This window comes from Cellulosimicrobium composti, from assembly GCF_009711085.1.
Lineage (GTDB): Bacteria > Actinomycetota > Actinomycetes > Actinomycetales > Cellulomonadaceae > Cellulosimicrobium > Cellulosimicrobium composti.
Genome location: NZ_WMKA01000011.1, coordinates 54638 through 105403, shown reverse-complemented (window position 1 = coordinate 105403; position 50766 = coordinate 54638). Strand labels below are relative to the sequence as shown.

38 protein-coding genes and 1 pseudogene (1 of these 39 running past the window's edge) are annotated in these 50766 nt (G+C 75.7%); 13 read left to right on the top strand and 26 right to left on the bottom strand.

Annotation, left to right across the window (positions count from 1 at the left end; genetic code table 11):
- Positions 1–417: 417 nt before the first annotated feature.
- A complete protein-coding gene (locus GJV82_RS07190; protein WP_155098748.1) occupies positions 418–1416 on the bottom strand; it encodes a helix-turn-helix transcriptional regulator in 999 nt (332 codons plus the stop codon).
- Between the two features lie 91 nt (positions 1417–1507).
- Between GJV82_RS07190 and GJV82_RS07185 the strand changes: the two genes are divergently transcribed.
- Together GJV82_RS07185 and GJV82_RS07180 are read left to right on the top strand one after the other, a co-directional pair.
- Positions 1508–2593, top strand: a complete 1086-nt coding sequence (locus GJV82_RS07185) for an ATP-binding cassette domain-containing protein (protein ID WP_318657390.1) — start codon at positions 1508–1510, stop codon at positions 2591–2593.
- Positions 2590–3438 (top strand): ABC transporter permease, encoded by an 849-nt coding sequence (locus GJV82_RS07180; protein ID WP_155098746.1) that lies wholly within the window; start codon positions 2590–2592, stop codon positions 3436–3438. Before GJV82_RS07185 ends, GJV82_RS07180 begins: the two co-directional genes overlap by 4 nt.
- Before the next feature lie 13 nt (positions 3439–3451).
- Here GJV82_RS07180 and GJV82_RS19965 read toward each other — a convergent pair whose 3' ends face one another.
- The 3 genes from GJV82_RS19965 to GJV82_RS07165 form a co-directional block, all read right to left on the bottom strand.
- Positions 3452–3682: a hypothetical protein gene (locus tag GJV82_RS19965; protein WP_225873169.1), complete on the bottom strand. Its 231-nt coding sequence runs from the start codon at positions 3680–3682 to the stop codon at positions 3452–3454.
- Positions 3683–4164: 482 nt separating this feature from the next.
- On the bottom strand, positions 4165–5625 hold the full coding sequence (locus GJV82_RS07170) for a restriction system modified-DNA reader domain-containing protein (RefSeq protein ID WP_155098745.1): 1461 nt from the start codon (positions 5623–5625) through the stop codon (positions 4165–4167).
- Between the two features lie 161 nt (positions 5626–5786).
- Entirely contained in the window at positions 5787–6107 is a 321-nt protein-coding gene (locus tag GJV82_RS07165) for an MTH1187 family thiamine-binding protein (RefSeq protein WP_155098744.1), read from the bottom strand.
- A 93-nt stretch (positions 6108–6200) separates the two neighbouring features.
- Here GJV82_RS07165 and cofD point away from each other — a divergent pair, with 93 nt between their 5' ends.
- Together cofD and GJV82_RS07155 are read left to right on the top strand one after the other, a co-directional pair.
- Positions 6201–7154 (top strand): 2-phospho-L-lactate transferase, encoded by a 954-nt coding sequence (gene cofD, locus GJV82_RS07160; protein ID WP_318657389.1) that lies wholly within the window; start codon positions 6201–6203, stop codon positions 7152–7154.
- A 28-nt stretch (positions 7155–7182) separates the two neighbouring features.
- Complete coding sequence (locus GJV82_RS07155; protein ID WP_318657388.1) at positions 7183–8004, top strand: 2-phospho-L-lactate guanylyltransferase; 822 nt, start codon at positions 7183–7185, stop codon at positions 8002–8004.
- A 35-nt stretch (positions 8005–8039) separates the two neighbouring features.
- Here GJV82_RS07155 and GJV82_RS07150 read toward each other — a convergent pair whose 3' ends face one another.
- The 3 genes from GJV82_RS07150 to GJV82_RS07140 all read right to left on the bottom strand — a co-directional run bounded on the left by GJV82_RS07150 (position 8040) and on the right by GJV82_RS07140 (position 10493).
- Entirely contained in the window at positions 8040–8774 is a 735-nt protein-coding gene (locus GJV82_RS07150) for a hypothetical protein (RefSeq protein WP_155098743.1), read from the bottom strand.
- Positions 8771–9388, bottom strand: coding sequence for a nitroreductase family protein (locus GJV82_RS07145; RefSeq protein ID WP_318657387.1), 618 nt, complete (start codon positions 9386–9388; stop codon positions 8771–8773). Before GJV82_RS07145 ends, GJV82_RS07150 begins: the two co-directional genes overlap by 4 nt.
- A 121-nt stretch (positions 9389–9509) precedes the next feature.
- Positions 9510–10493, bottom strand: coding sequence for an aldo/keto reductase (locus tag GJV82_RS07140; RefSeq protein ID WP_155098742.1), 984 nt, complete (start codon positions 10491–10493; stop codon positions 9510–9512).
- A 98-nt stretch (positions 10494–10591) separates the two neighbouring features.
- Here GJV82_RS07140 and pdxR point away from each other — a divergent pair, with 98 nt between their 5' ends.
- Positions 10592–12160 carry a MocR-like pyridoxine biosynthesis transcription factor PdxR gene (pdxR, locus tag GJV82_RS07135; RefSeq protein WP_155098741.1) on the top strand — a complete coding sequence of 523 codons (1569 nt, stop codon included), beginning with the start codon at positions 10592–10594 and terminating at the stop codon, positions 12158–12160.
- A 10-nt stretch (positions 12161–12170) separates the two neighbouring features.
- On the opposite strand, the gene GJV82_RS07130 is transcribed toward pdxR, so the two are convergent.
- From GJV82_RS07130 to GJV82_RS07120, 3 genes are all read right to left on the bottom strand, one after another.
- Positions 12171–15089: an FAD-binding and (Fe-S)-binding domain-containing protein gene (locus GJV82_RS07130; RefSeq protein WP_155098766.1), complete on the bottom strand. Its 2919-nt coding sequence runs from the start codon at positions 15087–15089 to the stop codon at positions 12171–12173.
- 306 nt (positions 15090–15395) lie between these two features.
- The gene (locus GJV82_RS07125) at positions 15396–17498 is read right to left on the bottom strand and encodes a YhgE/Pip domain-containing protein (RefSeq protein WP_155098740.1); all 2103 of its coding nucleotides are present in this window, start codon (positions 17496–17498) and stop codon (positions 15396–15398) included.
- Positions 17495–18256 (bottom strand): ABC transporter ATP-binding protein, encoded by a 762-nt coding sequence (locus GJV82_RS07120; protein ID WP_155098739.1) that lies wholly within the window; start codon positions 18254–18256, stop codon positions 17495–17497. The genes GJV82_RS07125 and GJV82_RS07120 overlap by 4 nt, the downstream gene beginning before the upstream one ends.
- Positions 18257–18364: 108 nt before the next feature.
- Here GJV82_RS07120 and GJV82_RS07115 point away from each other — a divergent pair, with 108 nt between their 5' ends.
- Positions 18365–19114 carry a TetR/AcrR family transcriptional regulator gene (locus GJV82_RS07115; RefSeq protein ID WP_155098738.1) on the top strand — a complete coding sequence of 250 codons (750 nt, stop codon included), beginning with the start codon at positions 18365–18367 and terminating at the stop codon, positions 19112–19114.
- Between the two features lie 41 nt (positions 19115–19155).
- Positions 19156–20199, top strand: coding sequence for an NAD-dependent epimerase/dehydratase family protein (locus GJV82_RS07110; protein WP_155098737.1), 1044 nt, complete (start codon positions 19156–19158; stop codon positions 20197–20199).
- Between the two features lie 70 nt (positions 20200–20269).
- On the opposite strand, the gene GJV82_RS07105 is transcribed toward GJV82_RS07110, so the two are convergent.
- Together GJV82_RS07105 and GJV82_RS07100 are read right to left on the bottom strand one after the other, a co-directional pair.
- Positions 20270–20713, bottom strand: coding sequence for an OsmC family peroxiredoxin (locus GJV82_RS07105; protein WP_115943217.1), 444 nt, complete (start codon positions 20711–20713; stop codon positions 20270–20272).
- Positions 20714–20826: 113 nt separating this feature from the next.
- Positions 20827–21543: a hypothetical protein gene (locus GJV82_RS07100; RefSeq protein ID WP_024842052.1), complete on the bottom strand. Its 717-nt coding sequence runs from the start codon at positions 21541–21543 to the stop codon at positions 20827–20829.
- A 292-nt stretch (positions 21544–21835) separates the two neighbouring features.
- Between GJV82_RS07100 and GJV82_RS07095 the strand changes: the two genes are divergently transcribed.
- Both GJV82_RS07095 and GJV82_RS07090 read left to right on the top strand, forming a co-directional pair.
- Positions 21836–25441 carry a S8 family peptidase gene (locus GJV82_RS07095; RefSeq protein ID WP_155098736.1) on the top strand — a complete coding sequence of 1202 codons (3606 nt, stop codon included), beginning with the start codon at positions 21836–21838 and terminating at the stop codon, positions 25439–25441.
- A 154-nt stretch (positions 25442–25595) separates the two neighbouring features.
- Positions 25596–26825: an alpha/beta hydrolase family protein gene (locus tag GJV82_RS07090; RefSeq protein WP_155098735.1), complete on the top strand. Its 1230-nt coding sequence runs from the start codon at positions 25596–25598 to the stop codon at positions 26823–26825.
- Between the two features lie 33 nt (positions 26826–26858).
- Here GJV82_RS07090 and GJV82_RS07085 read toward each other — a convergent pair whose 3' ends face one another.
- From GJV82_RS07085 to GJV82_RS07050, 9 genes are all read right to left on the bottom strand, one after another.
- A complete protein-coding gene (locus GJV82_RS07085) occupies positions 26859–28277 on the bottom strand; it encodes an alkaline phosphatase family protein (protein ID WP_155098734.1) in 1419 nt (472 codons plus the stop codon).
- Positions 28274–29458, bottom strand: a complete 1185-nt coding sequence (gene eboE / locus GJV82_RS07080) for a metabolite traffic protein EboE (RefSeq protein WP_318657386.1) — start codon at positions 29456–29458, stop codon at positions 28274–28276. Before eboE ends, GJV82_RS07085 begins: the two co-directional genes overlap by 4 nt.
- Before the next feature lie 17 nt (positions 29459–29475).
- Complete coding sequence (locus GJV82_RS07075) at positions 29476–30354, bottom strand: TatD family hydrolase (RefSeq protein ID WP_155098733.1); 879 nt, start codon at positions 30352–30354, stop codon at positions 29476–29478.
- On the bottom strand, positions 30354–31049 hold the full coding sequence (locus GJV82_RS19400) for an EboA domain-containing protein (protein ID WP_196217198.1): 696 nt from the start codon (positions 31047–31049) through the stop codon (positions 30354–30356). The genes GJV82_RS07075 and GJV82_RS19400 overlap by 1 nt, the downstream gene beginning before the upstream one ends.
- Positions 31046–31942 carry a sugar phosphate isomerase/epimerase family protein gene (locus GJV82_RS19395; protein WP_318657385.1) on the bottom strand — a complete coding sequence of 299 codons (897 nt, stop codon included), beginning with the start codon at positions 31940–31942 and terminating at the stop codon, positions 31046–31048. Before GJV82_RS19395 ends, GJV82_RS19400 begins: the two co-directional genes overlap by 4 nt.
- The gene (locus tag GJV82_RS07065) at positions 31939–32859 is read right to left on the bottom strand and encodes an SCO3242 family prenyltransferase (RefSeq protein ID WP_024842046.1); all 921 of its coding nucleotides are present in this window, start codon (positions 32857–32859) and stop codon (positions 31939–31941) included. The genes GJV82_RS19395 and GJV82_RS07065 overlap by 4 nt, the downstream gene beginning before the upstream one ends.
- A complete protein-coding gene (locus GJV82_RS07060; protein ID WP_024842045.1) occupies positions 32856–34094 on the bottom strand; it encodes an inositol-3-phosphate synthase in 1239 nt (412 codons plus the stop codon). The genes GJV82_RS07065 and GJV82_RS07060 overlap by 4 nt, the downstream gene beginning before the upstream one ends.
- A gap of 726 nt (positions 34095–34820) precedes the next feature.
- On the bottom strand, positions 34821–36245 hold the full coding sequence (locus GJV82_RS07055) for a hypothetical protein (RefSeq protein ID WP_155098732.1): 1425 nt from the start codon (positions 36243–36245) through the stop codon (positions 34821–34823).
- 68 nt (positions 36246–36313) lie between these two features.
- Positions 36314–36865, bottom strand: a complete 552-nt coding sequence (locus tag GJV82_RS07050) for an RNA polymerase sigma factor (protein WP_318657384.1) — start codon at positions 36863–36865, stop codon at positions 36314–36316.
- Positions 36866–37003: 138 nt separating this feature from the next.
- On the opposite strand from GJV82_RS07050, the gene GJV82_RS07045 reads away from it, so the two are divergent.
- Together GJV82_RS07045 and GJV82_RS07040 are read left to right on the top strand one after the other, a co-directional pair.
- On the top strand, positions 37004–38842 hold the full coding sequence (locus GJV82_RS07045; RefSeq protein ID WP_155098731.1) for a DUF4012 domain-containing protein: 1839 nt from the start codon (positions 37004–37006) through the stop codon (positions 38840–38842).
- Positions 38843–39072: 230 nt separating this feature from the next.
- The gene (locus GJV82_RS07040) at positions 39073–40107 is read left to right on the top strand and encodes a hypothetical protein (RefSeq protein ID WP_143314457.1); all 1035 of its coding nucleotides are present in this window, start codon (positions 39073–39075) and stop codon (positions 40105–40107) included.
- A gap of 83 nt (positions 40108–40190) precedes the next feature.
- Here GJV82_RS07040 and GJV82_RS07035 read toward each other — a convergent pair whose 3' ends face one another.
- The 5 genes and pseudogenes from GJV82_RS07035 to GJV82_RS07005 form a co-directional block, all read right to left on the bottom strand.
- The gene (locus tag GJV82_RS07035; RefSeq protein WP_024842040.1) at positions 40191–40811 is read right to left on the bottom strand and encodes a hypothetical protein; all 621 of its coding nucleotides are present in this window, start codon (positions 40809–40811) and stop codon (positions 40191–40193) included.
- A gap of 199 nt (positions 40812–41010) precedes the next feature.
- Positions 41011–43686, bottom strand: a complete 2676-nt coding sequence (locus tag GJV82_RS07030; RefSeq protein ID WP_318657383.1) for a glycosyl hydrolase family 18 protein — start codon at positions 43684–43686, stop codon at positions 41011–41013.
- Between the two features lie 327 nt (positions 43687–44013).
- Positions 44014–44340, bottom strand: a pseudogene (locus GJV82_RS07015) (carbohydrate-binding protein); the annotation flags it as partial.
- Positions 44341–44370: 30 nt separating this feature from the next.
- The gene (locus GJV82_RS07010) at positions 44371–46287 is read right to left on the bottom strand and encodes a glycosyl hydrolase family 18 protein (protein ID WP_196217196.1); all 1917 of its coding nucleotides are present in this window, start codon (positions 46285–46287) and stop codon (positions 44371–44373) included.
- A 258-nt stretch (positions 46288–46545) separates the two neighbouring features.
- Positions 46546–49524, bottom strand: a complete 2979-nt coding sequence (locus GJV82_RS07005; protein WP_155098729.1) for a helix-turn-helix transcriptional regulator — start codon at positions 49522–49524, stop codon at positions 46546–46548.
- A gap of 496 nt (positions 49525–50020) precedes the next feature.
- On the opposite strand from GJV82_RS07005, the gene GJV82_RS07000 reads away from it, so the two are divergent.
- Together GJV82_RS07000 and GJV82_RS06995 are read left to right on the top strand one after the other, a co-directional pair.
- Entirely contained in the window at positions 50021–50239 is a 219-nt protein-coding gene (locus GJV82_RS07000; RefSeq protein WP_155098728.1) for a hypothetical protein, read from the top strand.
- A protein-coding gene (locus GJV82_RS06995; RefSeq protein ID WP_155098727.1) for a CorA family divalent cation transporter crosses the window boundary here: on the top strand, positions 50236–50766 show its 5' portion. 462 nt of this gene lie beyond the right edge of the window; only the first 531 of its 993 coding nucleotides appear in the window; the start codon lies at positions 50236–50238; its stop codon lies beyond the right edge, outside the window. Before GJV82_RS07000 ends, GJV82_RS06995 begins: the two co-directional genes overlap by 4 nt.

The following is a 50766-nucleotide window of genomic DNA, read 5'->3' as shown; positions in this document are numbered from 1 at the left end:
AGCACACTGTTGAGTTCTCAAACAACCGACACACACCGCCTCCGACCTCGTTCCCGAGGCCCTTGCGCGGGGCGTTTCCTTCGTTCTGAATCCTACCAGACCCGGCCGTTCTTCCCGGACCGGTCAAAACCGGAGATCCGTTCAGAAATGTACCTGATCCAGAGGCCCCCACTCTCTTCGCGGCGCAGCACTGTGCTCCGAGAAACTGGTGGGAGTTCCGCCCGGGGGACCAGCCACTTCGCGTCTGCTCCGAGGAGCTGCGCCGTGGTGTCTGTTCCTCCCTGCCGGGCGACCTCGAGAACATTACGGGGTCGGGCGCCGAGAGGTCAACCCGCTGCGCCGTGACCCGGGCCACTCCCCGGCGCGCCGCCCCGCCCCCGGCGGGGACGCACGCACCCCGCGTGGCTGCCGTGCGTCTCACGTGGTCCTCGCGGTGCGCCCTGCCGCCGCCGCACCGGCGCGCGCCGCGAGCTGCGCGACCGCCGCCCGGAGCTCGTCCGGCCCGACGACGGTGAACGGCGCGTCGAAGATGCCGAACCACGCCGCGAGCCCGCCCCATGACCACGAGCTCGCCGTGAGGCGGCTGCGCCCCTCCCCCGCGGCCTCGACGAGCGCGCCCGCACCGACCCACGCCGCGACCTCGGACGCGTCGCGCTCGAGCTCGACGGTCCCCCGCGCGGGGAGGTCGGGCCGCGCGAAGCGCTCGGCGACGAAGGTCGCGACGTCCGGAGCCGGCAGGTCGCGCCGCTCGAACCGCGCGCCGACCCCCGTGCGCGGCGTCATGCGGTCCGCGCGGAACGTGCGCCAGTCCTCCCGGTCGAGGTCCCACGCGACGAGGTACCACCGGCCTCCCCAGGTGACGAGGTGGTGCGGCTCGACGCGCCGCGGCGCGCGGAACTCCTGCCCCGCGGGGGCGCGCAGGACCTCCCCGGGGCCACCCTCGTAGTCGAACCGGAGCACGCGGCGCTCGTTCACGGCCGTCCCGACCTCGACGAGCACCTCGGGTCGCACCGCGGGCAGGGACTGCTCCCGCCGCCCGGGGACGGCCGTCACCTCCAGCGCGTCGACGCGCGTGCGCAGCCGCGCCGGCATGACCTGCCGGATCGTCGCGAGGGCCCGCGCCGCCGCCTCCTCGACGCCGGGCAGCGTCGCGGTGCGCAGCGCGATCGTGACGGCGACCGCCTGCTCGTCGTCGAAGAGCAGGGGCGGGACGTCCGCGCCCGCGTCGAGGCGGTAGCCGCCGTCGGGGCCCTTCGTCGCGCGGACCGGGTAGCCGAGCTCGCGCAGACGGTCCACGTCGCGCCGCACGGTGCGCGGGCTCACGTCGAGGCGCTCGGCGAGCGCCGCCCCGGGCCAGTCGCGGCGCGCCTGGAGGAGGGAGAGGAGCCGAAGCAGCCGTCCGGAGGTCTCGAGCATGTCCTCAGGGTCGCACGCGGTAGAGGACAGGACCTGACCTCTACTGCTGGCAGCGTCGTCCTCGAGGCACGAACCACACCGAGGAGGACCCGTGATCCGGACCAGAGCACTGACCAAGGACTTCGCCGTCGGGCGCGACGAGAGCCGCACGGTGCACGCCGTGCGCGGCATCGACCTCGACGTGGCGCCGGGCGAGCTCGTCGCCGTCCTCGGCCCCAACGGCGCCGGCAAGACGACCACGCTCCGGATGCTCACCACGCTGATCCGCCCCACGTCCGGCACAGCGACCGTCGCCGGGCACGACGTCGTCGCGGAGCCCGACGCCGTCCGGCACCGCATCGGCTACGTCGGGCAGGGCAACGGCGCGGGCCACGCCCAGCACGTCGTCGACGAGCTCACGAGCCAGGGCCGCATCTACGGGCTCGACCGTCGCACCGCACGGCGCCGGGCGGACGAGCTGCTCGAGTCGCTCCAGCTCGACGCGCAGCGCACGCGCAAGGTGTCCGACCTCTCGGGCGGGCAGCGCCGGCGGCTCGACGTCGCGATGGGGCTCGTCCACGCGCCGTCGCTCCTGTTCCTCGACGAGCCGTCGACGGGCCTGGACCCGCACAACCGCGCGAACCTGTGGGACCACGTCCTGCGCATGCGCGCGGACGCGGTCGCCGCGACGGGCGAGCCGATGACGATCGTCCTCACGACCCACTACCTCGACGAGGCGGACACGATGGCCGAGCGCGTCGTCGTCGTCGACCACGGGCAGGTCATCGCGGACGACACCGCGGAGAACCTCAAGGCCGACCTCGCGGGCGACCGCGTCGTGATGACCGTCGCCCCGGGCGCCGGGCACGACGCCGCGTCCCACCTCGCGGACGTCGCCCGCCGCGTCGAGGGGTTCCGCGAGGTGACCCGGACTCCCGTGGCGGGCGGCGTCGGGCACGGCGCGGGCGCGGTCACGCTCGACGTGCGGGCCGAGCGCGGCGACGCCTACCTCCCCCGCCTCCTGCGCGCCGCCGACGCCGCCGGCGTCCCCGTCGAGACCGCGCAGGTGCACCGGCCGACCCTCGACGACGTGTTCCTCGCGCTCACCGGCCGCAGCCTGCGCGAGGCCGGCGCCCCCGACGCGGACGCCGCCGACAGCACCGCCCCCGCCCCGACCCCCGAGAGGACCGCAGCATGAGCGCCGTCGACACCGCCACCCCCGTCCGTCCCCGCACGTCCCCGGCCGTCGCGCCCCGGCGCCGCCCCGGTGCGCTGGCGCGCGACACGGGCATCGTCCTCGTGCGAGAGCTGCGGCCCGTCGTGCGGGACCCGTTCTCCGTGCTGTTCGGGCTCGTGCAGCCCGTCGTGTTCCTCGCCCTGTTCGGGCCCCTGCTCGTCGGGTCGCTCGGCGGCACGACGACCGGTCAGGACGTGCTCGGCGGGAACGTCTGGCAGTGGTTCGTCCCGTCGATCCTCGTCATGACGACGCTCTTCGGGACGTCCACGACGGGCGCGAACCTCCTGTTCGAGCTCCAGACGGGCGCGCACGAGCGCATGCTCGTCGCGCCGCTGTCGCGGTCGTCGCTCCTCGTGGGCCGCGCGCTCAAGGAGATGGTGCCGATCGTCGCGCAGTCGGTCGTCGTCGTCCTCGTCATGCTGCCGTTCGGGTTCGCGCTGCACCCCGCGGGCGCCGTCGTCGGGCTCGCGCTGCTCGCCGTCTTCGGCGTCGGCATCGGGTCGCTCAGCTACGCGCTCGCGCTCGCCGTGCGCAAGCAGGACTGGATGTTCTGGGTCGTGCAGCAGACGCTGATCTTCCCGCTCATGATCCTGTCCGGCATGCTCCTGCCGCTGGAGACCGGCCCGCGGTGGATGCAGGTCGCGTCGGACGTCAACCCGCTGCGCTACGTCGTGGACGCCGAGCGCGCGCTGTTCGCGGGCGACCTCGCCGCCGCGACCGTCGGGTGGGGCTGGGTGGCGGCCGTCGCGACGGCCGTCGTCGGGCTCGCCGTCGGGATCCGCACCATGGTGCGCTCGACGGACTGACCGACGACGCGCGTCAGGCCCGGGCCAGCTCGACGGCCCGGGCCACGGCGCTGCCCGGGCTCGTCAGGACGGGGAGGGGGAGGTCGGCGAGGAGGCCTGCCGCCGGCGCCATGCTGGCGTGGGCGAGCACGACGACGTCCGCGCCCCGACGCGAGACGGCGTCCCGCACCGCGTCCGCGACTCCCCGGTGGTACGCATCCAGGTCGCCCGCCTCGAACGCGGACCACGCGTCCGCGCAGATCACGGGGTCGAGCTCGACGGTCGCGCGCTCGCGCCGGGCGACCTCGCCGAAGCTCCGTCGTCGGGCCGAGCGTCGAGCCGAGCGCCACGACGACCGTGACGTGGCCGCCGTCGCGCACCGCCGCCTCGGCGAGCGGCCTGTCCACGCGGACCACCGGCACGCCGGGCACACCGACCTGCTCCGAGACCGGTCCGAGCGTGGAGCACGTGCACACCACGACCGACGCACCCGCCGCGGCGAGCGCCTCCACGTGAGCGCGCACCCGACCCGCGACCGGCGCGCCCGCGCGGGCGTCGTCCAGGAGCGGCGCGTCCATCCGGTGCACGTGCCCCTCCCCCGGCGCGACCTCGTCGACGAGCGCACCGAACGACGCGACGTGGACGTCCGCCGTGTGCAGGAACCCGATCATGCCTCGCCCCCGGGCGTCGTCGTGCGGCGTCGGACGGGCGGCTTCGCCGGGCCCGTCGCCGGGCTCCGTCGCCGGGTCAGGCGTGGTGCTCGCGGAACGCGTCGGTCAGGGTCGGGCCGTCGTCGGCGCCGAGGCGCCACACGCTCCAGCCGTCGGCGGTGTGCGTCCCGGACACCGCCACGGCCGCGAGGTCGGGGTGGCGGTAGCGGGCGCCGTCGGACAGCTCGATGAAGCCGTCGGGCTGGAGGACCGCCTCGAAGCGCTGGCCGCGGCGCGGGCGCGACCACACGAGCTGGCGAGGCGTGCCGAGGGTCCGCGCGAGCGCCACGAGGTCCGGGTCGTCGTCGGGGCCGAGCGGCACGTCCGCGGGCGGCGGGGGCGGCACGGGGACGACGTCGCGGCCCGCGGGCGCGGGCTCGGGCGCGAGGTCCGCCGGCGGGTGGTACGACAGCGGGTCGTACGGGCGCTCGCGCGACGGGCTGCGCTGCTCGCCGTACTCGTGCGTGAGGTACGACTCGCGCGTCCGGATCGACTCCCGGGTGCGGATCGACTCGCGCGTGAGGATCGACGTGCGCGGCGCGGGCGGCTCGTCGCCCGCCTCGACGGGGCGGCGGTCCGCCCAGCCCGTCGGGGCCGCCTCGGGCACGGACCGGGACGTCAGCGGGTCGTCGAGCGGCACGAAGTCGAGCACCGGGGGCTCCGTCCGCGGCGTCTCGACCGGCGCGGCGGGCTCGCCGAGCGCGGCGAGCGGGCCGGTCTCGTCGGCGGGCGTCGGGGCGATGCCGTACGTGGTGCGCGGCTCGAGCTCGGCGGCGGCCCGGCGGCGCTCCGCCCGGGACCTCGCGGCCTGCCGCGTCACCACGGGAAACTTGCCGGTCAGGGCACGGCCCACGGCGACGCCGTCCGCGAAGTCGGAGCCGGGGGCGACGGCACGGCCGCGCGGGGGCTCGGGCGCCGCGGGCGGCGCCGGGTTGTCCCGCGTCATCGCGAGCGGCGACACGTCGACGAAGCGACGGCCGTCGGCGCCGTGCACGACGCCGAGGCGCAGGACCGCGACCGGCGAGCCGGGCTGACGCAGGAAGTCGAGCGCGTCCTGGATGCCGGGCGCGGCGCTCGAGCAGATGACGATGAGGCGGGCGCCCGTCGCGCGGGCCGTGGCCTGCGAGCGCGTGAGGGGCACGTTGTCGTAGAACGCGGCGACGTCCTGCTGGAAGCGCGAGGCGCCGCCCGTGTAGCGCGCGGCGAGCTCGGCGCGCGTGAGGCGCCCGGCGCGGCCCGCGTGGTTGAGCGCCGCGGTCAGGGCCTCCTCGGTGAGCTCGGCCGTGACCTCGATGACCACGGGGAGACCCGCGGCGTCGAGCGCGAGGAGGTGCGGCTCGTCGTCGGACGTGCCCTGCGCGACGGGGAAGATCTGCTCGCCCAGCAGCCCCTCGAGGTTGCCGTCCACGACGCGCTGCGCGTCGGTCCCGAAGGCTCCTGCCGGCTGGGGCGGCTGGACCAGTACGGGACGCTCGGCGTCCACCTCGAAGAGGGGCATCGGGGGATCTCCTGCAGCAGCGGAACGCGACCGGGGCGGGGGCGTATGCGCCATAGCCTACGTCGCCGGTCAAGTCCCTCGAACCCGGTCGAACCGTCCTCTCACGCCCCGCGGGAGAGCACGCGTCGGGCAGTGCCGACGGCCCCCGGCGACGCCGCAGGTCAGGCGTGCCCGGTCTCCTCGGACTCGGCCGCGAGCCGCTCCTCGACGCGCTCGACCTTGCCCGTGAGCTCGCCCGAGCGGCCCGGACGGATGTCCGCCTTGATGACGAGCGAGACGCGGTGGCCGCCCGCCCCCACGGCCTCGGTGGCGCGCTGGATGACGGGCATGACGACGTCCCAGTCGCCCTCGATCTCGGTGAACATCGCCGTCGTGCGGTTGGGCAGACCCGACTCGCGGACGATGCGGACGGCCTCGGCGACGGAGTCCGCGACGGACTCGCCGGCACCGAGCGGGGCGACGGAGAAGGCGAAGACGGCCATGAGGCCATCGTGGCACGACCGCAGCCCGGACCGGGCCGCGAGCGCCGCCCCGACCTCGCGGGGACCGGGCGGCCCCGACGTAGGCTCGTGGCCGTGACAGCAGAACACCGCAGCGACCGCGTGACCGTGCTCGCGGGAGGCGTCGGCGGGGCCCGCCTCGCGCACGGCCTGGACCTCGCGGGGGCCGACCTCACGGTCGTCGTCAACGTGGCGGACGACGTCGAGCTGCACGGCCTGTGGATCTCGCCCGACCTCGACACCGTGACGTACACGCTCGCCGGGCTCGCGGACGAGGAGCGCGGCTGGGGCGTCGTCGGCGAGACGTACGCGGCACTCGACGCGATGGGCCGGCTCGGCGAGGACACGTGGTTCACGCTCGGCGACCGCGACCTCGCGACGCACGTCGTGCGCACGGCCCGGCTGCGCGCGGGGGCGTCCCTGGCGGACGTGACGGCGCAGCTCACGTCCGCGCTCGGCGTCCGGGCGCGCGTGCTGCCCGTGACGGACGACCGCGTCGCGACGCTCGTCGACACGCCCGCGGGGCGCCTCGGGTTCCAGGAGTACTTCGTGGGGCGGCGGCACGCGGACGACGTGCTGGGCCTCGTCTACGACGGCATCGACGCCGCGCGCCCGGCGCCCGGCGTGCTCGACGCGGTGACGGACGCCGACGTCGTGGTGGTCGCGCCGTCGAACCCGTTCCTCTCCGTCGAGCCGGTGCTCGGCGTCGCGGGCGTGCGCGAGGCGCTCGCCGGGACGACCGCGCGGCGCGTCGCGGTGAGCCCCATCGTGGGCGGCCGCGCGCTCAAGGGCCCCGCGGCGCAGATCCTCACGACGCTCGGCCACGAGGTCTCGGCGCTCGGGGTCGCGCGCCTGTACGTCGGGCTCGTCGACGTCATGGTGATCGACGACCACGACGCGCACCTCGCCGACCCCGTGCGGGCGCTGGGGATGGACGTCGTCGTGACGGACACCGTCATGGGCGGCGCGCCGGGCCGCGAGCGCCTCGCGCGCGAGGTGCTGCGGGCGGGCGGGGCGTCGCGTGGCTGACGCCGGACCTGCACCGCAGACCGGCCCCGTGCCCGACGACGGCCCTCGCCCGGGCGGGTCGGCGCGCCCGGGGCGCGTGGTCGCCGTCGTGCCGCTGCGCGACGGGTCGTCGGGCAAGTCGCGGCTCGCGCACGCGCTCGACCCCGCGTCGCGCAGCCGCCTCGTCGCGGTGCTCGCGCGGCACGTGGTGGGGACGCTGCTCGCGAGCCCGGGCGTGGAGCGTGTGGTCGTCGTGACGTCGGACCCGCGGTTCACGTGGCGCGCGCTGCGGGACGTCGTGGTGGACGCCGGCGCCGGGGCGGGTGACGACGGGCTCCCCCTGCTCACCGACGACGCGGACCGGCTGCGGATCGTGCTGCAGCCCGCGGACCGCCCCGGGCTGGACGCGGCGGTCGACGTCGGGCGGGAGATCGCGACGCAGGACGGGCCCGTGCGGCTGCTCGTGGCGCACGCCGACCTGCCCGCGCTGACGACCGCCGACGTCGGGGCGCTCCTCGCCGAGGACGCCCCCGTCGTCGTCGCGACGGACCGCCTGGGCTCCGGCACGAACCTGCTCGCTCTCGACCCCCCGGCTTCCGCGCCGTCGAGCACGGGGTTGCTGTCGGAAAGCGGCTCAGAACGACAGGAACCCCGTGCTCGGCGGGAGGCGAGGTTCCGGTTCCGGTTCGGGCCGGACAGCCGGGCGGCCCACGTCGCGGAGGCCGAGCGGCTCGGCCTGCGGGCCGTCGTCGTGCAGCGCCCGGGCACGGCGGTCGACCTCGACACCGTGGACGACTGGGGCGAGCTGCCCGCGGACGTGCGCGCCGCCGTCGGGCTGCACGTCCCGGCCCTGCGCGACCACGACGCCTGACGGACGTGCCTCGCCGACGCGCGCAGGACCGCCGGCTACGAGGGCCAGACGCCGGGCTCCTCGACGGGCGCGACGAGACCGACGCGCACGCCCTCCAGGAGGCCCTTCCATGCGGCCTCGTCGAGCGAACCCACGCAGTCGAGGACGATCACGACCGACTGCGTCGAGTCCTCGCCGCCGAACGTCGGCGCGCGCACGACCCGGGCCGCACCACGGACGTGGACGTCACCGCGCGCGGTGGCCACGGTCCAGCTCTGCACGACGCCGTTCACCCCGTGGAGGCGGACGCCGTCCCCTCCGAGCGGGAGCAGGACGTCGCCCGGCACGCCGACCGGGTCGGCGCCGTCCTCGGCCGCGACCTGCTCGAGCAGGCCGACGGACGCCTCTCGTGGGGTCGTCGGCGCGTCGGTGCCGACGGCGCCGCGCCACGACTGCACGCACGCTCCCGTCCCGGCGACCACCTGCCACCCCGGGCGCGGGACGAGCGGGGCGGCGGTCGGAAGATCGGCGAGGCTGCGGACCTCGGGAGAGGGAGGGCCGTCCGGCGCAGCAGGTGTCGTGCGGTCCGACGCACCCGGCGTCGCGCCCGGCGAGGTCTCGTCACCGGACGCGTCGGGCGTGCCGTCCGTTCCTCGCGCGGGAGGAACGACGTCCGCCGTGCTCGTCGTCGTCGCGTCGCCGGTCGGCTCGGGCGCCGGGCCTGCGGTGCAGGCGGCGGTCGCGAGCACGACGAGAAGGACGGCCGTCGGCAGCGCGGCGCGGGCGCTCACGAGCGGTCGGCCCAGCGGCCGCGGTGCACGACGTCGTCGAGCGGCTTGCGCGCACGACGGCGCGGCGAGCCCGTGGTCGCGCGGTCGGCAGGGTGCCCGACGGCGACGACCCCGGTCGGCGCGTACGCGTCGGGGACGCCGAACGCCGCGCGCAGCCGCGCGACCTCGCCCGGCGCGACACCGAAGAAGCACGCGCCGAGCCCTTCGTCGACGGCGGTCTGGAGCATGAGGAGGGCCGCCATCCCCGCGTCGACGTGCCAGTACGGCACGGCCCAGCGGCTCTCGTCCCGGTCCGCCCAGCCCTTGTCGTCCTCCGCGTACCGGTCGAGGTAGACGTCCTTCGACGTGAGGACCACGACGAGCACGGGCGCGGTGCGCATCCCGGCGAGCCACGCGCTCATGCTGCGCTCGGGCTGCTCGGGCGAGGTCGCGGCCCAGAAGCGCGCGACGTCGTCGGGCTCGGTGAGCACGAGGAACGACCACCCCTGCGCGAACCCCGCGCTCGGCGCGCGGACCGCGTTGCGCACGAGGCGGTCGACCGCCTCCGGCGCGACCGCCTCGTCGGTGAACCGGCGCACCATGCGCCGGCGTCGGACGACGTCCTGGAACTCCACAGGGCCCCCTCGGCACGTCGGGCAGCAGGTCCCCGCACCCTACCCGGCCACGCGGTCGGCCCGGCCCGGCGCCGTGGCGTCGGACCGGGCGCCCGACGCGCGAGGGCCGCGGGCCGCGGGCTCAGGCCGCGTCGAGGCGCGCGCGCAGCTCCGGGTCGAGGTCGAGGTCGGCCGCGCCGAGGAGCTCGTCGAGCTGCTCGACCGTGCTCGGCCCGATGATCGGGATCACCGGGTGCTCCCCGCCGAGGAGCCACGCGAGCACGACCTGGTTCGGCGTGGCGCCGAGCTCTCCCGCGACGTCGTGCAGGAGCCGGACGCGCTCGCGCGTGGTGGGGTGGTCGAACCCGTCCCACAGCGGCTTGTCGCGGCGCACGTACGCGCCCTGGAGGATCGGCGAGTACGCGGTGACGGCGAGCGGGGGCCGCCCGTCGACGCCCGTGGACGCCGCGTAGTCGAGCAGCTCGTACGACGCCCAGTTGTGCCGGCCCGGCTCGGGCGTCGGGTACGCGTAGGTGTAGTTCTGCTGGACGAGCCCGTAGGGCGCGACGCCCTGGCGCTGGGCCTCCTCGCGCGCCTCGACGAGGCGCCACAGCGCGACGTTCGAGATGCCGGTGATCCCGACGACGCCCTCCGCCTGGAGCTTGCCGAACGCGCCGACGGTCTCGGCGATCGGCGTGTCGAGGTCGTCCACGTGCCCGTAGAGCACGTCGAGGTGGTCGACGCCGAGGTGGCGCAAGCTCTCGTGCGCCTCGTACCCGACGACGTCCGCCCCGAGGCCCTGGAAGTTCGTCGGCGGCGTGTTCGACAGCGGGAGCGCCGGGTCCTCCTTGGCGGCGCCGAGCTTGGTCGCGAGGCGGACGTCGTCGCGCGCGCCCCGGCTCGCGAGCCAGCGGCCGAGCAGGTCCTCGCTGTCGCGGCCGTGGCCCCCGGCCCAGGCGCTGTAGTTGTTCGCCGTGTCGAGGAACGTGCCGCCCGCCTCGCGGTAGCGGTCGAGGATCGCGAACGACGTCTCCTCGTCGACGAGCGTGCCCATGTTCATGGTGCCGAGGCAGAGGGTCGACACGTCGAACGAGGTGCGCCCGTCGCCGATGGTGCGGTACCGCATGGTGGTCTCCTGGGTGCTGGCGGTCCGTGGCGGACCGCGGCGGTCGTGGACGCGTTCCACGCTAGGGAGCGATCGGTCCGGGTGTACGGTCCGATGGCATGGCCATGCACCAGACCAATTCCTCGCGCGCCGACGGCCCGACGGCGGAGCTCGCGTGGGAGGCGCTGCTCGACCTCGGCACGGGGCCGGGCTCGCGCGTCGAGCGGCTCGAGCGCGCCGTGCGCGACGCGGTACGTGCCGGGCGCGTGCCCGTCGGTGCCGCGCTACCCCCGAGCAGGCAGCTCGCGGACACGCTCGGGGTCTCGCGGTGGGTCGTCACGGAGGCGTACGGCCAGCTCGTCGCGGAGGGCTTCCTCGAGGCGCGCACCGGGTCCGCCACGCGCGTCTCCGCGGCGGCCCGACCGAGGAACCCCGCGAGGGCGGGCGCGGGCCGTGGCGGGGACGCCGGGAGCCGCGGGGAACGCGCAGCGGACGGCGGGCCCGCGCGCGTCGTCACGGACGCCGCACGACCCGGCACCGTCAGCGCCCCCGCCGCGCGCGCCCGGTTCGACCTCGCCCCGGGCGTGCCCGACCTGCGCCACGTCCCGCGCGACGCGTGGCTCCGCGCGGCCCGCGACGTGCTGAGCACCGCGACCGGGACGGCGACGAACGACGACCTCGGGCCGCAGCCCGCCGCCGGGCACCCGCACGCGCGGTCCGTCGTGGCGGGCCACCTGCGCCGGGCGCGCGTCGTCGCCGGGCGGGACGACGCCGTCGTGCTGACGCGCGGCGCGACCGACGGCATGGCGCACGTCGCCGCGGCGCTCGTCGCGGCCGGCCACACGCACCTGCTCGTCGAGGACCCCGGCTGGTCCGTGCTGCGCGACGTCGCGGCGCGCGCCGGGCTCACGCCCGTGCCCGTGCCCGTCGACGACGCCGGCGCCGACGTCGACGCGCTCGTCGCCGCCTCCGCACGGACCGGGGCGCGGGCCGCGCTGCTCACCCCGGCGCACCAGTTCCCCACGGGCGCGGCCCTCGCGCCCGAGCGGCGCGAGGCGGTCGTCGCGTGGGCACGCGCCGTCGACGGCCTCGTCGTCGAGGACGACTACGACGCCGAGTTCCGGTACGACCGCCGCCCCGTCGCCGCGCTGCAACAGCTCGACCCGGACCGCGTGCTGCTGCTCGGGTCGGTGAGCAAGACCATGAGCCCGGCGTTCGGCGTCGGGTGGACGGTCGTGCCCGCGCGCTGGCGCGAGGCCGTCGCGCGCGCGGGCGGCACGACGGCGGGCCCGTCCACGGTCGACCAGCTCGCCTTCGCGCGCCTCGTCTCCTCGGGCGGGTACGACCGGCACCTGCGCGCCGCGCGGGGGCGCTACCGCCGCCGTCGCGACGCCGTCCTCGCGGCCCTCGCGCGCGAGCTGCCCGGCGCCGCCGTCACCGGCATCGCGGCGGGGATGCACGCGCTGCTCGCCCTGCCCGGCACGCCGGACGACCCGGCGCCCGACGCCGCGCACGTGGTCCGCGAGGCCGCGCGGCGCGACGTCACCGTCGCGGACCTGCGCCGCTACCAGGTGCGGCCCGCCGCACGCTCGACGACCCTCGTGCTCGGCTACGGCAACCTCGCCGACGCCCGCGTCGACGAGGCCGTCGCCCGCCTGGCCGACGCGGTGCGCGCCGCCCGCGGGTAGGTCGTCGGCGTCAGAGCCGCTCGGCGAGCAGCTCCGCGAGCGCCTTGCCCTGCACGCCCGCGAGGTCGTCGGCCTGGGTGCGGCACGAGAACCCGTCCGCGAGGTACACGTCGCCGGGGGCGGCGTCGCGCAGCGCGGGCAGCAGCGCGTTCTCCGCGACGGCGACCGACGTCTCGTAGTGGCCCTTCTGCATGCCGAAGTTGCCCGCGAGGCCGCAGCAGCCGGCGAGGACCTTGATCGTCGCGCCCGCGTCGCGCAGCAGCCGCTCGTCGGCGGCGAAGCCCATGACCGAGTGCTGGTGGCAGTGCGGCTGCACGACGGCGGTCACGTCCGAGAGGTCGGGCACGCGCCACCCGGACTCGCGGCCGGGCGCGGTGTCCACGGACGTGAGGAGCTCGGCGAGCGTGCGCGTCGCGGCGGAGACGGCGCGGGCGCGCGGGTCGTCGGGGAACAGGTCCACGAGGTCGGAGCGCAGCACGGCCGTGCACGACGGCTCGAGCCCGAGGATCGGGATGCCGTTCACGGCGTACGGGCCGAGGACGGACAGCAGGTTCTCCAGGCGCTTGCGCGCGCCGTCGAGCTGGCCCGTGCTGATCCACGTGAGACCGCAGCACGCCTCCTGCTCGGGCACGACGACGTCGTACCCGGCCGCGGTGAGCACCTTCACGGCCGCCTGGGGCACCCCGGGCGACATGTTGTCGCTGAACGAGTCGGTCCACAGGACGACCTTCGGCCGCTCGTCGCGCACCGGACGGCCGGGCTGCTGCCCGATGCGCAGGCCCGGCACGCCCTGGGTCGCGCCGCCGCGCCTCCACCAGGTGCGGAACGGCACCTCGGCGAACGTCGTCATCGAGCGGCGCGTGTCCATGCCGCCCGCCCACAGGACGGCCTTCGCGACCGGCCGGAACCCGAGGAGCTTGTTCGCCAGGCGCGGCATGCCCGTCGCGAGGCGGGCCCAGATCGGGAGCCACCCGAGCGAGTAGTGGTCGACCGGGCGCAGCCTGCCGCGGTAGGTCCGGTACAGCACCTCGGACTTGTACTGCGCCATGTCGACGCCCGCGGGGCAGTCGCTCGAGCACGCCTTGCAGGACAGGCACAGGTCGAGCGACTCGTGCACCTCGGGCGCCGCGAGCCCGCCGACGAGCGTGCCGTTCACCGCCTCCTGGAGCACGCGGGCACGGGCGCGCGTGACGTCCTTCTCGTCCTTCGTCGCCCGGTACGACGGGCACATGAACCCGCCCGCGGCGCTCGTGTCCGCGCGGCACTTGCCGACGCCGACGCAGCGGTGCACCGCCTGGGTCATGTCGCCGTGGTCGTGCGCGAACGAGAAGCCCTGGTAGCCCGCGCGGCGCGAGATCTTCGTGACCTTCGCGGGCGCGGCGGTGCTCGTGCCGGGCGTGCCGGGCGCCCCGACCTTCGAGAGCAGCGGGTGCGCGTGCGGGCGGCGCAGGTCGTCGTCGATCGCGCGGGGCCGCACCACGACGCCGGGGTTCATGACGTCCTGCGGGTCGAACAGCGCCTTGAACCGCTCCATGAGCGCGATCGCCTCGGGGCTGTACATGACCGGGAGCAGCTCCGAGCGCGCGCGCCCGTCGCCGTGCTCGCCGGACAGCGACCCGCCGTGCTTCGCGACGAGCTCCGCCGCCTCGAGCATGAACGTGCGCAGCACCGAGCCGGACGCCTCCAGCGGGATGTCGATGCGCAGGTGCACGCACCCGTCGCCGAAGTGCCCGTACGGCAGGCCGTCGACGCCGTAGCGCGCCATGAGCGCGTCGAGGTCGCGCAGGTAGTCGCCGAGCCGCTCCGGCGGGACGGCGGAGTCCTCCCAGCCCGGCCACGCCTGCTCCCCGGCGGGCGTGCGCCCGGCGAGCCCTGCGCCGTCGGCCCGGATCTGCCACATCTTGGTGGCCTCCGGCCCCGCGGGCAGGATCATCGTGGCCTCGCTGCCCGACGCCGCGACGATCGCCTCCGCGTTCGCCATCGCCTCCTCGGGGGTCGCGCCCCCGACCTCGACCATGAGCCAGCCCGCGCCCGGCGGCAGCGGCGGGACGGACGCGTCGCCCTTGGCGCGGCGCACGACGTCGACGAGCCGCGCGTCGAGGCCCTCGACCGCGAGGGGGTCGAGGTCCAGGAAGGTCGGGACGTCGTCGGCCGCGGACGGCATGTCCGGGTAGCCGAGCACGACGAGCGTCGGCTTGGACGGGACCGGGACGAGGCGGACCGTGGCCCCGAGGACCGTCACGAGCGTGCCCTCGGTGCCGACGAGCGCCTTCGCGAGGTCCGACCCGTTCTCGGGCAGCAGGTGCTCCAGCGAGTACCCCGACACCTGGCGCCCGAACCGCCCGAACTCCGTGCGGATGAGCGCGAGGTTGTCGCGGACGAGGTCGGCGAGCCCGGGGACGGCCGCGAACGTCGGGTCGCCCTTGCCGGCGGTGAAACGGCGCCCGAGCCCGTCGACGACGTCGAGCTCGATCACGTTGTCGACCGTGCGCCCGTAGGCGACGGCGTGCGGGCCGCACGCGTTGTTGCCGATCATGCCGCCGAGCGTCGCGCGGTTCTGCGTCGACGGGTCCGGGCCGAACCGCAGCCCGTGCGGCGCTGCCTCCTGCTGCAGCGCGGACATGACGACGCCCGGCTCGATGCGCGCCGTGCGCGCCTCGGGGTCGACGTCGAGCACGCGGTTCAGGTGCTGCGTGAAGTCGAGCACGACTCCCGGGCCGATCGAGTTCCCGGCGACCGACGTGCCCGCGCCGCGCGCGGTGACCGGCACCTCGAGCTCGCGCAGCACGTCGAGCGCGGCGACGACGTCGTCCGCGTCCCGCGGGTACACCACGGCCTCCGGGACGACGCGGTAGTTCGACGCGTCCGTCGAGTACTCGGCACGGCGCCGGGTCGCGGTGTCGACCGTGCCGCGCACGACCGTCCGCAGCGCCTCGGCGAGGGCCGTGCGCGCGACGTCGGCGGCACGCTCGGCCTCGCGGAGGGCGGCCTCGCGCTCCGCCTCCGGCGACGTCGTCGCGCGGGAGCCGGACCGCCGCGAGCCGTTCCCGTCGCGGTGCGGGGCGGGGGTCGTGGTGGCGTCGATCTCAGCGGACACGTCGCGATTGTCGCACCCTCGCGCCCGGACCCTCGGGTCCGTCCGCCGTTGCCGCCCGCCGACCATGCGGTTGTGGCCTCTCAGATGCCCAGGACGAGGCACGACCGCATGGTCGGCGGGTCACGTCGGGGGGTCAGGTCACAGGACGAGCTCCGGTTGGAGCGTCGTGATCGTCCAGACGCGCCGACGGCGGGCCGCGAGCGCCGTGAGGCCCAGCGCACCGGCGAGCACGACGACGAGGACCGTCGCGTCGCGCGCGACCGTCGCCATGTTCCCGCCGTACAGGAGCTGGCGCAGGCCCTCCACGGCGTACGTCATGGGCAGGAACTGGTGCATCGAGCGCAGCGGCTGCGGGATCGTCTGCCAGGGGAACGTGCCGCCCGCGGTGACGAGCTGCACGAGCATGAGCACGAGGCCGAGGAACTGCCCCGCGGCGCCGAGCCACACGTTGAGCGCCTGGAGGATCGCGACGAACGTCGCGGACACGAGCACGAGGAACAGCGCCGTGCCGACGCCGTGCACGGGGTCGATGTCGAGCGCGAACTTCGTCACCGTGAACATCGCGGCGACCTGGAGCACGCCGATCGCGGCCGGGGTGAGCCACCCGCCGAGGGCGGTCGCGAGGCCCGACCGGCCCGCGGCCAGGGCACGCGTCGACAGCGGCCGCACGAGGAGGAACAGCACGTACGCCCCGATCCACGTCGCGAGCGAGAGGAAGAACGGCGCGAGCCCGCCGCCGTACGTGCCGGCGGAGGACAGCGCCTCGTTCGTCACGGACACCGGGTTGCCGATCGTCTCGGCCGTGTCCTGCCGGGTCTGCTCGTCGAGGTCCGGCACCTGGCCGAGGCCCTCGGCGAGCCCGTCGTGGAGCTGCGCGGCGCCGTCGGCGAGCTCGCCCGACCCGTCACGGAGCTGCGCCGTGCCGTCCGCGAGCGAGGTCGCGCCGTCGGACACCTGGCGCGTGCCGTCGGCGAGCCGGGAGACGCCGTCCACGAGCTGCGGGGTCGCCGCGGCGAGCTGACCGGTGCCGTCCGCGAGACGGTCCGCGCCGTCGGCCGCCGTCGCGATCCCGGCGGCGAGCTGCGGCGTGGCGGCGGCGAGACGCGCCGCGCCGTCGGACACCTGGCGCGCGCCGTCGGCGAGCCGGTCGAGCTCCCCCGACGCCGCGGTCACCTGGTCGACGGCGCCCTGGACCTGCGCGCGCCGCTCGTCGAGCACGGGGGCGACCTGGGCGCGCACCTCGTCGGCGGTGGCCTGGTCGAGGACGCCGTCGGCGACGAGCCGGTCGAGGCGCGCGTCGACGTCGTCGCGGGCCCCGTCGAGCGCGGGCAGCACGTCGGCCGCGGCGGCGGCGGCCTGGTCCCCGTACCGCGCGACCTGAGCGTTCCCGTCCGCGACCTGGGCCGCGCCGTCGGCGAGCTGCTGCGTCTGCGCGGGCAGCGACGACGTCGCGCCGCGGAGCGTGCCGAGCCCCGACGCCAGGGACGTGGCGCCGTCGTCGAGCCGCCCGACGGCGTCCGCGAGCGTGCCGGTGCTCGCGTCGAGCTGCGCGGCGCCGTCGGCGGCCTGCCCCGCGCCGTCGGCGAGGGTGCGGGCACCGTCGTCGGCGGTGACGAGGCCGTCGCGCAGCTGCGTCGCCCCGTCGAGGAGCCGGCCCGCGCCGTCCACGGCGTCGGCGAGGTTGGTGTGGATGGACGCGAAGCCCCGCAGGAACGTGTCCGCGGCCTCGGTGCCCACCTGCTCCGCGATCGAGTCGCGCACCTTCCCGACGATCTGGTCGGCGATGGTGCGCGCGAGGTAGTTGTTCGCGTCGTTGGTGACGAGCGTGAGGCTCGCCTGCTGCGGCTCGAACTCCCCCGCCGACGCGAGGTCCGCGGAGAACGTGGGGCCGATGACGAGCGCGGCGTCGTACCGCCCCGACCGCACGCCGTACTCCGCGTCGACCTGGCTCGTCTCGACCCAGCCGAAGCCGCCGTCGTCGAGGAGCTGGTCGGCCACGTCGCGCCCGAAGTCGCGCCGCGTCGTCGCGCCCGTCCGGGCGTCGGTGGTCGTCGTGCCCTCGTCGAGCACGACGAGCGCGGCGGGGACCTGGTCGAGCTTGTCGTACGGGTCGTGGTTCGCGAACAGGTACAGGCCCGCGTAGAGCGTGGGGATGAGCGCCATCGCGAGGATCGCGAGGCGCGGCAGCGTGCCGGCCGCGAGGCGGCGCAGCTCGGACAGCCCGAGGCGGATCGCGGTCATCGGTCCTCCTGAGGGTCGTCATCGGTGCGCACAGGTGCCGCCGCGACGGGCGGCGCGGGCGGCGGGGCGGGTCGCGCCCGCAGCGCGACGACGGGCGGCTCGTGCAGCGACCCGCCGCGCGCCGGGGGCAGGTCGGCGCCGAGGTCGCGCGCCGACGCGCGCGTGCACTGCACGAGGACGCCGTACCCGGCGCCCGCGAGGCTCTGCGCGACCTCCCACCAGCCCGACGGCTCCCCGCCGTGGCGGTCGGGCAGCGTGAGCACGAGGAACCGGACGTCCGGGTCCTCGGCCGCGAGCGCCGCGAGGAGCGCGGTCCGCACGACGCCGGGCACCTGGTCGAGCCGTCGGCCCCGGTCCGCGGTGAGCGAGTGCTCGGCGAGCCAGCGCGTCACGTCACGGCGCAGCGAGCGGCGGCCCGCGAGCGCGAGGCCCTCGGCGACGACGTCCGCGACGGTGAGCGCGTCGTCGGGCTCGCTCACGCCGGGGACGTCGACGACGGCGGTCACGGCGCGCAGGGACGCGGCGGTCCCCCGCGCGGGCTGCCCGCCGCGGCGCGACGGCGCGTGGGCGGGCACGATCCGGACCTCCCCGGCCGACGGGTCGAGCCGGCCGGTCGCGACGAGGGCCAGCGCGGTGTGGCCGTGCCCGGGCTCCCCGGCCACGAGCACGCACTCGCCCGTGGACCAGGCGAGGTCGACGGGCTCGAGCATGGGCTCGCGCCGCCCGTCGACGCGCACGTCGCTCAGCGTGATCTGCATCCGGCTCTCTCCATCCGCGCCCCGGCCTCCCGAGAACGCCGTTGACTCACGGTCAACAACGCTACGCCTCTTGTTGACTCGCGGTCAACAACGGCGTAGAACGGTGCCATGCCCCGCACGCCCTCCCCCGCCCGCGCGCCGCGCCACGACGGCCTCGTGCAGCACGACGGCGACCCCGCGCAGCGCGACGACGGCCCCGACGCCGCCCCGCGCCCGGGCTCCCGGCGCCGGCGCGAGCCCGCCGACCGCCGCCGCGAGCTCCTCGACGCCGCCGCACGGCACGCCGACGAGCACGGCCTCGACGCCCTCACGCCCGCGGGGGTCGCCGCGCGCGCCGGGGCGTCCAAGGCGCTCGTCTTCCACTACTTCGGCTCCACCGCCGGGCTGCGTCGCGCCGTCGCGCTCGAGGCCGTCGCCCAGCTCGAGGCGGCCGCCGTCGCTCCCGACGACCGGCCCCGGCCCGAGCGCCCGGCGCTCGCCGTCACCGCGTTCCTCGACGCCGTCGAGGCGCGGCGGCTCGTGTGGCAGGACCTGTGGCGCGGCGCGCTCGCCGACGACGAAGCCACCCAGGCCGCCCTCGCACGCGCCCGCGACCACCTCGTCCTGCGGCTGACCTCGACGGTGAGCGCGACCGACGACGCCCTGCCCGCCGCTCCGCGCCTGCGCCTCATCGCGGCGGGGTGGGTCGCGCTCGTCGAGAACGTCACCGCCGCGTGGCTCGCCGGGAGCGAGCTGTCGCGCGCGGAGGTCGAGCGGCTCGTCCTCGCGAGCGCCGTCGTGCTCGTGCCGGAGCTCCCCGAGCCCGCGCGCTCCGCCGTCCTCGCCACCGCCCGGGCGAACTCGGGCACGTCGGGCTAGCGTCAGCAGGACGGGCCGCGGACGAGATCGGGAGGCAGCGCATGCGCGTGGTGGTCGTCGGGGCGAGCGGGAACGTGGGCACGGCGGTGCTGCGCCGGCTCGCGACGGGACCCGTCGTGACATCCCTCGTGGCGGTCGCGCGCCGAGTGCCGCGCGCCGACGGGTCGAGCACCGTGCGCTTCCCCCACGACGCGGTGACGTGGCGGTACGCGGACGTCGCCGCCTCCGACGCGGACGCCCGGCTCGACGCCGCGTTCGCCGGAGCGGACGCCGTCGTGCACCTCGCGTGGGCGATCCAGCCGAGCCACGACCGCAAGCGCCTGCGCCGCGTCAACGTCGAGGGCACGCGGCAGGTGGTCGAGGCCGCCCGGCGCGCGGGCGTCGCGCACCTCGTGGTCGCGTCCTCGGTCGGCGCCTACTCCCCCGCCCCGTACGCGGGCGAGGCGCGGGACACCCCGGTGGTCGAGACCTGGCCCACGGAGGGCATCCCGGGCTCGTCGTACTCCGAGGACAAGGCGGCCGTCGAGGCGCTCCTCGACGGGGTCGAGCGCACGGGTGGGATCGTCGTCTCGCGCGTGCGCTCCGCGCTCGTGTTCCAGCGCGACGCCGCGTCCGAGATCACGCGCTACTTCCTCGGCCCGATCGGCGGCCGCGTGCTGCGGCGCTCGCCGCTGCCCGCCGTCCTGCTCCCCGAGGGCCTGCGACTGCAGGTCGTGCACGCGGAGGACGTCGCGGAGGCGTACGCGCGGATCGTCGTGGGCCGGCACCCCGGGCCGTTCAACGTGGCCCACCCCACGGTGCTCACGCCGCAGGACGTCGCGGACGTCGTCGCGGACGGCTCGCTGCGCACCGTCCCCTACGGGACCGCGCGCACGGCCGTGGCCGCCGCGTGGCGGGCCCGCCTCGTGCCCGTGGGCGAGGGCTGGCTCGACATGGCGATGCGGGTGCCCGTGCTCGACACGACGTTCGCCGCGGAGCTGCTGCGGTGGCACCCCGTCCACGGGGCGAAGGACACGCTCGCCGAGCTCGTCGACGGCATCCGCGCGGGCGCGGGGACGTCGTCGCCGCCGCTGGTGCCCCGCTGACCCGTCGAGCATGTGGTCCTGGCTCGTCCCACCACCGGGACGCTCCAGGACCACATGCTCGCGCGGACGGTCAGCTCTCGAGCGTGGCGTCCAGCGTGATCGTCGGGACGCTCGCGAGCGCCTTCGAGACGGGGCACGTGGCCTTGGCCTGCTCCGCCGCCTCCCGGAAGCCCGCCTCGTCGATGCCCTCGACCTCGCCCCGGACGGTCAGCGCGATCTGCGGGATCTGGAAGCCGCCGGCCGGGTCCGGCGCGAGCGTGACCTCCGCCGTGACCTCGAGGGAGACGGGCGTCGCGCCCGCCTCGCCGAGCAGCGCCGAGAACTGCATCGCGTAGCACGACGAGTGCGCGGCCGCGATGAGCTCCTCGGGGCTCGTGACGCCGCCCGCGTCGTCGGCGGCGCGGCGCGGGAAGGACACGTCGTACGTCCCGACCTTCGAGCTCGTGAGCTCGACCTGGCCCTGGCCGTCCTGGAGGCCGCCGTTCCAGGCGGTGCGTGCGATACGGGTGGGCATGCGAGATCTCCTTCGACGTCGTGGGTCCGGGAACGACCCGGTGGGTCGACCGTATCCCGCCGCACCAGGCCCCGCCGGGGCGGGATGCGTGAGGCCTGCGTCACGCGACGCCGTCAGCCGAGCGTGCCCGCCGGGCGGTAGACGACGGAGGACGCCTTGTTGTCGAACGAGCCGAGCGTCGCGCAGTGCGGCGTGCAGTTCTTCTTCGTCCCGCCGTAGCTGTAGGAGTCGTAGAGCGTCACCCAGCACCCGGCGTACGTCGTGGCCGACGACACGACGTTGTTCATGAGGAGGTTCGCCAGGTTGGGGAACCCGTACGTCGAGCCCGTGTAGCACCCGTTGGTGCCCGAACCGTAGAGCACCTTGGACGCGCCCTTGTAGCTCGCGTCGCGCCACAGCACCCCGAGCACGAGCGAGCTCGCCGCGGCCGCCGCGACCCGCTCGGCACCCGCGGTGCGCGGCGCCGCCGCGGCCGCGTTGAGCTCGGTGACGAGCCCCTCGACGTCGGCCCGGGTGGCTTCGGCGAGACGCGACGCCGCGACGTCGGAGCCCGAGACGAACTCGAGCGCCTCGGCGAGCGAGGCGAAGCACGTCTCGGGCGCGGGAGGCAGGGTGTCCGGGTCCTGCCCGGGCAGGAGCGGCTGGGCCTCGACGGCGCAGCTCTCGCCGGTCGAGACGCTCACGTCGCCCGCGGGGGCGACGACGTCCCGCACCCCCGTGACGGCCCGCAGGTCCGGCACGGACGCGAGGGCGGAGCCGGAGCCGACCGCGGTGAGGAGGAGGCCGCTCACGAGCGCGGCGGACAGGACGCGGAGCGAGGTTCTGGTCATGGCTCTCCTTCGGCGTGGCCACGCCCCGGGGAGTCCCCGTGGCCTGACGCGGGAAGGGGACTCCCGCAGGACGGCCGCGTCCTGCGACCCCGCCCGCATCCTAGAGCGCGGGCCGCGGGTTGTCCCCGCACGATCGGCCCGCGGCTGGGCACGGCGGCCGGTCGTTGGTTACCGTGCTCGGGTGGTCCCGGACCCACCAGGGCCGGGCCGCTCGGAAGGACCCATCCACGAACCCTTCGCCGAACCGGCTCTGCCGGGGAGATGAGTGTCGATGAAGCACCGTTCTCTACCCGTGTCATTGACCGCCGCCGCCGCGAGCCTCGCGGTCGTCGCGGCCGCCGCGGCTCCCGCCGCCGCGGACCCGCCGCCCGACCCCGGCAACGCCCTCGGCGCGCGGTCCGGCTCCACCCTCTCGCCCACCGACAAGGTCGCCCCCTCCCTCGCGACGGCGCGAGGCACCGTCACGGCGTTCGTCGAGCTCGACGCGCCGTCCGCCGTCGACCTGGCGGCCGAGGGCGCGAGCCCCGACGCGGTCGAGGCCAACGCCCAGGAGGTCGCGCAGCTCGCGGACGACGTCGTCCCGCAGCAGGCGACCGCCCGGAGCGCGGGCGCGCGCGACCCCCAGCAGGTGTCCGTGACGAGCACGCTCGTCGCGGGCGTCGTCGTCACGGGCGACGCCGACCGCGTGCGCGACCTCGCGCGCGACGACGCGGTCCGCACGGTCTACCGGATCATCCCCAAGAAGCCCGCGAACAAGGGCACCGACGTCTTCACGCGGGCGCTCGAGACGTGGCAGAGCACGGGCCTCACCGGCGAGGGCGTGCGCATCGGGATCATCGACACCGGCATCGACTACACGCACAAGGCGTTCGGCGGCCCCGGCACGCAGGAGGCGTTCGACGAGGCGTACGGCGAGCGCGGCACCGGCCCGGTGCCCGAGGGCACGTACGACGAGCTGAAGTTCCTCGGCGGGTACGACTTCGCCGGGTACGACTACGACGCGAGCGGCACCGTCCCCGGGACGACGCTCGTGCCCACGCCGGACGAGAACCCGATCGACTCGCTCGACTCGGTCGGCTCGGGCCACGGCTCGCACGTCGCCGGCACGACGGCGGCGTACGGCGTCACCGCGGACGGCGAGACGTTCGACGGCGACTACTCGACGCTGACGGACATCTCCGACTGGCAGGTCGGCCCGGGCTCCGCGCCCGAGGCGGGCCTGTACGCGCTCAAGGTGTTCGGCGACCTCGGCGGATCTACCGGCGTCGTCGTGGACGCGCTCGAGTGGGCGGCGGACCCGAACGGCGACGGCGACCTGTCCGACCGTCTCGACATCGTCAACCTCTCCCTCGGCTCGGACGGCTCCCCGGCCGACGACCCGGAGAACCTCTTCATCGACCAGCTCTCGCGCCTCGGCACGCTGTCCGTCATCGCGTCGGGCAACGCGGGCGACGTGACCGACGTCGGCGGCTCGCCCGGCAACGCGCGCTCCGCGCTGACGGTCGCGAACTCGGTCGGCGACACGCAGACGTTCGACGCCGTGCGCGTCGAGGCGCCCGACGAGCTCGCGGGCACCTACCCGGCGCAGAACTCGGTCGACTACGCGGGCGGCTCGGACGTGACCGCCCCGGTCGCGTTCGTCGCGGACGACTTCTCCGGCTGCCAGGCGTTCACGGCGGCGCAGGCGGCGGCCGTCCAGGGCAAGATCGCCTACCTGTACTGGGACGACAACGACGCGACGCGCGCGTGCGGCAGCGCCGCGCGGTTCAACAACGCGCAGGCCGCGGGCGCGGTCGGCGTGCTGCTGTCCTCCGAGCTGCCGTCGTTCGTCGCGGGCATCGCGGGCAACGCCGGGATCCCCGGCGCGCAGCTCACGGGCGCGAGCCACGACACGCTGTACCCGGCGATCGAGGCGGGCGAGGTGACGATGACCATCGGGCCGTCGCTCGCGCTGTCGTCGTTCGTGTCGATCCCGGAGATCGGCGACACGCTCAACAGCGGGTCGTCGCGCGGCGTGCACGGCTCGCTCGGCGTCGCCAAGCCCGACGTCGCTGCCCCCGGCACGGGCATCGCGTCCGTCGCGTCCGGTCACCTCGACGGCGCGAGCATCAAGTCGGGCACGTCGATGGCGACGCCGCACGTCGCGGGCATCGCGGCGCTCGTCAAGGAGGCCCACCCGGGCTGGGCGCCGGCCGAGGTCAAGGCGTCCGTCATGAACACCGCGACGCACGACGTGTTCACCGGGCCGTCGGGCACCGGGACCGCCTACGGCCCCGAGCGCGTGGGCTCCGGCCGCGTGGACGCCGTCGACGCGGCGGCGAACACGACCCTCGCGTACGCGTCGCAGGACTCCGACCAGGTGTCCGTCGCGTTCGGCGTCGTGCCGGTCGGCGCGGACACGGTGACGGTGCGCAAGACCGTCACGGTGCAGAACACGGGCGACACGTCGCGCACGTTCGCGACGAGCTTCGCGCAGTCCAGCACGGCGGGCGGCGCGACCGTCACCGTCACGCCGGCGACGGTGACCGTCCCGGCGGGCCAGCGGCAGGTCGTCACGGTGACGCTCACGGCGGACCCCGCGACGCTCGCCAAGGACCTCGACCCGACGTCCTCGGACGACTCGGGCCTCGGCGTCCCGCGCGACTTCGTGTCCTCCGTCAGCGGGCGCGTCGTGCTCACCCCGACCGACGGCGGCACCGCGCTGCGCGTGCCGGTCCAGGCGTCGCCGAAGCTCGTGAGCGACCTGACGGCCGCTCCCGTCGAGTTCGCCGGGGCGTCGGCCACGGCCGAGCTCGACCTCGAGGGCCGCGGCGTGGACTCGGGCGGGTGGACGTCGATCGTCGCGCCGTTCGAGCTCAAGACGACGAGCCCGCGCCTCGAGGCGGACGCCGCGGTCGGCGCGTCGCCCACGGCGATCGCGGCGGCCGACGTGCGCGCGGTCGGGTTCGCGTCCACCGCGCCGCAGGAGGCCGCGGCCGGGGGCGACCCCGCCGACGGCGTCATCGGCATCGGCGTCGCGATGGACGGGGAGTGGGCGAGCCTCGGCTCGGTCTCGATCCCGGCGGTCGAGGTCGACGTCGACTCCGACGGCTCGGCCGACTTCGAGGTCGCGGCCCTCAAGTACAGCAGCGAGACGGACCTGACCCTCGCGGCGACGTTCACCCTCAAGGACTGGACGGCGCCCGACGGCACCGAGTACGAGGCGGGCGACAACGTCGACCTCCAGCCGATCAACTCCGTGTGGGGCGACGTGGACACCTCGGTGTTCGACAACAACGTCGTCGTCATCCCGGTGGGCATCGGCTCGCTCGGCATCGAGGAGGGCGACGTCCCGACGTTCCAGGTCCTCACGTACTCGCCGTACTCGCAGTCGGCCGACCAGCTCGTGGACGCGAGCGAGACCTTCACGGCCGACCCGTACGACCCGGACTACTGGTTCGAGGGCGGCGGCCAGCTGCTGTACGTCGGCGCGGACGACGCCCCGCTGACCGTCCACCGGTCCGAGGCCGCGGCGGAGGCGGGCAGCGGGAAGCTCCTGCTGCTGCACCTGCACAACGCGACGCCGACGAAGCGCTGGCAGACCGTGGACGTCACGTCGTCCGGCGCCGTCGTCACCGCGACGGTCACGGCCGAGGCGCGCTGCCTCGGCAACAAGGCCCACGTCGCGGTGCGCGTGCTCAACGAGTCCGGCGCCAAGGCCGACGTCGTGGTCACCACGCCGTACGGCGACAAGACGTTCCCGAACGTCAAGGACGGCAAGAACGCCTACCAGTCCTTCTCGTCGCGCGCCGCGTCGTTCGACGCGGGCTCGGTGACCGCCACTCTCACCGCCGAGATCGACGGCGAGGAGGTCACGACGACCTACGACGCCGACTACGAGGCGCTGAGCTGCTCGTGACGGCCGTCTGAGCAACGGCCACGACGGCGCCCGGTCCGCACGGACCGGGCGCCGTCGTGCGTCCCGGCACCGGCGCTCGCCGCGCGCTCCGCGCGAGAGGCTCCTAGCCTGGGCTGGTCTCGTCCCGACCCGCGCGCGAAGGCAGGGGGCCCGCATGCCCGGACACCGCAGGCACCGGAGCGTCCTCACCGGGCGCTTCTCGAAGGACGCCGACCACGACTTCGAGATCCGCACCGTCCTCGGCGGCGCCGCGAGCGGCGCGGCGGATGTCGGCGAGGTCCTGGCGGCCGTGGCCGACGTCGGCACCGACCACCGCACGTGGTTCCGCGCGTGGGACGCCCTCGGCGACCGTGTCGCCGCCACCGGGGAGGCGTGCGCGGCGCGCGGGCACCGCGTGAGCGCCGCGTCGGCGTACCTGCGCGCGTCGGCGTACCTCGCGGTCGCCGTGAACGCCGTCGCCGGGCTCGACGACGACGCCGTGCTCGTGCCGACGTTCCGCAAGCACCGCGCGGCCTGGGACCGCTGGGTCGACCTCGTGGACCTCGACGTCGAGCGCGTCGCGCTCCCCTACGAGGGCACCACGCTCCCGGGGTACTTCTTCCGCGCCCCGGGCGACGGCGGGGCACGGCGGCCCGTGGTCGTCGCCGTCAACGGGTCGGACGGGTCGCTCACGTCGCTGTGGCCGGCGTGCGTCGCGGGCGCGCTGCGACGCGGCTACCACGCGCTCGCGTTCGACGGGCCCGGTCAGCAGTCGATGCTCTTCGAGCAGGGGGTCCCGTTCCGCCCGGACTTCGAGGCCGTCCTCACACCGGTGCTCGACGCCGTCGTGGCGCGCCCCGACGTCGACCCCGACCGCGTCGCGGTGTACGGGATCAGCCAGGCCGGGTACTGGGTCACGCGCGCGCTCGCGTTCGAGCACCGGCCCGCGGCGGCCGTCGTCGACCCGGGCGTCGTCGACGTCGCCGCCTCGTGGGAGCGCGAGCTGCCGAAGAGCCTGCTCGCGCACCTCGACGCGGGCGACGACCACGCGTTCGACCGCGACATGGAGCTCGGCCTGCGCCTGTCGAAGGACGCGGCGCGCACGTGGCGGTTCCGCGCGCGCCCTTACGGCGACGTCGGCGGGTACGCCGCGACGCTGCGCGAGGTGCGCCGCTACGACGTCGCGGACGTCGCGGGCCGGGTCACGACCCCGCTGCTCGTCACGAGCCCCGAGGACGAGCAGTTCTGGCCCGGCCAGTCCGAGCGCCTCGCCGGCCTCGTGCCGGGCGCGACGCTCGTGACGTTCAGCGACGCCGAGGGCGCGAGCGGGCACTGCGAGCCGCTCGCGCGGGCCCTCGTCGAGCAGCGGATGTTCGACTGGCTCGACGAGCGCCTCGCGCCGTAGCGCGCGGGCCGCGACCGGCCCGCGCGCCCGCCGTCAGACCCGGGCGCCGAGCCCCTGCAGCTCCAGCACGAGGCCCTTGACCGCCGCCGCCGGGACCTGACCCGCGCCGCTCTCCACGACGCCCGCGACCGACGCGGGCACCTCCGCGTCGGAGCACAGCACGAGCGGGGTGTCGGCCGCGGAGTCGGGCAGCCGCCCGTGCGACCCCTTCACGTACGACGCGTCGAGCGGCACCGTGCTCATCGCGTACCGCAGGCCCACCTTCTTCTTCACGAGGTTGAGGCCGGCCTTCGCCTTGGCGAGCCGGTCCGCCGGGTCGAAGAACAGCTCGGCGGGGTCGTAGCCCGGCTTGCGGTGGATGTCGACGCCGCGCGCGTACTCGGGCGCGCGGTCGTCGTCGAGCCAGAAGTAGTACGTGAACCACGCCCCCGGCTCCGCCACGACGACGAGGTCGCCCGACCGCTCGTGGTCGAGCCCGTAGCGGGCCTGCGCCTCGCGGTCGAGCACCTCGTCCACGCCCGGGACGCCGCGCAGGAGGTCCGCGACGCGCCGCTGCAGCGCCGGGTCCTGCTGGTCCCCCAGGTAGACGTGCGCGACCTGGTGGTCCGCCACGGCGAACGCGCGCGACGTCCACGGGTCGAGCTGCTCCTTGCCGTCCTGCACGTAGACCTCGAGCAGGCCCTCGCGGCGCAGGATGCGGTTGAGGTGCACGGGCCGGTCGACGTCCGCGATGCCGTACTCCGAGACCACGAGGACGGTCACGCCCTGGTTCGCCGCGTCGTCGAGCAGCGGCGCGAGGGTCGCGTCGAGCTCGGCCGCGGCCGCGTCCGCCTGCGGCGCGTTCGGGCCGAACCGCTGCAGGTCGTAGTCGAGGTGCGGGACGTACGCCATCGTCAGGTCGGGCGCGTGCGTGCGCAGCACGTGGCGCGTCGCGTCGACGATCCAGCGCGACGAGCTGATGTCCGCCGTCGGGCCCCAGTACGTGAACAGCGGGAACTCGCCGAACCGGCCGACGAGGTCGTCGTGGAGCGCCGGCGGGCGCACGTACGCGTCCGGCGACTTGCGCCCGTCCGCGTGGTAGATCGGGCGCGGCGTGACCGTGACGTCCGTCGTCATGCCCATCGCGTACCACCAGCAGACGTTCGCCGACGAGTACTCGCGCCGCGCGCGGCGCGCGGTCTCCCACAGCTTCTCGCCCTCGACGAGCCGGTTGTGCTGACGCCACAGGTAGACGTCGCCGAGCTCGCGGAAGTACCACCCGTTGCCGACGATCCCGTGCTCGGCGGGGCTGAGCCCCGTGAGCATCGTCGACTGGACGCTGCACGTCACGGCGGGCAGCACCGTCGCGAGCTCGGCCTGCCAGCCGCTCGCGGCGAGCTGGCGCAGGCGCGGCATGTGCGCGAGCGCGGTCGACGTGAGCCCGACGACGTCGAGCAGCAGCACGGGCTTCATGCGGTCCTCCTGGTGGTCTGGCTCTCGTGCCCGGTGGGCAGGTGGGTCGTCGCCCAGCGCAGCTCCGCCGCGATGCCGGCGACGAGCGAGTCGGTCGCGGCACCCTCGGGCAGCACGGCCCACGTGTACGTCTCGACGTCGAGGTGCGCCTCGTCGCCGTGCGGTGCCGCGAGGACGGCGTCGACCGCGTCGCGCAGCACGTCGGTCGTCGCCGCGAGCGGCGCGGCGGGCTCGTGGTGCAGCGGCACGTGGAAGTGCACGCGCCACGGCCCCGCCGCGGGCAGCGCGCCGCCGAGCGCGTCCGGCAGGTCGTCCGCGGGCAGCGGGTCGCCCGACGCCGTGAGCTCGCGCACCTGGTGGATGTAGCGCTTCTCGGCGAACGCGCCGACGGCGGCGCGCGCGGCCGGGTCGAGCGGGTCCTCGACGTGCAGCGCCGCCGACGCCTGGACCTTGACGACGCGCAGGCCCGCGTCGGTGATGCGGCGCACCGTCGCGGCCGTCCCCGCGCGGCGGTCCGCGAAGGACACGGCGAGGTGGCACGTGTCGAGGCACACGCCCACGTGCTCGGGGTCGATCCGCCGCTCGTCCGGCACGTCCGGCCCGGTGCGCGCCGCGAGCCAGCCCACGACGTCGTCGACCGTGTCGAGCACGCAGCCGGGCTCCGGCTCGACCGCGACCCGCACGACCTTCCCCGTGCGCTCGCGCAGGTCCCGCAGCCCCGCGCCGAGCGCGGCGAACGCGCGCGTCGCGGCCTCGTCCTCCGCGGGCGACCACGGCTCGCGCCACGCGAGCGGGAGGGTCGAGATCGAGCCCGCGACGCCGTCGGGCAGGAGGTCGGCCAGGACCTCGGCGCACTCGAGCGTGTACGCGAGCCGCTCGGGCTGCGCCCACGTGGGCGTGTACACGTCGAGCTTGACGACGTCCGCGTGGAACCCGCCGTAGGGGAACGCGTTGAGCGTGTGGACCTGCAGGCCCCGCTCGTCGAGCACGGCGCGCAGCCACGCCCGGTCCGCGGGCGACCCGGCGAGCCGGTGCGCGAGCGTCGCGGGCATCCACAGCCCCACGCCGAGGACGTCGAGTCCCGCCGCCTCGCGGACGGGGCCCGCGTACGTGACGAGCTGGTCGACGACCCCGTCGAGGTCCTCGGCCGGGTGGACGTTGGTGCAGTACGAGAGCAGCACGATGGGAGCCCGCCCGCCTACGCGCGCACGCCGCGCAGCACGGAGGAGCCCTCGAACTCGACCCCCGGCGTCGGCAGGTCGCCCTCGACGAACCCCGGCACCGGGTCGAGCACGAGGTTGCCGGACTGGCCGTAGAACTCGACGGGGTTGCGCCACAGCACCTTGTCCACGTCGTCGTCGGTGAACCCGGCCGCGAGCATCGCGCGCCCCGTCTTGAGGGTCTTGAGCGGGTCGGAGCGGCCCCAGTCCGCCGCGGAGTTGACGATCATCCGGTCCGTGCCGTGCTCCTGGAGGATCGCGACCATGCGGTCCTCGTCCATCTTCGTGTCCGGGTAGATGGAGAACCCGGCCCACGCCCCGGCGTCGAGCACGAGCGTCACGTTCGTCTCGTTGAGGTGGTCGACGAGCACGTGCTCGGACGGCACCCCGGACTCGCGCACGACGTCGAGCGTGCGGCGCGTCCCGGCGAGCTTGTCGCGGTGCGGGGTGTGCACGAGCACCGGGAGGTCCACGTCGCGCGCCATCTGGAGCTGGCGCGCGAACACCTCGTCCTCCTCGGGCGTCATCGAGTCGTACCCGACCTCGCCGACCGCGACGACGCCGTCCTTGAGCAGGTAGCGCGGGATCTCGTCGAGCACCTCGCGGCAGCGCGCGTCGTTCGCCTCCTTCGGGTTGAGCGCGATCGTCGCGTGGTGCCGGATGCCGAACTGCGCCGCCCGGAACCGCTCCCAGCCCAGCAGGGAGTCGAAGTAGTCGAGGAACGACCCCACGTTCGTGCGCGGCTGGCCGAGCCAGAACGCCGGCTCGACGAGCGCGCGCACGCCCGCGGCGTACAGCGCCTCGTAGTCGTCCGTGGTCCGACTGGTCATGTGGATGTGGGGGTCGAAGATGCGCATCAGGCGGTCCTCCCGGTGGTGACGTCAGGGGCGAGGCGGGCGACGTCGTCGGGCACGACGCGGCCCGCGGCGCGGCGCTCCGCGGCGAAGTCGCGCGCCATGCGCGCGAGCTCGTCGTCCGCGCGGTCGTCGAGCCCGGCGACGGCGTCGAGGCTCACGCCCATGAACACGAGCTTGAGCACCGCGTGACGCCACGCGTGCTGGTCGAGGTGCGCGGCCGCGAACGGCCCGACGGCCGCCGCGACGAGGCTCTGGTCGTTGGTGCGCAGCGCGTCGGCCGCGAGGTCGCGCCCGACCGCCACGACGGACGTCGCCCCCTCGCCCGCGAGCGAGCCGCGCTCGGCGAGCGCGTCGAGGCCGCGCAGCACGCCGCGCCGCTCGGCGGTGTCGCCGTGCTGGTAGAGGTCCGCGAGACGCGCGCCGAGCGCCGCGTCGCCGTCGGCGCCCAGGGCGTCGGCGAGCGCGACGACGAGTGCGGCCCGCGCCGCGTCGTCGACCGTCCCGTGGACGATCCCGGCAGGGTCGACGTCCGGGCGCAGCGGCGCGCGCCCGACCTTGCGGCCGGCGAGCGCGAACGCGCGCGACACGGACGCCGGGTCCTGCCCGACGGCGGCACGCGCCTCGGCGAGCCAGCGCTCGCCGTCGCTCGTGGCCCCGTCCGCCGGGCGGGCGTCGGGGCGGGTGGTCTCGGTCATGGCACCTCCTGGGGGTGGTGGGGGCGGTCGTCCCAGGCGCGCTGCAGCGCTGTCATGCTGCGGTGCGCGAGCCCCGGGGCGTCGTAGGAGTGGCGGGGCAGCTCGACGGCCGCGACGCCCGTGTACCCGACGTCGGCGAGCGTCGCGAGCACGAGCGGCAGGTCGATCCCGCCCTCGCCGAACGGGCGGTGCTCGTGATGCGTGCGCGGCATGTCGTCGAGCTGCACGTTCGCGAGGTACGGCGCCGCGGCGCGCAGCGCGCCGACCACGCCGTCCGGCTCGACGACGAGGCAGTGCCCCACGTCGACCGTGATCCCGAGCTCGGCAGGACCGCCGAGCTCGTCGCGCAGGCGCAGCGCGTCGCCGACCGTCTCGACGAGCATCCCCGGCTCGGGCTCCAGCGAGATCCGGACGCCGAGCGCGCGGGCCTCCTCGACGAGCTCGGGCAGGCGGTCGCGCAGGAGCGCCCAGCCCTCTTCGGGCGACGTGCCCTCGGGCAGCACGCCCGAGAAGAACGAGACGCACTCCGCGTCGAGCGCCGCGGCGATCTCGATCGCGCGCCGCAGGAACCGCATCCGCGCGTCCGCCTCCGCGTCCACGAGGGTCGGACGGTGCTTGCGGTACGGGTCGAGGAGGAACCGGGTGCCCGTCTCGACGACGACCCGCATCCCGGCGCCGCCGTGCAGCGTCCCGAGGCGTGCGCGCAGCGCGTCCACGTGCTCGCCCCACCCCTCGACGAACGGGTCGAGGTGGGGGAAGCCGAGCGTGAGCGCGACCGCGCCGTAGCCCTCGTGGTCGAGCACGTCGAGCGCGACGTCGAGCGGGTGGTCCGTGAAGCCGTTGGTGCCGTACCCGAGCGTGAACGGCATCGCGCCGCCGGCCCCCGCGCTCACGTCTCGCTCATCTCGGCCCGCCCCGGACGGCGGCCGGCACGGCGCAGCAGCCGCCCCGCGACCTCGACACCCGCGAGCGCCGCGACCGACACCAGGCTGCCGCCGCGCGCGGCCCACGCCGCCTGCAGCGGGACCATCGCCCGGATCCCGGCCTTCGTGGCCGCGAACGCGTTGCCCGCGGACGGCGTGATCGCGGCGTCGACCTGCCGGGGCAGGGCCGTCGCGACGTACGCCGCCGCGGCGGCGAGGCCCGCCACCGCCGTCGCGACGCCCGGGCCGCCTCCGGCGCTCGCGCGCCCGCGGCGCAGCGCTCCCGCGCCGACGACGGCGCCACCCACCGCGGTCGCGGCGGCGACGCCCGTGGCGAGCGACGACGTCGTGCCGTGCACCTCGCCGCGCGACACGAGCGTCACGCCCGCGGTGTGCACCGCGAGCCCCGCCGCCGCGGGCAGCGCGGCCCGCAGCCGGCCGACGCCGGCTCCCATGAGCACGTCGAGCCCGCGGCACGCCGCCATGACGACGGGACCGGCCGCGTGCTCCTTGGCGACCGTGTCGTACGTCCACACGCTCGCGGCGAGCGGCACGGCCACCGCGAGGGCGCGCGCGCCCCCGCCCGCCGCGGCGAGCCCCACCCCGGCGGCCGTGAGCCCGACCGCGACCTGGAGCGCGCGCTGCTCGGTGACGCGCCCCGACGGGATCGGCCGCTCGGGCCGCTCCACCGCGTCGAGGTCCCGGTCCGCGTAGTCGTTGAGCGCCATGCCGCCCGCGTAGAGGCACGCCGACGCCAACGGCAGCAGCGCACGGCGCGGCGTGACCCGGTGACCGGCGGCGGCGGCGCCCGCAAGGGTGTCACCGACCACCGAGAGGACCGCGGGAGCGCGGACGAGGTCCAGGTGGTCGCGGAGCGTGCCCGTCATGGCCGCTCGGTCGCGGCGGACGCGACGCGGGCGCTCGCCTCGCGGACCCAGTCGGCGAGCGCGACGGTCTGCGCGGCGAAGTCGTGCACGTCGCTCCCCCACGGGTCCTTGAAGAAGAACCCGAGCTCCGCGACCGGGCCCGCGCAGCCTGCGGCGTCGGCGAGCGCGAGGAGGCGGGCGAGGTCGAGCACGAGCGGGGCGGCGAGCATCGAGTCGTAGGCCGACCACGTCGTCTGGAGCGTGAGGCGCGAGCCGAGGAAGCCCTCGACGTGCACGTGGTCCCACGCGACCTTGATGTCGCCGAGGTCCGGCACGTTGTCGATGTGCAGGGGCGTGACGTCGCTGCCCGTGAGGTCCTGCAGCCCGCGCGACTTCGACGCGAGCTTGCTCTGCACGGCCTCCGGGTCGGCGAGGGTCGCGCCGTCGCCGCCGCCGAGCAGGTTCGCGCCCGCCCACGACAGCACGCGCAGGCCGCGGGCCGCGAACGCGGGAGCCAGGATCGTGCGCAGCCACGTCTGGCCCGTCTTGCCGTCCTGGCCCGCGACGGGCACGCCGCGCTCCGCGGCGAGCTCGAGGAGCGCCGGCACGTGCATGCTCGCGGACGGCGTGAACTCGGCGAACGGGGCGCCCGCGAGGAGCGCGGCGTACGCCGTCACGGAGCTCGGCGGGAGCACGGCGCGGTCCGGGTCCGCGAGCGCCGCCCGCAGGAGGCCGAGGTCGGAGAGCTCCGGCGCGGGCTCGGGCAGCGGCTCCGTCGAGACGAGGTCCACGACGACGACGCGCGCGAGACCGTGGCGCTCGCGGAAGTCCACGATGTCCTGCGCGAGCCGCTCCGCGGCCGCCTGCTGCGACTCGCGCGGCGACCCCTCGGCCGGGTGCGCGGTGTAGCCCGGGCGCACCTCGGCGTCCGCGCGCTCGAGCGCGGCGTGCGCGGTGGTGAGCAGGCGCGGCGCGATCATCCCGGCCTCGACGAGCAGCTCGGCGCGCTTGACCATCGAGACGTCGGAGATGTCGTGGCCCCCCACGACGAGGTCGCCGAACGCCGGGAGCGGTGCGGACGCGAACGGCTCGGACACCGTGACGCACCCCGTCGGCGCCGCACGCCCGTCGGCGATGGCGGCGAGCCCGAGCGTCGCGGTGGTCGCGACCGAGCCGCGGGCGCCGACGAGCCAGAGCCCCGTGCGCGCGTCGGGGGCCGGACGGTCTGACGAGCCGTCAGAGGCGAAGTGGTGCATCGTTGCTCCCGTTCCGACGGCGGACGCCGGGGCGCCGCCGATACGACGACGATGGCCTCCCTGCCACCGCCGGACCGCGCACCCGGGAGAGGGCATGTGAACGCTCTCCGACCCGGTGGCGCCCGGTCTGCTGCGACCCTAGTCACACTTTTGTCGAGGGTCAATCAAAAGCACGCCTACTTTCGCGACCCACGACACTTGCAGACTGCAAAAGACCAGCGCACGCCCGGATCAGCCTACGTCCGCGCCCGAACGTGGCTCGCGCTACTGCCGAGGCGGCCCCACGACACGCGGCGTGCAGGCACGGACGACCACGGGGACGCCGACACCCACGCCCCGACACAGGCGACGCGACGACGAGGCGGCGGGGAGGCACGACGACCACGAGGACGCCGACACCCACGCCCCGACACAGGCGACGCGACGACGAGGCGGCGGGGAGGCACGACGACCACGAGGACGCCGACACCCACGCCCCGACACAGGCGACGCGACGACGAGGCGGCGGGGAGGCACGACGACCACGAGGACGCCGACACCCACGCCCCGACACAGGCGACGCGACGACGAGGCGGCGGGGAGGGACGACGACGCCGGGTCGTGGTGGGTCTGGCGGGAGCCCGCGAGGGACGAGCGGGCGGATGGAAGACCCGGCGTCGTCGTCCCGGACCGCTGCCGGAAGGCGACCGCTCGTTCCCCGACGACGGCCGACGAACCGCGTGACGCTCAGCCGGCAGGCGCGAAGTCGAGCTGCTCGTCGACGACCGCGACGACGGACCACGCGTTGCCCTCAGCGTCCGACAGCTCGTACGCGGGCAGCAGCACCGCCGCGCCGTCGGGCTGGTACTGGACGGCGAGGCCGAGCCGCGCGTCGGTGATCGTCACGTCGGTGACGGGCCACGCGAAGCGTGCGCCCTCGCCGAGCGTGGGCGGCACGGTGGGCTCCTCGGGCTCGACGGCCATCTGCTCGAGCGTGCTCTCGCGCGCCCACGCGATCATGCCCCCGCCGCCGAACCGCGGGTCGCCGAGCCGCTCGACGGCCTCGGCGGGGCTCACGACGTCGTAGGTGCCGATCTCGACGCGCGGGGCGAGGGCCCCGTAGAGCGAGGCGAGGCCGGCGCCGGAGAAGGTCGCGCTCCACTGCGTGCCGGTGCGCTGCCCGTCGACGACCTCGTGCGCGGTGACGGTGGTGGCGCGCGGAGCCTCGACGTCGGGGGCCTGCTCGTCGGCGACGACCTCGTACCCGGCGGGGTCGAGGCCGAGCGTGGCGAGCACGTCGCGGAGCTGCTCGACGGCGTCCGCGCCGCTCGGCGGGGCGCCGTGGTCGGCCTCCTCGCACACGCCGGGCTCGACGCTCTCGCCCCCGCCGTCGCCGTCCGCCGGCGCGGGCGACACGACGACGCAGCCCCACGGGTCCTTGGTCGGGTCGTTGAAGCTGACGCTCGCGAGGCCGTCGGGCTGGAGCGAGACCGTGGGCCCGGTCCAGTCGGCCGACCCGGCGGAGAGCGACCCGTAGTCCTCGCGCACCTCGCCGTCGACGCCGAGGGCGTCCGCGACGCGGAGCAGCGTCTCGGGCGCGAACACGCCGGCCGCGTCGTAGGCCCAGGCCGACGCGCTCGCACCCTCGGTGGGGAGCCCGTCCTGGTGGAACACGGTACGGCCGCCCCAGTACCCGGGGTAGGCGACGTCGGCCGCCGACCGTGCGTCACCCGCGAAGCTCTCCGCCCCGGCACCGTCCGCCGCGGCGGGCGCGTCCGCGGTGCCGAGCTGGATGGGCGCGCGCGCCGTGAGCTCCGACGTGTCCCCCGCGGGCGAGGCTCCGACGGCGCCGGCGCCGAGCGCGTACCCGCCGGCACCGACGACGAGCACGCCCGCGACGGCGGCGGCGACCTGGAGCGGCGCGCGGCGACGGCGGCGCGCGCGGCGCTCGGCGAGCTCGTCGACCGGTGCACCAGAGGGTACGCCGGTGTCGGCGGGCGGGGACGCCGGTGCGCCGGGGGTCGCCGTCGCGCCGGCGAACGCCTCGGGGACGCGCGTGCGGACAGCGGCCTCCAGGGCCTCGGTGTCCGGGTCGAGGCCCGCCGCGGGGTCGGCGGCGCGCAGCCGCTCGAGGGCCGCGTCGTCGGGCTGCTCGGGGGTGTGGGTGGTCATCTCGCCCTCCAGGTACCGCAGGGGCCGCGCCGCGGGCGCGGCCGGTCGGGTCTACCCCTGTTGTGTGCTCAGGCGCCCTGCTCTTGCGCGACCGAGGCCTGCTCGGCCCACGCGGCGCGCAGGCGCGACCGCGCGCGGGACAGCGCGGCGTCCGCGCCGCCGCGCGACGTGCCGAGCACGGCGGCGAGGTCGTCTCCCCCGAGTCCCTCCCACGCGTGCAGGAGCAGGATCCGCCGGTCGCGGTCCGACAGCCCGGCGAGCGCGCGCCGCACCTCGTCGTCCTGCACGACGACGTGCTCGACGTCGGCGCCGTCGTCCGGCTGCTCGGGCAGCTCGGCGACGGGCACGGCGCGGGCCTTGCGCCGGTGGTTGGCGAGCACGAACCCGGCGGTGCGGTAGAGCCACGGGAGCTCGGCGCCGTCGGGCACGTCGTCGCGGCGGCGCCACGCGGTCGCGAGGACCTCGGCGGTGAGGTCCTCGGCGTCGGGTCCGACGGCGCCGGCCGCGCTCGGCAGGCGGCGGCGGAAGTAGCGGTGCACGGGCGTCGCGTGCGCGGCGAAGAGCGCGGCGAACCAGGCCTCGTCGTGGACGGCGGCGTCGGTGCCCTCGTCGGTCGTCACGGCGGCTCCTCGTCGGCGGGGCGGGCTGTCAACCGCTCTGTGTCGCGGGGACCGGATTCCTTGCACGGTGGGTCCGGCGGCCGAAAGTCACCCGCGACGGCACTGATCCTGCCACCTGCGGACACCTACGCTGTGGGCATGACGACGGAGAGGACGGACCTGCCGCCGCGCCACACGGGCCGTCGTCGGCGTCGGCACTGGGCGTCGTGGCTGGGCTGGGGGCTGATCGGGCTCGCGGTGCTCGTCGTCGTCGGCGTCGCGCTGCTCGCGCGGGACGCGCTCGCCGCCCGCGACGCCCTCACGCGCGCGCTCGACGAGGTGCCCGCGGCGGAGGACGCGCTGCGCGCGGGCGACACCGAGGCGGCGGACGCCGCCCTCGCCCGGGTCCAGCCCCTCACCGCGCAGGCGCGGGCGAGCACGGACGGCCCGCTGTGGTCGCTCGCCGCGCACCTGCCCGTCTACGGGCAGGACGTGCGGGCGTTCTCCGCGGCGGCCGCGACCGTGGACGACCTCGCGGCCGTCGTCCTGCCGTCGCTCACGCAGGCGCTCGGCGCGGTGGAGGGCGACAGCCTCACGGTGACGTCCGAGGGCGTGGACCTCGGCCCGCTCGTCGAGGCGGCGCCGTCGATGGCGCGCGCCGCGGACGCGTTCGACGACATCGACGACCGCCTGGCCGCCGTCGACCCGGACGCCCTGCACGCGGAGATCGCCGAGCCGTACGCGACGCTCGTCGCACGCACGGACGACCTGCGGCCCGTGGTGCGCACGGCGGACCGCATCACGGCGCTCGGCCCGGCCATGCTCGGCGCCGAGGGCCCGCGTCGGTACCTCGTGGTCGCCCTCAACAGCGCCGAGCTCCGCGCGGGCGGCGGCATCCCCGGCGCGCTCGCCGTGGTCACGACGGACGGCGGCCGCGTCACGCTGGAGCGGCAGGCCTCGACGGGGGACGTGCCGCCGTTCGCCGAGGACGTGCTCCCCCTCGATCCCGGGGTCGAGGCGCTCTTCAGCGACCGCGTCGCCCGGTACGTGCAGGACACCCCGCTCACCCCGGACTTCCCGACGACGGCGCGTCTCACCGCGGCGATGTGGGAGGACGTGCAGGGTGAGGCGCTCGACGGCGTGGTCGCGACCGACCCCGTCGCGCTCTCGTACCTCCTCGAGGCCACCGGACCGCTCGACGTCCCCGCCGGCTCCGGGAGCGTGACCCTCGACGCGGGCAACGTGGTCCAGGTCCTGCTGTCGGACTCCTACGCGCAGCTCGAGGCCGGCCCGGAGACCGACGCGTTCTTCGCCGCGGTCGCCGCGCGCGTCCTCGGCACCTTCCTCGCGGGCGGCGCCGACCCGACGGTCGCGCGCGACGCGCTCGTGCGCGCCGCCTCGGAGCACCGGGTGCTCGTGTGGTCCGCGCACGAGCAGGAGCAGGAGCGCCTGGCGGGCACAGTGCTCGCGGGCGACCTCGACACGGGCGAGCGCGCGGCGTCGTCGGTCGGCGTGTTCCTCAACGACGCGACCGGCGGCAAGATGAGCTACTACCTCGACACCGACGTCCGCCTCACGGGCTCGGTGTGCACCGACGGCGGCCGCGTCGACTCGTTCCGCGCGACGCTCACCTCGACCGCGCCCGCCGACGCCGCGTCGAGCCTGCCGTGGTACGTCACGGGCGGCGGGATCTCCGGCGTCGAGCCGGGGGACGTGCGGACGGTCGTGGTGCTGTACCCGCCGCGCGGCGGTGAGGTCGGCACGGTCCGCGTCGGCGGTGCGCCGACGGGGGCGCTCGTCGCGGACGTCTTCGGCCGTCGCGCCGCGTCGCTCCCCGTCACGCTCGGGCCCGGGCAGACCACCGAGGTCGCCTTCACCGTGACGTCCACGTCGCCCGCGCCCGCGGTGCCGGGGGCGGCCGGGACGATCGACCTGTGGACCACCCCGACGGTCTCCGCGCCGGGTCTCGAGGTGGTCCCGGTGGCCGCGTGCGGATGACCGGGGCACCGGTATTCGAGCACCGCGATATCACATCCCGATAACGATGGCGCGGTGGCGCGCAATTCACCCGGACGACCGTCCAACTCGGCCCTGATCCTCGCTACTCTGGCGGCAGTCGCTCGGCCCGTGCCACCGGCCCGTCCTGCGCCCGGTGCATCACGGACCGCACTCCGGTCTCCCTCCTGATCGGAACTCCACACTCCAGAACCGAGACGGGTGAACAAGCCATGCGTACGTCGAAGGGTCATCGCACCACGGGACGGGCGGTGCTCGTCGGAGCGCTCACGGCCGCGGCCGCGCTCCTGACCGTCCCCGTCGTCGCCACCTCCGCCAGCGCCGACGACGAGACCGAGACCTACGTCCCGGAGATCACCGTCGCCTCGCCGGTGTGCGACGGCGACGTCCCCTACCTGGACTACGTCTTCGAGCTCCCGGAGGGCTACGAGAACGACGAGGAGAACCCCCTCTCGATCACGTGGGTCAACCCCGACGGCGACGACGTCGTCCAGTCCGGCCTCCCGCTCGCGGGCCGCGTCCTGTGGCCCGGCGCCGAGGTCGACGACCAGGGCAACCCGGTCGACTGGCCCGGCTGGAGCCTCGTAGACGGCGAGTGGGTCGTCGGCGACGAGTTCGACTGGGTCCGCGAGGGCGTGACCGTGGTGTTCGAGGTGAACCCGTCGGCCGAGACCGTCGTGGCCTACCCGCCGTCGTCCCCGGACTGCGCGACGAACCCGCCGGGCGGCGAGCCGACCATCAAGGTCGACGTGCTCACGCCCGTCTGCGTCGAGGGCGTGTCCTACCTCGACTACGGCGTCTCCGTGACCGGCACGCCCAACACGACCGCCACGCTCACGTGGCACAACCCTGACGGCGAGGACGAGGTCATGACCGACCTCCCGCTGTCCGGGCGCGTGCTGTGGCCGGGGGCCTACCCCGAGCGGTTCGTCGACCTGCCGGCCGACGAGGGCTGGGAGCTCGTCAACAACATGTGGATCAACACCGCGACCCACGGCTGGGCCACGGGGACGGTGGACGTCACGTTCGCCGTGAACCCGGAGGTCACCGTGCCGGTGACGTACCCGCAGGACACGAGCAACTGCTTCCCCGGCACGACGCCGGTCGACAACCCCGTCGCAGGGAGCCAGAACCCGTCGCTCGCGTCGACGGGCGCGACGGTCGGGCTGTACGCGGCGATCGCCGCCGGCCTCGCGGTCGTCGGCGCGGCGATCGTGCTGCTGACGCGGCGCACGCGCAAGAGCTGACCTCCCGCCCGGTGGCACCGGGCGCACGACGAAGGCCTCGCACCCCGGAGGGTGCGAGGCCTTCGTGCTGCGTGCGGGGTCGGTCAGGCCGACGCCCAGGCGCCCGCGGCGAGGCGCGACCCGAGGCCCTCGAAGGCCCAGCGGTCCACGACGAGGACGGCGCCACCCGGGGCGTCCGGCACGTGCCACTGGAGCTGCTCGACGGTGCGCACCTCGGCGCCGTCCGGGTCGACGCACGAGAGGGTCCAGCGCGCGAGCGTCGCCGGGACGCCGGCGACCTCGACGTCCGACTCGACGGGCTCCCCCACCGCGCGGGCCGCGAGCGCGTCCGCGCCCGGGCACGTGGCGCCGTCGGGAAGGTGCGCCGCGGCCGGGTCGACGCCGTCGAGCGCGGCCCCGGCGAGGATCTCGAAGCTCGGGCACGCCACGTCCTCGGGGCACCCGCCGGCTCGCACCTGCGTGACGCCGTCGGCGGGCTGGAGCACGGACCAGTACTCGGCAGCGGGGAGCTGGAGCGGCCCCACAGGGACCTTGCCGTCGTCGGCGTGCCCGGCGTGCGAGCCGTGGTCGTCGGCGGTGGCCGGGCCGGAGCCGCCCTCGGGGGTGCTCGTGCACCCGGCGAGGAGGCCGGCGCACAGCGCGGCCGCGACGAGCGCGGCGGGCCGGGGGGTGCGGGAGCAGGGGGTTCGGAGTCGTGCGTGCACGAGACCGCCTTTCACGGTCGGAGGTCCCCCGCAACCCACTGGGGAGGGCTGCGGAGGTCCTCGTCGGCCCCTTCACGCTAGCGAGCGCGAGGGCTGGTCGAGATGCGGGAGAACCACACGATGACGGCCCGCGGGTACGGGGTTCCCCGTACCCGCGGGCCGCCTCGGTGACCGAGGGGTCAGGGGCGCCGGCCGCGCGTCAGCACGCGCCGCCGTCGGCCCACGGGCCCCACGCGGACGCACCGGGGGTGTCGCCCTGCGTCCAGTACCGGGCCGTCCACACGTGGCCGTCGTGGCTCACGACGGCGCCGCCCGTGTAGACCGCGCCCGCGGCCCACGCGGGAGCCGTGCACTCGCCGCCACCGGTGCCTCCGGTGCCGCCCGAGCCGCCGGTGCCGCCCGTGCCGCCCGTCCCGGGCAGGTCGACGACGGTCGCCCCGCGCGGGTGGTCGTACGTCGTGGCGTAGTCCACGCCGTCGACCGTGACGATCACGTTGGAGAACTGCGCGACCGGCATCGACCACTTGAGCTGGTTCGTGATCGAGCCGCCCGCGGGGATGCCGCCCGTCGGGACCGTGAACCGCACGGTGTGGAAGTCGCCGTCGAGGCCCCCGACGTTGTCGCCCGTGTGGCCCTTCGCGATCACGGTGGTGCCGAAGCCGCTCCAGTCGCTCATCTCGCCCGGGTCGGTCGTGCCGTACTGGAACGAGATCGTCGCGCCGGCCGGGATGTCCCGCGCGCCGTTGTTGGTGAAGACCACCTTGGGGGCGATCGGGTAGTTGTTGTCGCCCAGCGCGAACTCGGTGTACGCGATGTCGAGGTCGAGCGCCTGCGTCGGCATCGGGCGGTCGGCGTTCGCCTTCGTCGCGCCGTAGGGCGTCGTCGTCGAGAGCGTCTCGTGCATGAGGTCGACGAGCGTGCTGCCGATCTCGTACTGGCCCTTCGCCGGGTCGTAGCCGAAGTCGCCCGCGAGCTCCCAGATCATCAGGCCGCCGAGGCCCGTGTCCGCGACGTAGTCGGCCTTGGCGGCGATCGCCTCGGTCGAGTCGCCCGAGAGCAGCGTCCGCGTCTGCGCGTTCCACCACCACTCGTTCTTCGTCACCGGGTCGAAGTGCCGCTCGTACGTGCCCTGCAGCGTGTCCGTCACGCCGTAGGCCGAGACGTAGTCGCCCGTCACGCCCTGCTCGAGGTTGAGCACGTGCCAGATCGGGTTCACGCCCGCAGGGATCGCGTTGCCCTGGGGGTCGGAGTCGTACCAGAGGTTGTCGATCCCGTCGGCGCCGTACCCGCACTTGTTGTTCGTCCCGGGCGGGCACGGGAAGCCGGCGGGAGCCTTCGCGGTCCCGCCCATGCCGTACGTGCCGCCCTGGACGTTCTGGAAGCCCCGCGTGTAGAACGGCACGCCCAGGTTGATGCGGCCGGCCTGCATCGCGCCGCGGAAGTAGTGCGCCGCCCAGTCGCCGTTGAGGTACCCGATGCCCTTGTACGCGCCGTAGACGCCGCCCGCCGCGAGCTCGGGGTCCTTGCCGTCGTCGAACAGCGCGCCGTTGCCGCCCACGTACTCGTTCCAGGCGCCGTGCAGGTCGTACGTCATCATGTTGACGTAGTCGGTGTACTGCGTGACCTGGTAGACCTCCATGCCGCGCAGCAGCCACCCGGAGGACGGCGTCGCCGTGGTGAGCATGTAGTACTCGCCGTCCTCGGCGCCCGCGACGTCGAGCTTCTCGCGCAGCGTCCGCATGAGGTTCACGTAGCCCTCGAAGAGCTGGCCGCGACGGGCGTCGGAGATGTGGAAGTCGTCGGGGTTGCCGGCCTGGTTGTTCGACGTCGGGTACTCGTAGTCGATGTCGATGCCGTCGAACCCGTACTCGCGCACGAAGTCCACGACGGAGTCGGCGAAGGTGTCGATCCGGGCCTGCGACTCCGTCATCGTGTAGAAGCCGCCCGAGGCGACGCGGTCGCCGTTCGCGTCGAAGTAGCCGCCCGTCTCGGCCCAGCCGCCCACCGCCGGGAGGACCTTCACCCCGGGGTTGGCCTTCTTGTACTTCGCGAGCAGGTTGAAGTGGCCCGTGTAGTCGAGCGTCGGGTCCATCTCCGCGCCCGGCACCCCCGGCCACGTCATGTCCGTCGCGGCGTTGCCCGGCGCGCTCGCGTTGACGGAGACGCGGTCGTTCCCGTCGACGTGCGCGAACGCGTAGTTGATGTGCGAGATCTTGTCCCACGGGATGTCGCTCGCGAGGTAGCGGGGCTGGTCGTTCGCCCCGGTCCGCCAGCTCGTGAAGTAGCCGATCACGCGGCGGTCGAGGCCGTTCGGGAGCTTCTCGCGACCGTTCTCGTCGTAGACGTCGCAGTACGGCGTGTGCACGCCCGGGGTCGGGACCATGCCGTCAGGCCGGCACTTCTCGTCCGGGTTCGCCGTGGGGTCCGTCGGGTCCGTCGGGTCCGTCGGGTCGGTCGGGTCCGTGGGGTCGGTCGGGTCGGTCGGGTCGGTCGGGTCCGTCGGGTCGGTCGGATCCGTCGGGTCCGTCGGATCCGTCGGGTCCGTCGGGTCGGTCGGATCCGTCGGGTCGGTCGGGTCCGTGGGGTCCGTCGGGTCCGTCGGATCCGTCGGGTCCGTCGGGTCGGTCGGCCCGTCGCCGCACGCGCCGAGCGACTCCCAGGGCCCGTACTGCTCCGTGCCAGGGACGTTGTTCTGCGTCCACCACTTGGCCCGGTAGTTCTGCCCGTCGTAGGAGACGGTCGCGCCGCCCGTGTACGCGGGCGTCGGGGACCAGGGGTCCGCGCACGCCGTCGTCGCTGCGGCGGCGACGGGGGGCGCCGCCTGCGCGGCGGCCGCGCCGGCGAGGCCGGTCGCGAGCAGGGCGAGCGTCGTCACGGCCGCGACGACCTGGGGTCGGGCTCCGGAGACGCGCGGGGATCGCGTCCGGGGTGTCAGGGACAACCGCATGGGGTACCTCGTTCTGCTGGGGATGGTGCTGCGGACGACGCCGGGCGGCGTCGCGTCGGAGGGTGCCCGCCCGGTGCGACCACGGGCGAGCACGGCGGAGCAAGGCCCGCCGCGGCGACGGGCGCGGGCGGTGCGCCGCGACGCGGGAGGAGCGGGCACGGGGCGGGTGCACGCGGACCGCGTCGTCTCGTCGGGGGCGAGCCTCGCTCGGCGGCGCCGGTCGCGCGGGGCGACCGGCGCCGTCGGGGGTGGGCGTCAGCAGGCGCCCAGCGACTCCCAGGGGCCGTACTGCTCCGCGCCCGGGACGTTGTTCTGCGTCCACCACTTCGCGCGGAACGTCTGGCCCTGGTAGGAGACCGTCGCGCCGCCGGTGTAGACGGCCGTCGGGGACCACGCGGCGGCGGTGCACTCACCCGGGTCCGTCGGGTCGGTCGTGTCGCTCGGGTCCGTCGGGTCGCCGCTGCCCGCCCCGGTGAGCTCCCCCGGGCCGCCGGCCGTCGGGACGTCGCCCTGCGTCCCCCACTTCGCGCGGTACTCCTTGCCCTGGTGGGACACGGTCGCCCCGCCGGTGTAGACGGCGGACGCGGACCACGCGGCCNTCGGGGGTGGGCGTCAGCAGGCGCCCAGCGACTCCCAGGGGCCGTACTGCTCCGCGCCCGGGACGTTGTTCTGCGTCCACCACTTCGCGCGGAACGTCTGGCCCTGGTAGGAGACCGTCGCGCCGCCGGTGTAGACGGCCGTCGGGGACCACGCGGCGGCGGTGCACTCACCCGGGTCCGTCGGGTCGGTCGGGTCGGTCGGGTCCGTCGGGTCCGTCGGGTCGCCGCTGCACGCCCCGGTGAGCTCCCACGGGCCGCCGGCCGTCGGGACGTCGCCCTGCGTCCACCACTTCGCGCGGTACTCCTTGCCCTGGTGGGACACGGTCGCCCCGCCGGTGTAGACGGCCGTCGGGGACCACGCGGCGGCGGTGCACTCACCCGGGTCGGTCGGGTCGGTCGGCTCCGTCGGGTCGGACGGGTCCGTCGGGTCCGTCGGGTCGGTCGGGTCCGTCGGGTCCGTGGGGTCGGACGGGCCGTCGGTGCCGTCGACCGGGCCGCTCGGGAGCGAGCGGAGGGTGTCGGTGAACGTGCCGAGCAGCGAGCCGTCGTGGTTGCCCGAGAGGTCCCACCACATGCCGCCGCCGAGGCCGAGCTCGTCGACGTAGTGCGCCTTGGCCGTCACCGACTGCGCGTTGTCGTAGCTCCACCACTGGTCGCCGTCGTACCGCCACGCCGAGACCGTCGCCGGGTCGTAGTAGTCCTGGCCGCGCGTGCGGAGCTTGTCGTAGTCCTCGTTGCCCGCCTCCCAGGTGCCGGGGGCGGCGCCGTTCGCCGCGGACCAGGGCTGGGACGAGCCGACGCCCTTCCAGCCGCGGCCGTACATCGCGAGGCCGACGCCGAGCTGCGACGGGTCGATCCCGGCGCCGAGGTACTCCTGGACGGCCTTGTCCACGCTGAACTGCCGGTGCGCCGCGCGCGGGTCCGCCGGGTCGTCGTACAGGTTGCCCTGGTGGCCGGCGAGCGCCGGGTCCCACGCGCCGTGGAGGTCGTAGCCCTGGACGTTGCCGTAGTCGAGGTACTCGAAGATCTCCGGGTCGTTCCAGCCGCCGGCGGCGATGTCCTCGGGGTTCGCGGGCAGGAACGCGGACAGGAGGTAGTGCTTGCCGGTCTGCGCGCCGTACGCGTCGAGCTGCTCGCGGAACTCCTCGAGGAGGAGCTTGAAGTTGCGCGCGTCGTTCTCGACGTCGACGTGGTTGCCGACCTCACCGCTGTTCGTGCCGGGCCACTCCCAGTCGATGTCGATGCCGTCGAACACGCCGGCCGCCGCACCGGGGCCGCCACGGCCGTCGATCACGGGCAGGTTGCCCTTGATGTAGATGTCGATGCACGACCGCACGAACTTCTCGCGCGAGGCCTCCGTCGCGGCGGCCTTGGAGAAGTTCTTGGACCAGGTCCAGCCGCCGATCGAGATCAGCGCCCGCAGGTGCGGGTTCTTCGCCTTGAGCTGCTTGAGCTGGTTGAACGACCCGGCGAGGGGCTGGTCCCACGCGTCCGCGACACCCGCGACGGAGTTCGCGGCGGTGTAGCCCATGCCGAAGTCGGCCCAGGCGTCGCCGGCGCCGTCGGAGCCGTTCGGCCCGGTCCCCTGCGCCTTGTTCGCGATGAAGCAGGTGAGGTCCTGGTAGTGGATGTTGCCGAACGAGTAGTTGATGTGGGTGAGGTCCTGCGCGGCGCCGGAGTCCTGCAGCTTCTTCAGCTGGAACCCGCGGCCGTACACGCCCCACTGCGTGAAGTAGCCGACGTTGCGGTAGCCGTTGACGTCGCTGTCCCCCGGGTGGGAGACGGTCGTCGGGGCGGTCTCGTCGGCCTGGGCCGGCGCGACGCCCGCGAGGAGGGTCGCGACGAGAGCCGTCGCGGTCGCGAGGGCCGCGACGCGCGGGGTGCGTCGGCGCCCCGTGCGGGGTCGTCGGGTGAACAGGGACACGTCCATGGGTCCTGCCTCGTTGCTCGTGCTGTGGGCCACGACGCCGCCGTCCGGAGTCGCCGTCGCCCTCGGGTCATCCCGAAGGTAGTGATCCGGAGGGGCCCGCGTGATCCGCGCTTCCCACATTGTTCACGGTATGAACTTACCGGCGACATACGGGTTCTCCCGTAGGTCAGAAGCGCCCGAAGAAGGACAAAGCGCTCGAAGCCGCGAGCACCGACCCCGGTCGCTACGTGGCGACCCGGGCGGCGGTGTGGTCCTCCCTCACCGGCCGACGCGGTGGGCGAGCACCGTGAGCTCGACGCGCGACCGCACGCCCAGCTTGCGGAACACGCGCCCGAGGTGGACCTCGACCGTGCGGACCGACAGGTAGAGCTGGTCCGCCGCCTCCCGGTTCGACGCGCCCTGGACGACGAGGAGCGCGACGTCGAGCTCGCGCTCGGTGAGCTCGTCGGCCCACCGCCCGCGGAGCTCGGCGAGCGCCTCGTCGGAGACGTCGCTCTCGCGCACCGCGAGCCGGCACGCGTCCGGCGCCGCGGGCCGGGGTGCGACGGCGGGCTCGGCGCCGTGCCGGCCACCCCCGAGCGGCCCGGCCGGCGTCGCGAGAGGGTCGGCGACGACGTCGGTCACCGACCCGCCGAGGCCGCGCACGACCTCCGCGTGCTCCTCGCGCGCGATCGTCGTCCACGCGTCGGCCCCGGCGTCGTCGAACAGCTCGATCGCGGAGAGGAACAGCCCGTGCGCGCGCTGCAGCTCGCCCGCGCGCACGAGCGCCCGCGCGGCGCACAGGTCGGTCCGCGCGTGCTCGTACGGGGACGCCGTCGTGCGGTTGACGCGCGTCGCGCGCTCGAGCGGCGTGGCCAGGTCCTCGGGCGCCGCGAGCGAGACCTCGGCCCGGACGAGCGTCGCGGACCGCAGCGACGGCGGCAGCTCCTTCGCGTCGACCCTCCGCCGCGACAGGGCGCGCTGCGCCGCGTCGTGCCGGCCCGCGACCACCCACGCCTCGACGTCGTCGAGGCCCGGCAGCGGGAGCATGCGCGCGCTGTCCGGGCGCTCCCGCTCCGCCGCGAGCTCGAGCAGGGTCGCCGCCTGCGTCACGTGGTGCGCGAACGCCGCGCCCATCGCCCGGTCGACGAGCAGCCCGAGACGGACGGGTCGCGACGTGGGGCTCGCGCACGTCTCCTCCAGGGCTGTCGCGACAGGTCCGACGGCGCCGCGGGTCATCATGTCGAGCCGGCGCGCCGCCGCGACGCCCAGCCCGGCGAACGGCAGCCCGAGCGGGAGCCGGAACGCGGCCTCGGCGAGCTCGTCGGCGGCGCGCGTCAGCGTGCCGCGCCAGAGGTGCACGAGCACCTGCGCGAGCCGCACGTGCGCCTCGGCGAGCGGGGTGAGCGTCTCCTCGGGGCCGTCGAACCAGCGGCCGCCGTCGCGCACGGGCGCGAGCGACGCGACCACGCTCGCGAGCGTCTGGGCCGCGTCCTCCAGGCGGTCGTCCGCCGCGAGCGCCAGCGCGCGCGTCACCTGCACCGACGCCTCGTGGTCGGGCCCGAGGTCGACGTCCGGGCCGACGCCCCGGTCCCCCACCCCGAACACCGCGGCCCACGACCGCGCGAGCGCGAGGCCTGCGGCGGTCTCGTCGTCGTCGCACCACGACGCGAGGAACGCCGCGGTGTCGAGGAGCTGGGACGTGCTCACGCCGTCGCCCCGCTCCGCGTGCAGGCGCGCGGCGTAGAGCACGCCCGTGACGACGCCGCGGACGGCATCCGGCTCGAGGTCGTCCGGCTGTCCGCCGCGCAGGTACGGGGACAGGACGTCGTCGGGCACCTGGCCCTCGGCGAGGGTGAGCGCCGCGACGAGCGGCCCGAGCGTCCGTGCGCGCAGCGCGTCGTCCCCGCTGCGCGACGCCTTGCGCAGCCAGTCCGCCGCGTCCTGGACGTGGCCGGAGCGCAGGGCCGCGACGCCCGCGATCGCGAACGCCTCGGCCCGGTGCTCGGTCGCGGCCTGGCTCGCGGCCTCGCGCGCGACCTCGTGCGCCCACACGACGTCGCCGCGGTCGAGGTGCCGGCGCGCGATGCGCAGCAGGCCGGGGACGAGCTCGGGGTCGCCCGCGAGCGTCGCGAGCGCGGAGTGCCACACCGCGACGTCGTCCTCCCCCGCGCGCCGGTGCGCCGCGGCGAGGGCCACGTGCGCCGCGGTCCGCTCCGCGAGCCGCGCGTCGGCGTGCACGAGCGAGCGCATGCGCGGGTCCACGAACGCGAAGCGCCCGCCCACGAGCGCGAGGTGCTCGGCGAGCGGCCCGTCGAGGACCTCCTCCATCGCGAGCCCCGTCGCGGACAGCAGCAGCTCGGTGCGGTCCACGACCGCGACGGCGGCGACGAGCAGCGCGTGGCGCTCCGCCTCGCTGAGGGCCGCGAGCCGGTCGGCGAACAGCGCTCGCACGGCCGGCACGACGGGCAGCGGGTCCGGGAGGATCGACCCGCCCGAGAGCTGTTCGGGCGTGAGCAGCGCGGCGGTCTGCGTGAGGGCCGCGGCGTTGCCGCCGAGGAGCTCGGCGAGGCGCGCGGCGACGTGCGGGGCGACGGCGAGGCGACGCTCCACGAGCAGCAGGTGGAGGGCGTCGGCCGGCGCGAGCGGGGGAACGGCACGCAGCTCGAACGGGCACGACGTGGGGTCGAGCGTGCCCGCGGGCGCCGTGCCGAGCAGGACGACGGGGGCGTGCCGCTGCCCGACGAGGCACGCGAGGACGGACCGGCTGAGGTCGTCCTGCAGGTGGAGGTCGTCGGCGACGAGCACGACCGTGGCGCCGTCGGACGCCTCGACGAGGAGCTCGGCGAGCGCGACCGCGGCGGCCTCCGGCAGGTACCCGAAGCCGGGGTCGACCGGCTCGAGGACGCGCGTGAGGCGGTCGGGCACGACGCCGCCAGCGAGCTGGGACACCTGGGAGACGATCGAGACGACGGCCGAGCCCGGTGCGGGCGCACCCACGGGCGGGCGGCAGCGCAGCATCAGCGCGGGGCGCGCGAAGGCGTGGTTCGCGACCGCCTCGCACACGAGCTCGAGGGTCGCGCTCGCGCCCATGCCGCGCTCCGCGGTCCACACGAGCGCACCCTTGCCCTCGCTCACGGCCGCGATCGCGCGGTCGACCTCCTGCGCGCGGGAGGACAGCCGCTCGAGCCGCCGCGCGGACCGTGTGTCCGCGCGACGGACGGGCTCGGGAACCACGTAGTCGTGCTGTTCTGACATGTCGGGACCCTCCGTCCGGGGGCTTCGTCGCCCGTCGACCGGATGAAATGTTAACAACCCTCCGTAAACGAGGGATCACCCCATCGTTTCCCGGTCGTCACACGACCGCCACCTGGGACGACGACCCGCCGAGGACGCTTGCCGCGGCACCGTGCGAGGGCTAGCCTGGCCTCGATCCCCGCCGTGGCCACGGTCGTCGTGCGCCCCGGCCCGGACGCGGCACCCGCAGGGTCGCCGCCGCCACGAGAGCGAGGTGCGCCCCATGCCCGACGGCAGCAGTCATAGAGCCGTGCACTGTGCGCTCACCCCCCGTGGCCCTCGTCCCGTCGCCTGACGCCGGGGCCGGCGAGACCGGATCGGTCGTCCCGCGCGGGGAGGTCGCCAGTGCGCTCCGCGCGCGCCGCTCGGCGCGCCGCCGGACCCTCCCCTCGGACGCGCCCGCGCCACCACCCCTGGCCGCGACGGTGCCGTCCGCCCGCAGGAAAGGACGACCCTCATGACCCAGCGTCCCCGTGCCACCACGACCCCGACCCGCACCGCGCGCCCGACCGTGCGCCCGACCGCGCACCCCTCCGTGCGCGCCGCGCGCGACGACCGGCGCCGCGCCCGCCGGCCCGACCTCGAACGGCAGTCGATCTCGTTCACCGTCGGGCTCTACCTGTTCATCTGCGTCGCGCTGCTGCTCGCGCATGTCACGGCGGGAGGTGCGCGATGACGGCCACGATGCCCGAGGCCAGCGCGCTCCCGGCTCCCGCGCGCGGTGGCCTCGACCTGCGCGCCCCCGACGCGGGCCCGCGCTTCGACCCCCGCGTCCTGCGCTCCCGCTGGGTGCAGGTCGCGGCGGGCGACGCCGAGGCCGAGGCCCGCGCCGCCGAGCACGGCGTCGACTTCGCGGCGGCCGGAGCCCGGGTGTGGGAGACCGACGCGCACGTGTACCTCCCCGTGACCGCGACGCGGCGCGAGGGCGACCGCGTGGTCCACGAGCAGGTCGTCCTCGCGCTGTCGCCCGACGTCGTCGTCACCGCGCAGCCGCAGCGCCACTACCCCGTGTTCGACAAGGCGATCGCGCGCATGCGGCGCACGCCGTGGCTCATCCGCTCGTCCTACGGCGTCGCGTACGCGCTGCTCTACGCGCTCAACGAGGCGGCGGACCGCGTCGTCGCGCTCGCGAGCGACCTCCTCGAGGACATGAGCGACGAGATCGACGAGGCGACGCGCGGGGTCGACGCGCGAGGGCGCGAG

Excerpts from the sequence above, each read along its gene's own strand:
- GJV82_RS07190 (WP_155098748.1), bottom strand. The coding sequence starts at position 1,416 with ATGCTCGAGACCTCCGGACGGCTGCTTCGGCTCCTCTCCCTCCTCCAG.
- GJV82_RS07180 (WP_155098746.1), top strand. The coding sequence starts at position 2,590 with ATGAGCGCCGTCGACACCGCCACCCCCGTCCGTCCCCGCACGTCCCCG.
- GJV82_RS07170 (WP_155098745.1), bottom strand. The coding sequence starts at position 5,625 with ATGCCCCTCTTCGAGGTGGACGCCGAGCGTCCCGTACTGGTCCAGCCG.
- GJV82_RS07165 (WP_155098744.1), bottom strand. The coding sequence starts at position 6,107 with ATGGCCGTCTTCGCCTTCTCCGTCGCCCCGCTCGGTGCCGGCGAGTCC.
- GJV82_RS07140 (WP_155098742.1), bottom strand. The coding sequence starts at position 10,493 with ATGCGGTACCGCACCATCGGCGACGGGCGCACCTCGTTCGACGTGTCG.
- pdxR (WP_155098741.1), top strand. The coding sequence starts at position 10,592 with ATGGCCATGCACCAGACCAATTCCTCGCGCGCCGACGGCCCGACGGCG.
- GJV82_RS07125 (WP_155098740.1), bottom strand. The coding sequence starts at position 17,498 with ATGACCGCGATCCGCCTCGGGCTGTCCGAGCTGCGCCGCCTCGCGGCC.
- GJV82_RS07120 (WP_155098739.1), bottom strand. The coding sequence starts at position 18,256 with ATGCAGATCACGCTGAGCGACGTGCGCGTCGACGGGCGGCGCGAGCCC.
- GJV82_RS07115 (WP_155098738.1), top strand. The coding sequence starts at position 18,365 with ATGCCCCGCACGCCCTCCCCCGCCCGCGCGCCGCGCCACGACGGCCTC.
- GJV82_RS07110 (WP_155098737.1), top strand. The coding sequence starts at position 19,156 with ATGCGCGTGGTGGTCGTCGGGGCGAGCGGGAACGTGGGCACGGCGGTG.
- GJV82_RS07105 (WP_115943217.1), bottom strand. The coding sequence starts at position 20,713 with ATGCCCACCCGTATCGCACGCACCGCCTGGAACGGCGGCCTCCAGGAC.
- GJV82_RS07100 (WP_024842052.1), bottom strand. The coding sequence starts at position 21,543 with ATGACCAGAACCTCGCTCCGCGTCCTGTCCGCCGCGCTCGTGAGCGGC.
- GJV82_RS07090 (WP_155098735.1), top strand. The coding sequence starts at position 25,596 with ATGCCCGGACACCGCAGGCACCGGAGCGTCCTCACCGGGCGCTTCTCG.
- GJV82_RS07085 (WP_155098734.1), bottom strand. The coding sequence starts at position 28,277 with ATGAAGCCCGTGCTGCTGCTCGACGTCGTCGGGCTCACGTCGACCGCG.
- GJV82_RS07075 (WP_155098733.1), bottom strand. The coding sequence starts at position 30,354 with ATGCGCATCTTCGACCCCCACATCCACATGACCAGTCGGACCACGGAC.
- GJV82_RS19400 (WP_196217198.1), bottom strand. The coding sequence starts at position 31,049 with ATGACCGAGACCACCCGCCCCGACGCCCGCCCGGCGGACGGGGCCACG.
- GJV82_RS07065 (WP_024842046.1), bottom strand. The coding sequence starts at position 32,859 with ATGACGGGCACGCTCCGCGACCACCTGGACCTCGTCCGCGCTCCCGCG.
- GJV82_RS07060 (WP_024842045.1), bottom strand. The coding sequence starts at position 34,094 with ATGCACCACTTCGCCTCTGACGGCTCGTCAGACCGTCCGGCCCCCGAC.
- GJV82_RS07055 (WP_155098732.1), bottom strand. The coding sequence starts at position 36,245 with ATGACCACCCACACCCCCGAGCAGCCCGACGACGCGGCCCTCGAGCGG.
- GJV82_RS07045 (WP_155098731.1), top strand. The coding sequence starts at position 37,004 with ATGACGACGGAGAGGACGGACCTGCCGCCGCGCCACACGGGCCGTCGT.
- GJV82_RS07040 (WP_143314457.1), top strand. The coding sequence starts at position 39,073 with ATGCGTACGTCGAAGGGTCATCGCACCACGGGACGGGCGGTGCTCGTC.
- GJV82_RS07010 (WP_196217196.1), bottom strand. The coding sequence starts at position 46,287 with ATGGACGTGTCCCTGTTCACCCGACGACCCCGCACGGGGCGCCGACGC.
- GJV82_RS07005 (WP_155098729.1), bottom strand. The coding sequence starts at position 49,524 with ATGTCAGAACAGCACGACTACGTGGTTCCCGAGCCCGTCCGTCGCGCG.
- GJV82_RS07000 (WP_155098728.1), top strand. The coding sequence starts at position 50,021 with ATGACCCAGCGTCCCCGTGCCACCACGACCCCGACCCGCACCGCGCGC.